Annotated in this window: 53 protein-coding genes (1 of these 53 cut by a window edge); 28 read left to right on the top strand and 25 right to left on the bottom strand. The window is 65.5% G+C overall.

Translation table 11 applies throughout. The features are described from left to right. Positions 1–69 precede the first annotated feature (69 nt). Entirely contained in the window at positions 70–633 is a 564-nt protein-coding gene (moaB, locus tag RAD10_RS25840) for a molybdenum cofactor biosynthesis protein B (RefSeq protein ID WP_461619702.1), read from the bottom strand. Positions 634–859: 226 nt separating this feature from the next. Next, complete coding sequence (gene ypfJ, locus RAD10_RS25835; RefSeq protein WP_091956065.1) at positions 860–1,795, bottom strand: KPN_02809 family neutral zinc metallopeptidase; 936 nt, start codon at positions 1,793–1,795, stop codon at positions 860–862. Between the two features lie 442 nt (positions 1,796–2,237). On the opposite strand from ypfJ, the gene RAD10_RS25830 reads away from it, so the two are divergent. The 3 genes from RAD10_RS25830 to RAD10_RS25820 all read left to right on the top strand — a co-directional run bounded on the left by RAD10_RS25830 (position 2,238) and on the right by RAD10_RS25820 (position 4,682). Next, on the top strand, positions 2,238–3,368 hold the full coding sequence (locus tag RAD10_RS25830) for a DNA methyltransferase (RefSeq protein WP_461619701.1): 1,131 nt from the start codon (positions 2,238–2,240) through the stop codon (positions 3,366–3,368). 175 nt (positions 3,369–3,543) lie between these two features. Beyond that, on the top strand, positions 3,544–3,870 hold the full coding sequence (locus tag RAD10_RS25825; RefSeq protein WP_018323332.1) for a hypothetical protein: 327 nt from the start codon (positions 3,544–3,546) through the stop codon (positions 3,868–3,870). Between the two features lie 125 nt (positions 3,871–3,995). Continuing rightward, positions 3,996–4,682, top strand: coding sequence for a glutathione S-transferase family protein (locus RAD10_RS25820; RefSeq protein WP_091956067.1), 687 nt, complete (start codon positions 3,996–3,998; stop codon positions 4,680–4,682). A 58-nt stretch (positions 4,683–4,740) separates the two neighbouring features. On the opposite strand, the gene RAD10_RS25815 is transcribed toward RAD10_RS25820, so the two are convergent. The 3 genes from RAD10_RS25815 to RAD10_RS25805 all read right to left on the bottom strand — a co-directional run bounded on the left by RAD10_RS25815 (position 4,741) and on the right by RAD10_RS25805 (position 7,740). Further along, complete coding sequence (locus tag RAD10_RS25815; RefSeq protein ID WP_461619700.1) at positions 4,741–6,750, bottom strand: HAMP domain-containing methyl-accepting chemotaxis protein; 2,010 nt, start codon at positions 6,748–6,750, stop codon at positions 4,741–4,743. A gap of 328 nt (positions 6,751–7,078) precedes the next feature. Further along, positions 7,079–7,246 carry a DUF1127 domain-containing protein gene (locus RAD10_RS25810; RefSeq protein WP_461619756.1) on the bottom strand — a complete coding sequence of 56 codons (168 nt, stop codon included), beginning with the start codon at positions 7,244–7,246 and terminating at the stop codon, positions 7,079–7,081. A gap of 50 nt (positions 7,247–7,296) precedes the next feature. Next, positions 7,297–7,740 (bottom strand): nuclear transport factor 2 family protein, encoded by a 444-nt coding sequence (locus RAD10_RS25805; protein WP_461619699.1) that lies wholly within the window; start codon positions 7,738–7,740, stop codon positions 7,297–7,299. A 91-nt stretch (positions 7,741–7,831) separates the two neighbouring features. Between RAD10_RS25805 and RAD10_RS25800 the strand changes: the two genes are divergently transcribed. Then, complete coding sequence (locus tag RAD10_RS25800) at positions 7,832–8,749, top strand: LysR family transcriptional regulator (protein WP_461619755.1); 918 nt, start codon at positions 7,832–7,834, stop codon at positions 8,747–8,749. 131 nt (positions 8,750–8,880) lie between these two features. On the opposite strand, the gene RAD10_RS25795 is transcribed toward RAD10_RS25800, so the two are convergent. Further along, entirely contained in the window at positions 8,881–9,501 is a 621-nt protein-coding gene (locus RAD10_RS25795) for a glutathione S-transferase family protein (RefSeq protein ID WP_461619698.1), read from the bottom strand. A gap of 125 nt (positions 9,502–9,626) precedes the next feature. Here RAD10_RS25795 and RAD10_RS25790 point away from each other — a divergent pair, with 125 nt between their 5' ends. Both RAD10_RS25790 and RAD10_RS25785 read left to right on the top strand, forming a co-directional pair. Further along, entirely contained in the window at positions 9,627–10,907 is a 1,281-nt protein-coding gene (locus RAD10_RS25790) for a flavin-dependent oxidoreductase (protein WP_461619697.1), read from the top strand. Between the two features lie 701 nt (positions 10,908–11,608). Then, positions 11,609–12,067, top strand: a complete 459-nt coding sequence (locus RAD10_RS25785) for a hypothetical protein (RefSeq protein WP_461619696.1) — start codon at positions 11,609–11,611, stop codon at positions 12,065–12,067. A 3-nt stretch (positions 12,068–12,070) separates the two neighbouring features. On the opposite strand, the gene RAD10_RS25780 is transcribed toward RAD10_RS25785, so the two are convergent. Both RAD10_RS25780 and mutY read right to left on the bottom strand, forming a co-directional pair. After that, on the bottom strand, positions 12,071–12,490 hold the full coding sequence (locus RAD10_RS25780; RefSeq protein ID WP_104462830.1) for a PaaI family thioesterase: 420 nt from the start codon (positions 12,488–12,490) through the stop codon (positions 12,071–12,073). A 52-nt stretch (positions 12,491–12,542) separates the two neighbouring features. Continuing rightward, on the bottom strand, positions 12,543–13,661 hold the full coding sequence (gene mutY / locus RAD10_RS25775) for an A/G-specific adenine glycosylase (RefSeq protein ID WP_461619695.1): 1,119 nt from the start codon (positions 13,659–13,661) through the stop codon (positions 12,543–12,545). Between the two features lie 198 nt (positions 13,662–13,859). Between mutY and RAD10_RS25770 the strand changes: the two genes are divergently transcribed. From RAD10_RS25770 to RAD10_RS25730, 9 genes are all read left to right on the top strand, one after another. Then, the gene (locus RAD10_RS25770; protein ID WP_461619694.1) at positions 13,860–14,351 is read left to right on the top strand and encodes a DUF721 domain-containing protein; all 492 of its coding nucleotides are present in this window, start codon (positions 13,860–13,862) and stop codon (positions 14,349–14,351) included. Positions 14,352–14,490: 139 nt separating this feature from the next. Then, entirely contained in the window at positions 14,491–15,147 is a 657-nt protein-coding gene (locus RAD10_RS25765; RefSeq protein ID WP_091956077.1) for a DsbA family protein, read from the top strand. A gap of 217 nt (positions 15,148–15,364) precedes the next feature. After that, on the top strand, positions 15,365–18,829 hold the full coding sequence (smc, locus tag RAD10_RS25760; protein ID WP_461619693.1) for a chromosome segregation protein SMC: 3,465 nt from the start codon (positions 15,365–15,367) through the stop codon (positions 18,827–18,829). Positions 18,830–18,889: 60 nt separating this feature from the next. Then, positions 18,890–19,867: a small ribosomal subunit Rsm22 family protein gene (locus RAD10_RS25755; protein WP_461619692.1), complete on the top strand. Its 978-nt coding sequence runs from the start codon at positions 18,890–18,892 to the stop codon at positions 19,865–19,867. Between the two features lie 138 nt (positions 19,868–20,005). Next, positions 20,006–20,566 carry a LemA family protein gene (locus RAD10_RS25750; RefSeq protein WP_018323315.1) on the top strand — a complete coding sequence of 187 codons (561 nt, stop codon included), beginning with the start codon at positions 20,006–20,008 and terminating at the stop codon, positions 20,564–20,566. A gap of 34 nt (positions 20,567–20,600) precedes the next feature. Next, entirely contained in the window at positions 20,601–21,821 is a 1,221-nt protein-coding gene (locus RAD10_RS25745) for a M48 family metallopeptidase (RefSeq protein WP_461619691.1), read from the top strand. Positions 21,822–22,038: 217 nt separating this feature from the next. Next, positions 22,039–22,791 (top strand): P-loop NTPase family protein, encoded by a 753-nt coding sequence (locus RAD10_RS25740; RefSeq protein ID WP_018323313.1) that lies wholly within the window; start codon positions 22,039–22,041, stop codon positions 22,789–22,791. 60 nt (positions 22,792–22,851) lie between these two features. After that, entirely contained in the window at positions 22,852–23,520 is a 669-nt protein-coding gene (locus RAD10_RS25735; RefSeq protein ID WP_461619690.1) for a P-loop NTPase family protein, read from the top strand. 86 nt (positions 23,521–23,606) lie between these two features. Beyond that, positions 23,607–23,939, top strand: a complete 333-nt coding sequence (locus RAD10_RS25730; RefSeq protein WP_461619689.1) for a GIY-YIG nuclease family protein — start codon at positions 23,607–23,609, stop codon at positions 23,937–23,939. Between the two features lie 16 nt (positions 23,940–23,955). Here RAD10_RS25730 and RAD10_RS25725 read toward each other — a convergent pair whose 3' ends face one another. From RAD10_RS25725 to petA, 5 genes are all read right to left on the bottom strand, one after another. Then, complete coding sequence (locus tag RAD10_RS25725; RefSeq protein WP_018323310.1) at positions 23,956–24,495, bottom strand: adenine phosphoribosyltransferase; 540 nt, start codon at positions 24,493–24,495, stop codon at positions 23,956–23,958. A 9-nt stretch (positions 24,496–24,504) separates the two neighbouring features. Beyond that, a complete protein-coding gene (locus RAD10_RS25720; protein WP_461619688.1) occupies positions 24,505–26,670 on the bottom strand; it encodes an anthranilate synthase component I in 2,166 nt (721 codons plus the stop codon). Between the two features lie 316 nt (positions 26,671–26,986). Next, positions 26,987–27,676, bottom strand: a complete 690-nt coding sequence (locus RAD10_RS25715) for a dienelactone hydrolase family protein (RefSeq protein WP_179735145.1) — start codon at positions 27,674–27,676, stop codon at positions 26,987–26,989. A gap of 261 nt (positions 27,677–27,937) precedes the next feature. Then, a complete protein-coding gene (gene fbcH, locus RAD10_RS25710) occupies positions 27,938–30,010 on the bottom strand; it encodes a cytochrome b/c1 (protein WP_461619687.1) in 2,073 nt (690 codons plus the stop codon). Positions 30,011–30,072: 62 nt separating this feature from the next. Further along, positions 30,073–30,603 (bottom strand): ubiquinol-cytochrome c reductase iron-sulfur subunit, encoded by a 531-nt coding sequence (gene petA, locus RAD10_RS25705; RefSeq protein WP_026232845.1) that lies wholly within the window; start codon positions 30,601–30,603, stop codon positions 30,073–30,075. A gap of 287 nt (positions 30,604–30,890) precedes the next feature. Here petA and RAD10_RS25700 point away from each other — a divergent pair, with 287 nt between their 5' ends. From RAD10_RS25700 to RAD10_RS25680, 5 genes are all read left to right on the top strand, one after another. Continuing rightward, positions 30,891–31,349 carry a tRNA (cytidine(34)-2'-O)-methyltransferase gene (locus tag RAD10_RS25700; protein WP_461619754.1) on the top strand — a complete coding sequence of 153 codons (459 nt, stop codon included), beginning with the start codon at positions 30,891–30,893 and terminating at the stop codon, positions 31,347–31,349. A gap of 18 nt (positions 31,350–31,367) precedes the next feature. Beyond that, complete coding sequence (gene queE, locus RAD10_RS25695) at positions 31,368–32,000, top strand: 7-carboxy-7-deazaguanine synthase (RefSeq protein ID WP_461619686.1); 633 nt, start codon at positions 31,368–31,370, stop codon at positions 31,998–32,000. Positions 32,001–32,019: 19 nt separating this feature from the next. Next, positions 32,020–32,907 (top strand): oxygen-dependent coproporphyrinogen oxidase, encoded by an 888-nt coding sequence (gene hemF, locus RAD10_RS25690; RefSeq protein ID WP_461619685.1) that lies wholly within the window; start codon positions 32,020–32,022, stop codon positions 32,905–32,907. Further along, the gene (locus tag RAD10_RS25685) at positions 32,904–33,644 is read left to right on the top strand and encodes an HAD family hydrolase (protein ID WP_461619684.1); all 741 of its coding nucleotides are present in this window, start codon (positions 32,904–32,906) and stop codon (positions 33,642–33,644) included. The genes hemF and RAD10_RS25685 overlap by 4 nt, the downstream gene beginning before the upstream one ends. Positions 33,645–33,935: 291 nt before the next feature. Beyond that, positions 33,936–34,139: a DUF2158 domain-containing protein gene (locus tag RAD10_RS25680; protein WP_461619683.1), complete on the top strand. Its 204-nt coding sequence runs from the start codon at positions 33,936–33,938 to the stop codon at positions 34,137–34,139. A gap of 157 nt (positions 34,140–34,296) precedes the next feature. Here the strand turns inward: RAD10_RS25680 and RAD10_RS25675 are convergent, their stop codons facing one another. The 6 genes from RAD10_RS25675 to RAD10_RS25650 form a co-directional block, all read right to left on the bottom strand. Then, the gene (locus RAD10_RS25675) at positions 34,297–35,814 is read right to left on the bottom strand and encodes a M15 family metallopeptidase (RefSeq protein ID WP_461619682.1); all 1,518 of its coding nucleotides are present in this window, start codon (positions 35,812–35,814) and stop codon (positions 34,297–34,299) included. 442 nt (positions 35,815–36,256) lie between these two features. Continuing rightward, on the bottom strand, positions 36,257–37,027 hold the full coding sequence (locus RAD10_RS25670; protein ID WP_461619681.1) for a sulfite exporter TauE/SafE family protein: 771 nt from the start codon (positions 37,025–37,027) through the stop codon (positions 36,257–36,259). Then, entirely contained in the window at positions 37,024–38,292 is a 1,269-nt protein-coding gene (locus RAD10_RS25665) for a CCA tRNA nucleotidyltransferase (RefSeq protein WP_461619680.1), read from the bottom strand. The genes RAD10_RS25670 and RAD10_RS25665 overlap by 4 nt, the downstream gene beginning before the upstream one ends. 10 nt (positions 38,293–38,302) lie before the next feature. Further along, complete coding sequence (locus RAD10_RS25660) at positions 38,303–38,566, bottom strand: DUF6111 family protein (protein ID WP_028141715.1); 264 nt, start codon at positions 38,564–38,566, stop codon at positions 38,303–38,305. Continuing rightward, on the bottom strand, positions 38,563–39,234 hold the full coding sequence (locus RAD10_RS25655) for a CoA pyrophosphatase (protein ID WP_091956095.1): 672 nt from the start codon (positions 39,232–39,234) through the stop codon (positions 38,563–38,565). Before RAD10_RS25655 ends, RAD10_RS25660 begins: the two co-directional genes overlap by 4 nt. Continuing rightward, on the bottom strand, positions 39,231–39,842 hold the full coding sequence (locus tag RAD10_RS25650) for a DUF1285 domain-containing protein (RefSeq protein WP_461619679.1): 612 nt from the start codon (positions 39,840–39,842) through the stop codon (positions 39,231–39,233). The genes RAD10_RS25655 and RAD10_RS25650 overlap by 4 nt, the downstream gene beginning before the upstream one ends. Positions 39,843–40,126: 284 nt before the next feature. On the opposite strand from RAD10_RS25650, the gene RAD10_RS25645 reads away from it, so the two are divergent. From RAD10_RS25645 to RAD10_RS25620, 6 genes are all read left to right on the top strand, one after another. Further along, positions 40,127–41,125, top strand: a complete 999-nt coding sequence (locus RAD10_RS25645) for an AAA family ATPase (protein ID WP_018323293.1) — start codon at positions 40,127–40,129, stop codon at positions 41,123–41,125. Beyond that, positions 41,125–42,069, top strand: a complete 945-nt coding sequence (locus RAD10_RS25640) for a DUF58 domain-containing protein (protein ID WP_461619678.1) — start codon at positions 41,125–41,127, stop codon at positions 42,067–42,069. The genes RAD10_RS25645 and RAD10_RS25640 overlap by 1 nt, the downstream gene beginning before the upstream one ends. Then, complete coding sequence (locus tag RAD10_RS25635; protein ID WP_461619677.1) at positions 42,066–44,879, top strand: DUF4159 domain-containing protein; 2,814 nt, start codon at positions 42,066–42,068, stop codon at positions 44,877–44,879. Before RAD10_RS25640 ends, RAD10_RS25635 begins: the two co-directional genes overlap by 4 nt. A 7-nt stretch (positions 44,880–44,886) precedes the next feature. Next, positions 44,887–46,950, top strand: coding sequence for a hypothetical protein (locus RAD10_RS25630; RefSeq protein ID WP_183238458.1), 2,064 nt, complete (start codon positions 44,887–44,889; stop codon positions 46,948–46,950). A gap of 356 nt (positions 46,951–47,306) precedes the next feature. Next, on the top strand, positions 47,307–47,711 hold the full coding sequence (locus RAD10_RS25625) for a DUF2946 family protein (protein WP_461619676.1): 405 nt from the start codon (positions 47,307–47,309) through the stop codon (positions 47,709–47,711). Positions 47,712–47,857: 146 nt separating this feature from the next. Then, on the top strand, positions 47,858–50,236 hold the full coding sequence (locus RAD10_RS25620; protein WP_461619675.1) for a TonB-dependent receptor: 2,379 nt from the start codon (positions 47,858–47,860) through the stop codon (positions 50,234–50,236). 107 nt (positions 50,237–50,343) lie between these two features. Here the strand turns inward: RAD10_RS25620 and RAD10_RS25615 are convergent, their stop codons facing one another. The 3 genes from RAD10_RS25615 to RAD10_RS25605 form a co-directional block, all read right to left on the bottom strand. Next, positions 50,344–50,826 carry a GNAT family N-acetyltransferase gene (locus RAD10_RS25615; RefSeq protein WP_461619674.1) on the bottom strand — a complete coding sequence of 161 codons (483 nt, stop codon included), beginning with the start codon at positions 50,824–50,826 and terminating at the stop codon, positions 50,344–50,346. A 128-nt stretch (positions 50,827–50,954) separates the two neighbouring features. Then, complete coding sequence (locus RAD10_RS25610; protein WP_461619673.1) at positions 50,955–51,473, bottom strand: GNAT family N-acetyltransferase; 519 nt, start codon at positions 51,471–51,473, stop codon at positions 50,955–50,957. A gap of 151 nt (positions 51,474–51,624) precedes the next feature. Beyond that, positions 51,625–52,116, bottom strand: a complete 492-nt coding sequence (locus RAD10_RS25605) for an NUDIX domain-containing protein (protein WP_461619672.1) — start codon at positions 52,114–52,116, stop codon at positions 51,625–51,627. A gap of 107 nt (positions 52,117–52,223) precedes the next feature. Between RAD10_RS25605 and RAD10_RS25600 the strand changes: the two genes are divergently transcribed. After that, entirely contained in the window at positions 52,224–53,105 is an 882-nt protein-coding gene (locus tag RAD10_RS25600; RefSeq protein WP_461619753.1) for a metallophosphoesterase family protein, read from the top strand. Between the two features lie 113 nt (positions 53,106–53,218). On the opposite strand, the gene RAD10_RS25595 is transcribed toward RAD10_RS25600, so the two are convergent. From RAD10_RS25595 to RAD10_RS25585, 3 genes are all read right to left on the bottom strand, one after another. Beyond that, a complete protein-coding gene (locus tag RAD10_RS25595) occupies positions 53,219–53,773 on the bottom strand; it encodes a hypothetical protein (RefSeq protein ID WP_461619671.1) in 555 nt (184 codons plus the stop codon). Positions 53,774–53,969: 196 nt separating this feature from the next. After that, positions 53,970–54,179, bottom strand: coding sequence for a DUF4170 domain-containing protein (locus tag RAD10_RS25590; protein WP_018323282.1), 210 nt, complete (start codon positions 54,177–54,179; stop codon positions 53,970–53,972). A 30-nt stretch (positions 54,180–54,209) separates the two neighbouring features. Continuing rightward, the gene (locus RAD10_RS25585; RefSeq protein WP_461619752.1) at positions 54,210–55,844 is read right to left on the bottom strand and encodes an isocitrate lyase; all 1,635 of its coding nucleotides are present in this window, start codon (positions 55,842–55,844) and stop codon (positions 54,210–54,212) included. A 230-nt stretch (positions 55,845–56,074) separates the two neighbouring features. Between RAD10_RS25585 and RAD10_RS25580 the strand changes: the two genes are divergently transcribed. Next, positions 56,075–56,666, top strand: partial view of a helix-turn-helix domain-containing protein gene (locus RAD10_RS25580; RefSeq protein WP_461619670.1) — the 5' portion only. Its footprint extends 854 nt past the window's final position; only the first 592 of its 1,446 coding nucleotides appear in the window; its start codon is at positions 56,075–56,077; its stop codon lies off the right edge, out of view.

Below are 56,666 nucleotides of genomic sequence, written 5' to 3'. Positions count from 1 at the left end.
TGGGCACGCTTCGCTTTGCCCACCCTACAATACTGATGATGCGGAGAGACCCCCGAGAACGATCCGCCCTTACACCGTCGCGCCTTTCGCCTTCGGCCTTCGCAGATGCTCGTCCAGCCGCGGCATGATCTCGACGAAATTGCAGGGGCGCGTGCGGTAGTCGAGCTGAGCGGCCAGGATGCCGTCCCAGCCGTCGCGGCAGGCACCGGGCGAGCCTGGCAGGCAGAAGATGTAGGTCGCACCCGCGACGCCGGCGGTGGCGCGGCTCTGGATCGTCGACGTGCCGATCTTGGCGTGGCTCATCATGTGGAACGCGATCGAGAAACCGTCCATGCGCTTTTCGAACAGCGGCTCGATCGCCTCCGGCGTGACGTCGCGCCCGGTGAAGCCGGTGCCGCCGGTGGTGATGACGACGTCGATGCCGGCATCCGCGATCCAGCGGCGAACGACGGCGCGGATCGCTTCGACATCATCGGTGACGATCTCGCGGGCGGCGAGGCGATGGCCGGCCGCGGCAAGGCGGTCGGCGAGCGTCTGGCCGGACTTGTCATCCGCGAGCGCACGGGTGTCGGACACGGTGAGCACTGCGATGTCGAGCGGGATGAACTGTTTTGCTTCGTCGATGGAGGCCATTGCTTCGCTCCTATTTCCCCAATCACCGCCGTCATCCTGAGGTGCGCGCCGTGCGGTGCAAGCGCACCGGTCGGCGAGCCTCGAAGGATGGGCCGGGGCCTCGTCCTCCTCCAGGGCTCGGCGAAGAGACGAGCACCTCAGGATGACGCCACTACTTCTGAATCCCATGATGCGCAATGGCGCATCATAATTCACGCTGCGCCCGGGGCGCGGACGCTTGCGGCAACTACTGCCCGCCGCCGAACGTGTTGCAGGCCTGGACCGTGCCCTGCTGATAGCCGGTCATGAACCACTGCTTGCGTTGCGCGGCCGAGCCGTGGGTGAAGGAGTCAGGCACGACGCGTCCCGTGGCCTGGCGCTGCAGCGTGTCGTCGCCGATCGCGCTCGCCGTGGTCAGCGCGGCGTCGATGTCGCCGGGCTCGAGGAAGTTCGGACGCTTCTTCGACTCGCGATTGACCCAGACGCCGGACAGGCAATCGGCCTGCAATTCGACCTTCACCTGGAGCGCGTTGGCCTCCGCCTTCGAGCCCGCCTGCTGCTGCAGCCGCGTCACGCGCGGAATGATGCCGAGCAGGTTCTGGATGTGATGGCCGGCTTCGTGCGCGATGATGTAGGCGGTGGTGAAATTGCAGGCGGACTTGCCGGAGCAACCGCGGAAGCGCGTCTCGACCTCGCGGAAGAACGAGGTGTCCAGGAAGATGGTGCGATCCGGCGGACAATAGAACGGCCCCATCGCCGACTCTGCCCGGCCGCAGCGGCCGCCATTGGTGACGTTGCGGAACAGCACGACCTTCGGACCGGTGTAGGACTGGCCGGAGGCCTGGAAGATCTCGCTCCAGCGATCGTCGATCTCGCCGAGAATGCCGGAGATCATGCTGCCCATCTCGTCCGTCGGCGCGCCACGCTTGGCGGTCGAGGACGACTGGCGGTCGGTCTGGTAGCTCGGCGCCTGGCCGCCGCCGGTGAGAATCTCGGCGCCCCCGATCAGGATGCGCGGATCGATGCCGAAGGCATAGCCGACGAGGCCGAGCACGATGATGGTGCCGATGCCGAGCCCGCCGCCGCCCATGGGCAGGCCGAACCCGCCGCCTCCTCCGCCGCCACCACCTTCGTCGCGACGATCCTCGATGTCGTCGCTGCGGCGGAAGTCATCGTAACGCATGGCGGCCTTCCCTTTGGAGCCCCCGATTCCCGGGGCCTCTGATTCAGTGTCGTCGGCTTCGTCGGCGCGCAAGAGCGCGAAAGCTCAACGCGCCACACACGTAAAATTTCCGTTGCCTTTATCAATATCGTGGCCGGCAAAAATTGCCTAGTGCGGCAACATGCCGATGCCAGCAATTTTTTCCGAGGGTCGAGCAATTTTTTCCGAGAGAAATTTGGACCTTTTTTGGCGCCCGGGCTGCTCCCGCAACGCGAAGAATTGCGAAATACACTGTAAAACACGACGAATGCGCACGACGACCAGCGCGCCGGACGCGGTGCGGGGACTGCTCACGAAAGCGGCGGGTTAAGTCGATTTTTACTTTGCCGCTTCAATGTAACGGTCAGTCGGTTGTTTGGTCCCGCGTCGCCGACAGCGTCGCCTGAGTCAGAGTTCTTGAGTCATGGTAGAGTCGCGTCGCGGGGCGTCTGCAAGGGCGCCCCGCACAAATTTTGAGTCTCCGTCGCATCGCATCATTCTCGGCGATTGCGTCGCCGAGATGTCGAAGCTTCAGGCTGGTTCGGTCGATCTCGTGTTCGCCGATCCGCCCTACAATCTCCAGCTCAAGGGCGATCTCAAGCGCCCCGACGAATCCCATGTCGACGCCGTCGACGACGACTGGGACAAGTTCGATTCGTTCTCCGCCTATGACGATTTCACCCGCGCCTGGCTGCTTGCCGCGCGCCGCGCGATGAAACCGTCGGCGACGATCTGGGTGATCGGCTCCTATCACAACATCTTCCGCGTCGGCGCGATCATGCAGGACCTCGGCTTCTGGCTCCTGAACGACATCGTCTGGCGCAAGTCGAACCCGATGCCGAATTTCCGCGGCCGCCGCTTCACCAACGCGCACGAGACCATGATCTGGGCCGCGCGCGACGAAAAGGCCAAGGGCTACACGTTCAATTACGAGGTGCTGAAGGCCGCGAACGAGGACGTGCAGGCACGCTCCGACTGGCTGATCCCTCTCTGCACTGGCGAGGAGCGCCTCAAGGGCGCCGACGGCAAGAAAGTGCACCCGACGCAGAAGCCGGAAGGCCTGCTCGCGCGCGTGCTGCTGTCGTCATCCAGGCCCGGCGATCTCGTGATCGATCCCTTCAACGGCACCGGCACCACCGGCGCGGTCGCAAAACGCCTCGGCCGCTCCTATATCGGCTTCGAGCGCGACAAGACTTATGCGAAGGCCGCGGAAGCCCGAATCGCCAAAGTCGAGCCGCTGCCGGAGGAGAGCCTCGCCCCGTTCATGACTGCGCGCGAAGCGCCGCGGGTCGCGTTCTCCGAGCTGATCGAGCGCGGCATGATCATGCCCGGCACGAAGCTGTTCGACGCCAAGAAGAAGCTCGGCGCGCTGGTGCGAGCCGACGGCGCCATCATGTTCGGCGACAAGGTCGGTTCGATCCACCGCATCGGCGCGGTGGCGCAAGGCGCGCAAGCCTGCAACGGCTGGACCTTCTGGCACGTCGAGACCAAGAAGGGTCTCAAGCTGATCGACGAGCTGCGCGCCGAAATCCGCGCCGGCATGGCGGCGGAGTAGCCGCTTCCCACGATCTTGTAGGGTGGGCAAAGCGAAGCGTGCCCACGTCCTGCCCAATTGACGCGAAGACGTGGGCACGGCGCAAACGCGCCTTTGCCCACCCTACGGCGCCTTGAATGCCGCGCCAGGCGGGACTAAGTTCCCTCGATCAGCCCCGTCCTGACCGGTGGGCCCCATGCGACGACAGTCCGAGACATTGCTGTTGGTGCCGCTGCTGCCGATCTTCCTGCTCGGCATGTTTCCGATGTTCCTGATCGCCCTGCTCGGCTTTTTCGGCCTCGCGCTGTTCGGCGTGCTCGTGATCTGCGTCGGGCTCGCCAGCAGCAACGAGGCTCACGACAATTTCAATCACGACGTCATCGTTCACGGCTATGCGCGCGGATCGGAGCGCGCGGCGCGGGCCTCCGACATGCATCTGGCCACGCGGCTCGGGCTGCGGCTGGAAGCGGTCGGCGCCGCGATGGTCATTACGGCGGCAATCGGCCTTTGTTACGCCGGCTGATCTGCGTACTGCGCAGATACCGCCCGGCAAACTCGCCGGTTGCCCTCCCGCAACGGGTTCAGGCAAGACAGGCGGCGCGGCAATGATGCTGCGTTCGCGCCTTGCAACAAACATTGGGGAGATCGATGCTCAAATTCTATTTCAACGGATCGCCGAACCCGACCAAGGTCGCGCTTTATCTGGAGGAGTCCGGCCTGCCCTTCGAGCCGGTGAAGATCGACACCCGCAAAGGCGAGCAGTTCACGGCGGAGTTCCTCAAGATCAATCCGAATGCCAAGGTGCCGGCGATCGACGATGGCGGCACCATCGTGTTCGACAGCAACGCCATCCTGCTCTATCTCGCCGAGAAGACCGGCAAGTTCCTGCCCGCCGCGAGCGTGCGCGGCGAAACGCTGTCATGGCTGATGTTCATCGCCACCGGCGTCGGGCCATATTCGGGTCAGGCCGTGCACTTCAAGCATTTTGCGCCGAAGGACCAGAACCACGACTACGCCCATAACCGCTATCAGTACGAGACCGATCGCCACTACAAGATTCTCGACGCTCACCTCAAAGGGCGCAGCTACATGGTCGGCGACAGCTATTCGATCGTCGACATGGCGCTGTGGGGCTGGGCGCGGATGCTGCCGTTCAAGCTCGGCGACGATGCCTTTGCGCGCTACCCGAACGTGAAGCGGCTGGTCGACGAGATCTCGGCGCGCCCCGCAGCCGGGCGTGCGATCGCCCTGAAGGACAAGTTCACCTTCAAGGCCGAGATGGACGACGAGGCGCGCGCCAACATGTTCAAGCACATGGCGACCAAGGTCGCCTGATCGCACCGCGCCGCTCTTCGAGGCCACGCGCATGCGCGTGGCCTTTTGCGTTTGGGATTCAGGCGGCGTGGACCGAGTTCAGGAACTTGGCCACTTCGAGCTTGAGGCGGTTGCTGTCAGCCGACAGCGAGCGCGCTGCCGACAGCACCTGCGATGAGGCCGATCCGGTTTCGGAGGCGCCGCGCTGCACGTCGCCGATGTTGGACGACACCCTCTGCGTGCCATGAGCCGCCTGCTGGACGTTGCGGGAAATCTCCTGCGTCGCCGCGCCCTGCTGCTCCACGGCGGCCGCAACCGTCGACGAAATCTCCGACAGCCGCTCGATGGTGCCGCTGATCTCCCTGATCGAGCCGACCGATTCCTCCGTCGCGGCCTGGATGCCCGACACCTGCTGGGCGATCTCGCCGGTGGCCTTCGCAGTCTGCTCGGCGAGCGCCTTGACCTCGGAGGCGACGACGGCAAAGCCGCGGCCGGCTTCACCCGCGCGCGCCGCCTCGATGGTGGCGTTCAGCGCCAGGAGATTGGTCTGGCCGGCGATGGTGCTGATCAGTTCGACCACGTCGCCAATCCGCGCGGCGGCCTTGGAGAGCGCGCCGACCCGGTCATTGGTCCTGCTCGCCTGACCGACGGCCTCGACCGCGATACGGGCGGATTCCTGCACCTGGCGGGCGATCTCGGACACCGAGGAGGACAGCTCCTCGGTCGCCGAGGCAACCGCCTGCACATTGGCCGAGGCCTCCTGCGAGGCGCTGGCGACCTCCGTCGACAAATCCTGGGCCCGCGAGGCGGTCGTGGTCAAGGTGCCGGCGGAGGCTTCGAGCTCGTTCGATGCCGACGACACGGTGTTCACGATCTCGCCGACCGCCTGCTCGAACTGATCGGCGAGCCTGACCATGTCAGCCTTGCGGCTTTCCTCCTGCCGCGCCTCGACCTCGGTCTGCTCGGCGCGCAGGCGCTCGGTCTCGACCATGTTGTCCCTAAACACCTGGATCGCCTTGGCCATGTCGCCGATCTCGTCGGCCTTGCCGCGTCCGGGGATCTCGACCTCGAGATTGCCGCCCGCGATCAGTCCCATCGCGCGCGTCATCGAGGTCAGGGGACCGACGATGCTGCGGGCGATCAGGAAGGCGACGATGCCGCCGAAGAGGATGGCGAGGCCGCCGGCGATCTCCTGAATGGTCGTCGTGCCGGCGATCACGGCTTCGGCGGTCGTACGCGATTCCAGATAGTCCTTCTTCAGGGTCGTTTCCGCGGCCTTGAGCCTGCCGACGCTGTCGACGATGAGGGGCGCGAGGGTCTTGTGGTAGATCTCGTCGGCCTGAAGCATCGCGGCGGATGTCGTCTCGAACGCCGATTTGTAGATTCCGAGCGAGGTCTTCACCGGCGCGAGCGTGGATCGCAATTCCGCTGCCTGCGGGCTCTTTTCGAGAGCAGCGAGCCGTTGCGCCGCCCTGTCTACGCTCGCCCTGAAATTCGCCGGTCCCTGCGCGTCACGCAGCGCCAGGAAACGCCAGTTTGCGACCCGAACAAGGAGGATCCTGGATTCGAGGTCGGCGACGAGGGCCGCGGTGTCTTCGTCGACGGCTGCGCGCGCTGCATCGACCAGCTTGCCCATCTTGACGGCCAGCTCTTCGCCGCTCGGCAGCAACGTGGCCTTGCCCGTTCTCGCCTCGTTGACGGCGTCCCCGAGATTGTCACGCAGGCGTCGCATCTTGGCAATGTCGTCGATGAGGCCGTTGTAGAGCGCTCGCCGATCCTCCGAGAGCGTCCCCTTGGCGCCGACCCGCAACAGCTCGGTCGCCGCGGCCTCCCGCTCTTGCGCCTCCTTCATCGCGGGCTCGTTGGCGTCGTAGACGTAACGCAGATTGGCCCGCTGGATCGCCTGAAGATGGGTCGATATCTCCAAAACCCGCGCCGTGCTGTCCGAAAGTGCGGATTGTCTCGCGACCTGATCCTGCACCGCCCGCAAATTCCAGACGGCAACCACCGCCATCGCGAGACCGACCGCCACCAAGGCCATGAAGCCTGCGTACAGGCGTCCCCTGATCCGCAAACGAAACTTCGGCATTCCCACTGTCCACCCAGATGCATTTCACTTCGAGCGGCCGAACAAGTCCGGCAAATCGTCACGACCACCCTGGCAGCCGCGCGTCTTTGCGACCCACGCTGCACCGCGACACAATGGGGGACACTCGTTAATTGAACCTTCAAATTTTTCGCGCGCACCAAAGTGGCGCGCACAATATCTGCTGATTTTATAGCCAGTTGCGCTGCGCCCTTGGCGCAGGGCGTGCGACCCATGCAGATAGATACCCGCATGGGGCGCCCGGATGCATGCCTGTTACGCGGTCCTGCTGCAATTGCCGCCCCGAACCCCTCCCATTCTCTCTCTATTTTCAATTCCGCCGGAAGGGCTTGTTCAGCTCGTACTCAATCTCCGAACGAGACATCCCGCAGTCCAGAAGCTCCCGCTCGCTCATCATAACGAGCTGACGGCGCGCCGAGGACCGCTCGCGCCTGATACGAACGATCTCCGCCAGTCTTTGCCAGACCGACGCGACCATCGCAGACCAGGACGGACGGCACCGGGCCGGCTCGGTAGTGCTCAAGTCGGTCAGCCCACGGCCCTCACGGCCGTCTGCGGGTACGGGCCGAGCGCCCGCTCGGTCAGGATCGAGTCGCAGTACTCGCGGATCTCCTTGATCTTGCCGTCCTCGAGACGAAACACCAGGCAATAGTCATTGTCGTAGCGCACGCCTTCGGGCGTGACGTTGTCGCCCTTGGCCTCCACGACGACCACATCGCCGTCGGCGATGAAGCGGTGCGCGACCGTGCGCGTGCGGTCGCGCAGGCGGGTGCGCACATAGCCGTGCAAATCGTTGAGGATCGACTCCTTGCCTGAGAAGGTGCGCGACCAGGAATACTGGCCGGTCACGACCCATTTGGCATCTTCGGCAAGGCTTGCAGCGAACAGGGCGCGATCGCGCGCGGCCGGATCTGGATTGGCGGCGGCGGCGAAAATATCCTGCATCAGTTTCTTGTTGGCGCTCGCGTTCATGGCGGCATCTCCGTTTGGTGGAAACGCGGAGATCATCGCCGCAGCATCAGAATTCTTCAAATCGATAGAGAATATGATATCTATTCGCCTGATGAATTTGAATTCGCTTGACCTCAACCTGCTGACCGCGCTCGACGCCCTGCTGCGCGAGGCCAGTGTCAGCCGCGCCGCGCTTCGGATGGGCCTGTCGCAGCCGGCGGCCAGCCACGCGCTGCAGCGCCTGCGCGACATCCTCGGCGATCCGCTGCTGGTGCGCACCGGCGCGCGAATGGAGCTGACGCCGCGGGCGCAGGCCCTGCGCGCGCCGCTGGCGCAGGCGCTCGATCAGGTGCGCGGGCTGTTCGTGCCCGATGACTTCGATGCCGCACGCAGCGAGCGCCAATTCCGCCTGATGATGCCGGATCTCGCAGTCGAGCTGCTGATGCCGCCGCTGATGGAGAAGGTGACGCGGGCCGCGCCCAACGTCCGCATCGACATCGTGCCATGGCGGGGATCGGCGATCTTCCACGCCGAGTTCGCCCGCACCATCGACCTCGTGATTTCGATCGGCAACGCCTTCAAGGGCTTTCACCGCCAGCTGCTCTACGTCGACAGCGACGCGCTGGCGGTGCGGCGCGGCCACCCCTTGGCCGCGAAGCTGAAGCGGCGCGAGACGTTCCTGGCCGCGCGTCATGTCGGCGTGATCATCCGAGGCAGCAACGAGGATCTGATCGACACCTGGCTCAGGGCCAAGGGCATCGAGCGGCACATCTCGCTGGTCGTGTCAGGCTATCTCGAAGCGCTGCACGTCGCCGCCCGCACCGATCTCGTCGCCTTCGTGCCACGCCGGCTGATCGCGGCACTGTCGAAACAGCTCGGCCTCGTCACAGTGACGCCGCCGCTCGACCCCGGGATCGACGAGCAGTTCATGTTCTACCCGACCCGCGCGCAGATGGACCCCGGCTCGATCTGGCTGCGCCGACTGATGCTGGAGACGGGGCGGGAATTGGAGCAGCGGAAGCTCTCGTAGGGTGGGCAAAGCGGCTTGTCCGCCGTAGCTCGAAGAGCGAAGGCGGAAGCGTGCCCACGACCTGTCGCCACCGGAGAAAGATCGTGGGCACGGCGCTTTGCGCCTTTGCCCACCCTACAAGAGTCGCCCCTTTACGCCTTCTGCGCGTCCATCACCTTGCGCACCGCGGGACGATCCGACATGCGCTTGAAATGGTCGGCGATCTTCGGCGTTGCGTTGATGTCGACGCTGTCGCCTTCGAGCCAGGTCGAGAGGGTGTAGAGATACGGATCGCAGATCGTGAACTGATCGCCCATCACCCAGGGCCCCCGAAACATCTTCTGCTCGATCAGGGCGAAGCAGGCGGCCATGGTCTTCGGGACCATCACCTTCATGTCGGCGAACGAGCTCTCCTGCGTCGCCCAGCGCGGACCACGCATCTTGTGGGCATGATTGATGTGCACGGTCGAGCAGAGGTAGGAGTTGAACGACTGTACCTGGGCGAAGTCGAAGGGATCATCGAGCGGCGCGAGCTTCGCCTTGGGGAAGGTCTGCGCGAGATAGGCCAGCATCGCCGGCGTCTCGGTGAGGACGCCGCGATCGGTCACCAGCGCCGGCACGCGGCCCTTCGGGTTGATCTTGAGATAGTCCGGGCTGTTCTGCTGGTTGTCCTTGAAGCTCAGCCGTTCAGCCGCGTAGTCGGCGCCGGCCTCCTCCAGGGTGATGTAGGTGGCGAGCGCGCAGGTGCCGGTGGCGTAGTAGAGCTTGAGCATGTCGGACCTCATGGGAAAGCCCGAGGTTAACGGCCCTCCGCCGCCCCGTCCATAGGGGACCTCTTCGCAGTTGCCCACGGCCGCCCGGCCGTGCGAAGACGCCGTCAATCGGAGGGGATTTTGTCATGACCGTACTCATCGCCGGTGGCGGCATCGGCGGGCTGACGCTTGCGCTCAGCCTGCACCAGATCGGCGTTCCCGTAAAAGTGTTCGAGAGCGTCGCGGAACTGAAGCCGCTCGGCGTCGGCATCAACGTGCTGCCGCATGCAGTGCGCGAGCTGATCGAGCTCGGGCTGATGGACAGACTGGACGCCAGCGGGGTGCGGACGCGCGAGCTCGCCTATTTCTCCAAGCATGGCAAGCCGATCTGGAGCGAGCCGCGCGGGCTGGAGGCCGGCTACAAATGGCCGCAATTCTCGATCCATCGCGGCACGCTGCAACAGCTCCTGCTCGACACCGCGATCGAGCGGCTCGGCCGCGACAACATCCTCACCAGCCACCATCTGACCGGCTGGACCGAGACGGCAGACGGCGTGCGCGCCGACTTCATCGACCGGGCAACCGGCAAGGCCGCCGGGACTTACGACGGCGCGATCCTGATCGCCGCCGACGGCATCCATTCCGCGGCGCGCGAAAAGCTCTATCCCAATGAAGGTCCGCCGATCTGGAACGGCCGCATCCTCTGGCGCGGCGTCACGCCGTCCAAGGCCTTCCTGACCGGCCGCACCATGATCATGGCCGGCCATGAGATCCTGAAATTCGTCTGCTATCCGATCAGCAAGGCGCCGGACGCGGCGGGCAACCATCTGATCAACTGGGTCGCCGAGCGCCACATGCCGCCGACCTATCAGTGGCGGCGCGAGGACTATAATCGCACCGCGCGGCTGGAGGAGTTTCTGCCCTGGTTCGAGAGTTGGCAGTTCGACTGGCTCGATGTGCCCGGCCTGATCAAGAACTGCCCGCACGCCTATGAATATCCGCTGGTCGACCGCGATCCGGTCTCGCAATGGACCTTCGGCAAGGTCACGCTGATGGGCGATGCCGCGCATCCGATGTACCCGATCGGCTCGAACGGCGCCTCGCAGGCCATCCTCGATGCCCGCACCATCACCCGCGAGATTCTCGCGCATGGACCGACGACCGCGGCGCTGCTCGCCTATGAGGCCGAGCGCCGGCCCGCGACCACCGACCTCGTCCTGCTCAACCGCAAGAACGGACCCGAGCAGGTCATGCAACTGGTCGAGGAGCGCGCGCCCGACGGCTTTGAGGTCGTCACCGACGTGCTGTCGCAGAAGGAACTGGAAGACATCGCCGCCAACTACAAGCGCGTTGCGGGCTTCCAGGTCGAGGCGCTGAACGCGAAGCCGCCGATCGTCAGCGGAGATGCGAAGCGCGCGAGCGCCTGAAGGCGGGGCGGTAAGAGTTGTCCAACCGCCCCGCGTCCGTCACGGCCCATCAATATCCATACTGTCCGGAACACACCCAATTGCCGTAGGCATCGTAGCAACGGTTGTTGTAGTAGCCGTATGCACCTGCCGCCGCCGCCCCGACTCCTACTGCCGCGGCTCCGTATGCGGCTCCCCGGTAGACGCCTCTACGCGCCGCAGTACGTGCTACGGGGTACCCTGCTATCGGCCGGGAGACGTGAGCGCGGCCGTAGCGACCAGCGTGAACGGCACCGCCTCTGTAGTGCGCGCCTCCTCCGTGAAATCCCCCTCCCCGATAGCCGCCACCTCCTCCGCGGCCGCCGCGGGCGAGTGCGTCATCGGGAACAAGGCTTGCGCCGACAAGAGCGGCTGCGGCCAAGCCAACCAGAGCATATCGAAACATGGGCGTCCTCCCGTCATTGGAGTGCCGGTTCTATCCGCAGGGTGATGCCGTCAACGGGACAGGCACTTGCCCCATCATTCGGCGCGCCCTGCATGTCCAATTGACCTAGATCAACGCCTGTCTGTTTCAAAGACGCGGGATGGTCCAGCGCTTTCAGGCCGAGGCTGAAGACCATGAGCGGCCGCAACCGCCCGCTGGTGCGCTTCGATCTAAGCCAATCCTTGGATGCGAGAGAAATTTGTCCATTCGATAGACGCGAATAACCGAGGCTGCCATCATGAAGTTCCGGGCGGGGTTGCTTGCGGCGGCTATCTTGCTGGCCGAAATGCACGCAAGTCATGCGGCGATACGGATCGCCGGCGATCGTGGCGGGCTAATCGACACCTATGTTGACAGATATGAACGCCTGCGCACTTCCGGAGAGACCGTCATCATCGATGGACTTTGCGCCTCATCGTGCACCATCGTTCTCGGTGCAGTTGCCGCTGACAAAATCTGTGTGACCTCGAAGGCCGCTCTCGGCTTCCACGCTGCTTGGGATTTCGGTCGGAAGGGAAGGACGATTACCGACCCTGACGCCACCAATTACCTATACTCCATGTATCCCGCGCCGGTGCAGCGTTGGATCGCGGCGCGCGGCGGGTTGAGGCCGCAACTCATCTTGCTGCGCGGCAAAGCACTTCAGGCGCTGTATAAGCCTTGCGCGCAGCACTCCGCGAGACGGCCCCGACGGTAACGACTACCGCACCACCCTTGCCGCTTCCAGCAACCGCTCGGTCGCGCTTGCCGTTGCTAGCACCGTGCCGTTCTCCGCCATCAGCTTGGCCTCGACGAACGCAATCGTCTTGCCGAGCTGCGTCACCTTCGCCTCCCCGATGATCGGGCCCGGCTTGGCGGGGCTGAGGAAATTCACGGTCATGCTGATGGTGGTGGTATAGAGCCGGCCCTCGCTCATCACCAGCACCGCCGGGCCCATGGTGTCGTCGAGCATGGCCGAGAGCATGCCGCCCTGGATGAAGCCCGCCGGATTGCAGAATTCCGGCTTGCCCTCGAAGCCGAGCTTGATCCAGCCCTCCTCAGGGCGGGCATCGAGCAGGCGCCATCCCAGGAGCTCCGCACAGGGTGGCCTTGGAAAATTGTCGAGCGCGGTCTTGACCATTGGCAGCCTCCGTTTCGCACCCCGATAGCGTAGCGCTGCTGCCAGCGTGCTGTCAGGAGGACGAGCCCGCTGAAAGGTTGAGCGCGTGCGCAATGACCTTGCGCATGACATTGGGCAGCGCCTCGTCCGCAAGGGTGGCGACCGGCACCCAGCGCATGCCCTCGGGCGCACGGGTGCGGGCTTCGGCCTTCGCCGTGTAGACCACCAGCTCCAGCGGAAAATGCGTGAAGACGTGGGTGACGACGCCCATTTTGCGCTGCCAGCGCGACAGCCCCTTCAGCGCCGGCGCCTGCAGCTTCGCCGCCGCGTCGTCCTGGCCGGCGAGCCAGTCCGAGCCGGGCACTTCGGTCATGCCGCCGAGCAGGCCCTTTTCGGGCCGGCTGCGGACCAGCAGCTCCTCGCCGCGTGTGACGACGAAGGCCGCTCCGCGCCGCAACGTTCCGCTCTTCTTCGGCGCCTTGCGCGGAAAGGTCTCCTGCGTGCCTTGGAGGCGCGCCGTGCAATCGTCGTTCAGCGGACACAGCGAGCAGGCCGGCTTTTTCGGCGTGCAGATCGAGGCGCCGAGATCCATCAGCGCCTGCGCGCTGTCGCCGGCGCGGGAGTTTGCAAGCAGCGTCGCCGCCAATTGCTGGATCAGAAGTTTCGCCTGCGGGAGCTCATCTTCAACTGCAAAGAGCCGCGACACCACGCGCTCGATATTGCCGTCGACCGGCATGGTGTGGCGATCGAAGGCGATCGCCGCGATCGCCGCCGCCGTGTACGGCCCGATGCCCGGCAGCGCACGCAGCCGCTCCTCGGTATCGGGAAAGATGCCGCCATGCTCGCGCGTCACCGCGACCGCGCAGGCGTACAGGTTACGCGCGCGCGAGTAATAGCCGAGCCCGGCCCACATCCGGAGCACATCATCCTGCGAAGCCCGTCCGAGCGCAGTGACATCCGGCCAGCGCGCGACGAATTTTTCGAAATAGGGCCCGACCGCCTTCACCGTGGTCTGCTGCAGCATGATCTCCGACAGCCAGACGCAGTATGGGTCCGACGTCTCGCCGGGCGCGGCTCGCCACGGCAACCGGCGCCGGTGGCGGTCGTACCAAGCGAGTAACGCCACCGGGCGCGACGAGGTCTCCGCCTGACTGGGTTCCGATTTCGCCTTCAGCGCGGATTTAGGGCTCATGCTCCCACTGTAACGGTGCGGCCTCAATCTCTCCACGTCATGCCCGCGCTTGTCGCGGGCATCCACGTCTTTCTTCGCAGGAGAAGGTGGATGGCGGGGACATAGGCGGACGGAAGCGACGCCGTCCTTCGGACGGCTATGCCCGGCCATGACGCGCCGCGGGTCTGTGGCGCCCCCGCCGAAGTGCTATAAGGGTCCATGTCCAAATTCCCTCCCAAACCCGGTCCCCTCAGCGCCAAGCCGCTGGGCGTCCTGCTCAACGACGTCTTTGCCGAGGCCTATGCCAAGCAGGGCTTTGCCGCACGCGAGCTGGTGACGCGGTGGGCGCAGATTGCAGGTCCCGAGATCGCGGCCCATGCCGAGCCGCTGAAGATGCAATGGCCGCGCCCGGTGGAGGGCCAGCCGCAGGAGCCGGCGACCCTGGTACTGCGAGTCGAGGGGCCCATGGCGCTGGAGATCCAGCATTCCGCCGACGTCATCCTGGAGCGCGTCAACCGCTTCTTCGGCTGGAGCGCGGTCGGCAAGCTCGCCTTCCGCCAGGCTCCGCTGTCGCGCGCGCGCCGGCCGGTGCGGCCCGGCCCGCCCGATCCCAAATCGGTGGCCAAGGTGGCGGAGAGCCTTGGTGACATCGAAGATGAACAACTGAAGACGGCGCTGGCGCGGCTGGGGGCCGCCATCAAGCGAAATTGAGCCTTATTTAGCGGTCAATCTGGACCCGTCTCTACCGCTCGCCATTGCCTCAAGCTACGTTTCAAGCTAGCGACAGGCCGCCCGGGCGGGAACTTCATAGACCCCTGGGGCGACATTTTTGCCAATTCGGGAGCCGACCTTGATCATCACCCGCCGCGCCTTCACCACGATGCTGTCGCTGACCGGGCTTGCCGCGGTCGCCGGGTTCTCGCCGCTGCGGCTCATCTCCGACGCCATGGCGCAGTCGGCTGCCGACGTCGCCAAGCCCGTGTCGCTGCCCGACATGGCGCTCGGGCCCAACGATGCCGCCGTCACCATCACCGAATACGCCTCGATGACCTGCCCGCACTGTGCCGCCTTCAACGAGCAGGTGTTCCCGAAGATCAAGAAGGAATACATCGACACCGGCAAGGTGAAGTACATCTTCCGCGAGTTCCCGCTCGACATCAAAGCCGCCGCGGGCTCGATGCTGTCGCGCTGCATCGCCAATGGTGATGGGCCGAAATACTTCGCCGTCACCGACATGCTGTTCCGCCAGCAGAACGACTGGGTGGTGAAGAACACCACCGAGACCCTGACGCGGATCGGCAAGCAGGCCGGCCTCACCCAGCAGCAGGTCGAGGCCTGCCTGAAGGACCAGGCGCTGCTCGACAAGATCGCCGCCGACCAGAAATATGCCAGCGACGTTCTGAAGGTGGATTCGACGCCGACCTTCTTCATCAACGGCGAGAAGATCAAGGGCGAGGCCTCGTTCGAGGAATTCGCCAAGAAGATCAATCCGCTGCTGAAGAGCTGATTCGCACGCCCCAATTCTGATTCGCATCTCGAAAGCCGTATCTTTCCCGGCATAAATCCCTTGGGAAAAGCGGCTTTCGCCGGTTGCCCTCGCGGCGCACCGCAGCCATTGTCCAGCCGCATGAGGCGCCTCGCGCGACTCGCCCGGATAGCGACACTGCCTTCCATGGTATTGTCCCGGCAGGGGGATTCGCGCCTGCCAACAGAGATGCGTGCTTATGAAAATCACCCGCCTGCGACTTCACGGCTTCAAGTCCTTCGTTGAGCCCACGGACTTCGTCATCGAGCCCGGCCTGACCGGCGTGGTCGGACCCAACGGCTGCGGCAAGTCGAATCTCGTCGAAGCGCTGCGCTGGGCGATGGGTGAGACCTCGTATAAGTCGCTGCGCGCCGCCGACATGGACGCGGTGATCTTCGCGGGCTCCGGCAACCGTCCCGCGCGCAACCACGCCGAAGTGACGATGACGATCGACAATGCCGATCGCACCGCGCCGGCGGCGATGAACGACAGCCAGTTGCTCGAAATCTCCCGCCGCATCGAGCGCGAGGCGGGGTCGGTCTATCGCATCAACGGCCGCGACGTACGCGCCCGCGACGTGCAGATCCTGTTTGCGGATGCCGCCACCGGCGCGCGTTCGCCGGCTCTCGTCCACCAAGGCAAGATCGGCGAGATCATCCAGGCCAAGCCCGAGCAGCGCCGTCGCGTGCTGGAAGACGCTGCCGGCGTCGCCGGTCTGCACGCCCGCCGCCACGAGGCCGAGCTGCGGCTGAAAGCGGCCGAAACCAACCTCACCCGCGTCGAGGACGTGATCGGCCAGCTCGCAGGACAAATGGAAGGCCTGAAGAAGCAGGCCCGCCAAGCCGTGCGCTACCGCGAGGTCGCGGCCAAGGTCCGCAAGGCCGAAGCTACTCTGTTTCATCTGCGCTGGATCGGCGCCCATGCCGACGTCAACGAATCCGGCCAGACTCATGATCTCGCGGTGCGCGAGATGGCCGAGCGCACCCAGCACCAGGCCGAAGCCGCCCGCATCCAGGCGATCCGCGCCGCCGAAATGCCGGCGCTACGCGATGCCGAGGCGCGCGCCGCTGCAGGCTTGCAGCGCCTGACCAATGCTCGCGAGCTGCTCGACCGCGAGGAGGAGCGCGCCAAGGAGCGCGTCGCCGAGCTCGAGCGCCGCCTCGCCCAGTTCGAAGGCGACATTTCCCGTGCTCAGCAACAAACCATGGACGCCGACGTCGCGCTGCAGCGGCTCGACACCGAAGATTCCGAACTGAAGGAAGAGATCAAGTCGCGCGTCGAGAAGCGCTCGGGCGTCGACGAGCGCGTCGGCGAAGCCGAGGCGGTGCTGACCGAAACCGAGCAGCAGTTCGCCGAGCTCACCACCGCGCTGGCCGACCTCACCGCCAAGCGCAACCAGCTCGAGGCCAACGTCCGCACCCACCGCGACAAGCTCGCCCGTCTCGACCAGGAGATCGCGAACGTCGCTGCGGAAGAGCAGAAGCTTGCCGCCGAGACCGGCGGCTTCGGCGATCTCGACGAGCTGACCGCGACGGTCGAGACCGCGGAGCAGACGCTGGCCGCCTCGGAAGCCGCAGCGCAAGCGAGCGAAGCCGCCCACGTCGCGGCACGCCAGACGCTGGAATCCTCGCGCTCGCCGCTGGTCGAAGCCGACAAGCGCGCACAGCGGCTCGAAACCGAGGCGCGCACGATCTCCAAGATCCTCAACGGCGAGACCAAAAATCTGTGGCCGCCGATCATCGACGGCATCACCGTCGACAAGGGCTTTGAAAAGGCCATCGGCGCCGCACTCGGCGACGATCTCGATGCCCCGATCGACCCGTCGGCGCCGATGCGCTGGACCAACGTCGGCCAGACCGACGGCGATCCGGAGCTGCCCGAAGGCGCCGTGCCGCTCGCCAATCATGTGCAGGCGCCGGCCGAGCTGACACGCCGTCTGGCCCAGATCGGTGTGGTGCCGCGCGAGCGCGGCGCCGAGCTGGTCTCGCAGCTCAAGACCGGCCAGCGGCTGGTCTCGCCCGAAGGCGACGTCTGGCGCTGGGACGGTTTTGTTGCCGCGGCGCATGCGCCGACCGGTGCCGCGCGGCGCCTTGCCGAGCGCGCCCGTCTCGTCGACATCGAGAACGAGCTGGAGCAGGCCCGCATCGACGCGCAGATCAAGCGCCAGGCGCTGGAGAATGCCGAGTCCGAGCTGCAGATGGCGGCCAGCACGGAAGGCGCCAGCCGCGAAGCCTGGCGCGCCGCGCAGCGCGAGCTCAACGTCGCGCGCGAGCGCCATGCCACCGCCGAGCGCGAGATCAGCCGTCACGCCGCGCGTAAGGCGACGCTGTCGGAAGCCCACAGCCGTCTCGCCGCCGACCGCGCCGAGGCCGAAGCTGCGTATGAATATGCCGAAGCCGGAATCTCCGAGCTGCCGTCGAGCGAGGACACCGAAACCCGTCTCGCCGCGGTCCGCAGCGACATCGAAGGCCATCGCCGCATGGCCGCCCAGGTCCGCGCCGAGGCGCAGGCGCTGGCGCGCGAGGCCGAGCTCGCCGACCGCCGCGTGCAGGCGATCCTGGCCGAACGCACCGAGTGGCAGAACCGCAAGGAGAGCGCGGCCTCCCACATCGACACCATCCAGGCCCGTATTGCCGAGCTCACGATCGAGCGCAGCGAACTCGAAAACGCGCCGCAAGTGTTCGCGGAAAAGCGCAGCGCACTGATCACCGAGATCGAATACGCCGAGAACGATCGCCGCATGGCCGCCGACGCGCTTGCGACCGCCGAGACCGCGATGGCCGAGACCGATCGCGTCGCCAAGCTGACCTTGGAGGCGCTCTCCAGCTCCCGCGAGGCCACCGCCCGCGCCGAGGAGCGCATGGAAGGCGCGCGGCGCCGGCTCGAGGATATCGAGCGCGAGATCCGCGACATGCTTGAAGTCGAGCCGCAGGCTGTTGCCGGCCTCGCCGAGATCGAGCCCGGCGCGGAGCTGCCGCCGCTGCACGACATCGAGGAAGACCTCGAAAAGATGCGCCGCGACCGCGAGCGCCTCGGCGCCGTCAATTTGCGCGCCGAGGAAGAGCTGCGCGAGGTCGAGACCCAGCACAACGGCCTCGTCACCGAACGCGACGACCTGGTTGAGGCCATCAAGCGTCTGCGCCAGGGCATCCAGAGCCTCAACAAGGAGGCGCGCGAGCGGCTTCTGACCTCGTTCGAGGTGGTCAACAACCACTTCAAGCGCCTGTTCGTCGAGCTGTTCGGCGGCGGCGAGGCGGCGCTGCACCTGATCGAGAGCGACGACCCGCTGGAAGCCGGCCTCGAAATCATCGCAAAGCCGCCGGGCAAGAAGCCGCAGACGCTGTCACTGCTCTCGGGCGGCGAGCAGGCACTGACCGCGATGGCGCTGATCTTCGCGGTGTTCTTGACCAACCCGTCGCCGATCTGCGTGCTGGACGAAGTCGACGCGCCGCTCGACGACCACAACGTCGAACGGTACTGCAACCTGTTGCACGAGATGACCGGTTCGACCGACACGCGCTTCATCATCATCACGCACAATCCGATCACGATGGCACGGATGAACCGCCTGTTCGGCGTCACCATGGCCGAGCGCGGCGTCTCGCAGCTGGTGTCGGTCAGCCTGTCAGAGGCGGTGGACATTCTCGACCAGAACGTGGCGTGATATCCTTGGCGTCATTCCGGGGCTCGCGAAGCGAGAACCCGGAATGACGTGAGGTTGACGATGATCTCGCCCACGCTCCCTCCTGAACTCAAGGCCGCCCTCGACGGCAAGCTGCAGGGCTTCTCCCGCACCGACGCTGCACAGCGGTCGCAGAAAATCTCGACCGCCTATCGCGCCGGCGGCGGCTCCGGCACGATCAAGTCGGACGCCGATGCGCTCGCCTATGCGCTCGCGCGCATGCCGGCGACCTACGCGGCCGTCGCCGCAAGCCTGAATGCGCTGACCGAGATTGCGCCCGATCTCGCCCCGGAAACGTTGCTCGATGTCGGCGCGGGCCCGGGCACCGCGAGCTGGGCTGCCGCGGAGGCCTTTTCCTCGCTGCAAGAATTCACCCTGCTCGACGCCAACGCCACGCTCAGCCGGCTCGCGCTCGAGCTGGCGCGCGACAGCTCGCGATTGGCGGAGTGCCGCTATTTGCCGGGCGATGCAGGCGGCAACCTCACGGAAGCTTCGCAAGCCGATCTCGTCATTGCCAGCTACGTCATCGGCGAACTCACCGAGGCCGACCAGCGCAAGCTTACCGAAGCGATGTGGGCCAAAGCCCGCCAGGCGCTGGTCGTGATCGAGCCCGGCACGCCGGCCGGCTACGCCCGCATCCTCGCGCTGCGCCAGCAATTGATCACGGCTGGCGCTTACGTCGCAGCCCCCTGCCCGCACGAAAAGCCCTGCCCGCTCACCGCGCCCGACTGGTGCCATTTCAACCAGCGCCTGCCGCGCTCGCAGGCGCACCGCCAGATCAAGGGCGCCGAGGTGCCGTTCGAGGACGAGCGCTTCATCTACGTCGCCCTGACCCGCGCGCCGCCCGCAACGCGCGCCGCGCGCGTGCTGGCGCCGCCGGATGTCGGCAAGGCCGAGATCACGGCGAAGCTCTGCACCGAGGATGGCGTCGCCATCACAAGGGTGCCTCGTCGGGACAAGGCCGCCTATGCTGGGGCACGCCGCTGGCGCTGGGGCGACGCTATTCTGTCCGAAAGTTAACCTCGTTCCGGACTTTTGCCTTGAACGCGGGCGGCTCCACATTCGACCAAGTCTTACCTCCCCTCTGCGCCGGGCTCTCGTCCTGCGCCAATTTGGTCTAGGCTAGCGCCCGCCTTCTTCCCCCTTCAGGAGTTCTCCATGTCGACCGGCTGGATCGTTCTCGGCGTCATCGTCGTCCTCGCGCTGTTCGCGTTCAGCGCCTACAACCGCCTGGTGGCGCTGAGCCAGCGCGTCGGCCAGGCCTTTGCCGATATCGACGTGCAGCTCAAGCAGCGCCACGACCTGATCCCGAACCTGGTCGAGACGGTGAAGGGCTACGCCTCGCATGAGCGCGGCACGCTCGACGATGTCATCAAGGCGCGCAACTCGGCAATGTCGGCGCAGGGTCCCGCGCAGGTGTCCGCGGCCGAGAACCAGCTGTCCGGCGCGCTCGGCCGGCTGATCGCGCTGTCGGAGGCCTATCCCGACCTCAAGGCCAACGCCAATTTCCAGCAACTCGCATCCGAGCTTTCCGACCTCGAGAACAAGATCGCGGCGAGCCGCCGCTTCTTCAACAACGCGGTCCAGGAATACAACACCGGCATCCAGCAGCTGCCCGCCGCTTTGTTCGCCGGCATGTTCGGCTTCACCAGGAAGGACTTCTTCGATCTCGGCGCCAGCCGCACCGAGGTCGAGGCCGCGCCGCAGGTGAAGTTCTGATCTTGAGCCGATAGGCCGGCAGGGCACCCGCGTCATGGCCGCGTATGGTCTCTACACGCACATCGCCTCGAACAAGTTTCGTTCGATGCTGCTGCTCGCCGGCCTGTTCATGCTGGTCTACGTGCTGGTCTATGCCGGCGCGTTGGTCGCCGAAGTCGTCATCAACGGCAATGAGACCGTCGTCTATTATCTGAGGCGCGCCCTCCACGATCTGATCGTGGCCGCACCGGTTGCGACCATCGTGGCGGCGGCCTGGGTCGTGATCGCCTATTTCTTCCACCAGTCGATGATCGACGCGGTGACCGGCGGCCACGACGTCACGAGGCAGGAGGAGCCCCGGCTCTACAATCTGCTGGAAAATCTCTGCATCTCGCGCGGCATCACCATGCCGAGGCTGAAGATCATGGAGAGCCCGGCGCTGAACGCGTTCGCGACCGGCCTCAATCCCAGGCAATATTCCATCACCGTCACCACGGGTCTCCTCAACGCGTTGAACGACAAGGAGATCGAGGCGGTGCTGGGCCACGAGCTGACCCACATCAAGAACGGCGACGTGCAGCTGATGGTGGTCGCCGTCATCATCGCCGGCGTGGTCGGCTTCTTCGGCGAATTGTTCTTCCGCCTGTTCACCAATTTCAATTGGAGCTCCGGCTCCGGCGGCTCATGGTCCTCGGGCTCCTCCTCGTCGTCGCGCTCGTCCTCGTCATCGAGCGACAACAAAAGTTCCGGCGGCGGCGCGGTAATCGTGATCATCATCGCGATCGTGCTGATCGTGGTGGCCTGGCTGCTGTCCCAGGTGGTCAAGCTCGCACTGTCACGTTCGCGCGAATATCTCGCCGACGCAGGCTCCGTCGAGCTGACGAAAGATCCCGATGCGATGATCTCGGCGCTGCGCAAGATCGAGAATCGCGGCGAGCTGCCCGGCGCAACCTCGGCCGTGATGGAGCTCTGCGTCGACAATCCCCGCGAGGGCTTTGCCGATCTGTTCGCGACCCATCCCTCAGTGCAGTCACGGGTCGACGCGCTGGTCAAGTTCGCCGGCGGCCACGATCCGGGCCCGCTGCCGCCGACCGAGGCAACGGACGAGCCCGAGGCGCAAGCTGACCCGCAGGACGCCCCATCGCCGCGGCGTCATGGCCCGTGGGACGATGCGAGCGGGCCGGCCGCTCCGCCGCCCCTGCCCGCACCCGGCTCCTCGGAGACCGCGAGCAGCAAGCCTACAGGCGATCTCATGGGTCCCTGGGGCCGTCATTAAGCACGCGATGTCCCGCCATGCGCGGTGGGTTTCGCCGCGATTGGGAAAAACTTCGGGAATTGCCGTATCGACATGCCGAGGAATTGAATTCTCCCTTGTTTCTGCCATGTTCGCGCCCAACAGCAGACTTGGGACATCCTTGGGGCATCCTTGGGACATCGATTTGGGGCCCGGCCGATTGCGACCCGCGATCGGGGGCGCGCGTTAGGGGACAGCAATGGCAAAGCCGGCAGTGGTTGTGGTGGGCGCGGACAAGGGCGGGGTCGGCAAGACCACGGTATCGCGGACCTTGCTCGATTATTTTTCCGCCAACAACGTGCCGACGCGCGCCTTCGACACGGAATCGCCGCGCGGAACCCTGAAGCGCTTCCACCCCGACATCACCGAGATCGTCGACATGACGACGACATCGGACCAGATGAAGATCTTCGACACGCTCAACGCGGTGAGCCCGTCGGTGACCGTGATCGACGTTCGCGCCGGCCTGCTCTCGCCTGCGCTGGCTTCGCTGCGCGACATCGGTTTCCTCGACGCCGCCAAGGCCGGCCAGATCACGTTCGCGGTGTTCCACATCCTCGGGCCCTCGATCGCCTCGCTGGAGGAGATCGCCGAGACCGCCGGCTTCATGACCGGCGCAAAATATTTCCTGGTGAAGAACTTCATCAACGACACCCAGTTCTTCCAATGGGACCAGGCGACCTATAATTCCTACTTCCACCGCATCAAGGACGCGACCGAGCTGACCATCCCCAAGCTCAACGAAATGGCCTATGAGCAGGTCGAGGTTTCGTCCGTCCCGTTCCTGAAATTCGTCGCCAACAAGGGCATCAGCGACGAAGCCGCGAACTATTCCTTCGTGCTGCGCGGCTATGTCCGGCACTGGCTGGCGAATGTCTGGAGCGAGTTCGACCGGATCCGGCTGACTGACATCGTGGGGTCGAAGCCCGTCACCCGCAACAGCGAAAAATAGTTGCGCAAGCAGGGCTGATACGGCTGGATTGGTCGCCAGGTTCGACTGATATAGCTGCCGATGCCCGCAACGCCCGTCTACATCATCTGCTCGCCCCGCCCGCAGGTCGGCAAGACACTGCTGGCGCGGCTGCTTGCCGAATTTCTGCTGCTCAAGAACGGCAATGTCGCGGCCTTCGACGTTAATCTGAAGGAACCGTCGCTGCTCGACTACCTGCCAAAGATCACGGAGACCGCCGACGTGATCGACACCTACGGCAAGATGCAGCTGATGGACCGCGTCATCGTCGATGACGGCATGGCCAAGGTGATCGACCTCGGCTTCCACGCCTTCGACGAGTTCTTCAAGATGACCGACGAGATCGGCCTCTTGAAGGAGGCTGCGCGCCGCAACGTCGCACCACAGATCCTGTTCGTCGCCGACACCGACCGAGCCTCGGCCCGCGCCCACGAGATGCTGCGCGGGCAGATCCCGCGGATGAACCTGATCACCGTGGACAATGAATATGTCGTGCGCGGCGAGCTGCCGGTCGCGATGGCCGGCGGCCGCCTGTTCCGCCTGCCCGCGTTGCCCGGCTTCCTCAAGACTTATGTCGACCGGCTGAACTTCTCCTTCACCGGCTATCTGCGCCAGGAGAAGGACGCCTCGACCGAGCTGCACCAATGGACCCGGCGGAATTACTTTGCCTTCCGCGAGCTCGAGCTCAACCTGATCCTCCAGCGATCCTAGATAATTTCACCCGGATAATATTGACTACGGGCTCGAGCGGGCTTATTGAGGCGGGCATCGGTATCCCCTCAGCAAGGCCCATCACCGTGAGCATCGACCGGAAAGCAGCGATCGCCGCCTACAAGGAGCGAAAGACCATTGCGGGCATCTTCGTCGTGCGCTGCGCGGTCTCGGGCGAGGCCTGGGTCGGCCAGGCGCCGAACCTCGAGACGATCCAAAACCGCATCTGGTTCTCGCTACGCCAGGGCAGCCACACCTGCCGCAGCCTTCAGGCTGCCTGGAATGCGCATGGCGAGGCCGGCCTGACCTTTGGCGAATGCGAGCGCCTGGAGGATGAGGAAACCGCCTATGTCAGGAACGCGCTCCTGAAGGAGCGCCTGCTGCATTGGCGGGATGAACTGAAGGCCGAGGCGATCTGAAGATCGCGTCGACCTCTCAGTGTCCCTCGAACGTCATCAGCGTGCGCACAGGCACGTCCATGGCGCGCAGCTTGGCGGCGCCGCCGAGCTCGGGCAGATCGATGATGAAGCAGGCGGCGACGACGTTGGCGCCGATCTGGCGCAGCAGCTTCACCGCGCCTTCCGCGGTGCCGCCGGTGGCGATGAGGTCGTCGACCAGGATGACGCGCTCGCCGGGCTGGATGGCGTCGACATGCATCTCCATCTCGTCGATGCCGTATTCGAGCGAATAGGCGATGCGCACGGTGGTGTGCGGCAGCTTGCCCTTCTTGCGGATCGGCACGAAGCCGGCCGAGAGCTGGTGCGCCACCGCACCGCCGATGATGAAGCCCCTCGCCTCCATGCCGGCGACCTTGTCGATCTTGTTGCCGGCCCAGGGGTTGACGAGCTCGTCGACCGCGCGGCGGAACGCGCGCGCGTCCGCGAGCAGGGTCGTGATATCGCGGAACATGATCCCGGGCTTGGGATAGTCGGGAATGGTGCGGACGCTCGCCTTGATGTCGTGGTCAAAGGTCATTGGTGCCTCTCAATCGACACGCGCATCCAACCGGAACGCGTTTTCAACAATACGCAAGCCCACCTCATTGCTGAGCGACATCAGCGATTCCGGGTGGAATTGCACGCCGGCGACCGGCAGCGTCTTGTGCTCCAGCGCCATGGCGACGCCGTCCTCGGTGCTGGCGGTGACGGACAACACCTCCGGCATGCTGTCGCGCTCGACATAGAGCGAGTGATAGCGGCCGATGACGATCTCGTTCGGCAGATTGCGCATCAGCCGACCGCCGCGCACCTGCACCCGCGAGGGCCGGCCATGGGCGGGATGGGTGAGCTGGCCGAGCTCGCCGCCGAAATATTCGCCGATCGCCTGCACGCCGAGGCAAACGCCGAACACCGGCAGCTTCTTCTCCAGCGCCGCATCGATGGTCTTCTTGATCCCGAAATCCTCCGGTCTGCCGGGGCCCGGCGACAGCACCAGCAAATCCCATGTCTTCCGCTTGAGCATGTCGAGCGCGTGCACATGGCGGACCACGGTGACGTCAGCGCCGACCTGGCGGAAATAATCGGCGAGCATGTGCACGAAGCTGTCGTCGTGATCGATCAGCAGCACCCGCTTGCCCGAACCGGTCGCATCCGGCGCAAAGGTCGACAACGGCTTCGGCGGATCGCCGCGCAGCGCCTGGAACAGCGCGGCGGCCTTGACCTGGCATTCGCGGTCTTCTGCGGCCGGATCGGAATCGAACAGGCAGGTGGCGCCGACGCGCACTTCGGCGAGACCATCCTTCATACGGATGGTGCGGATGGTGAGGCCGGTGTTGATGCTGCCGTCGAAGTTCACCGCGCCGATCGCGCCGGCATACCAGCGGCGCGGCGAGCGCTCGTGATCCTCGACGAACTGCATCGCCCACAGCTTGGGCGCGCCGGTGACGGTCACGGCCCAGGCGTGGGTGAGGAAGGCGTCGAGCGCGTCGAAGCCGGGACGCAGCATGCCCTCGACATGATCGACGGTGTGAAACAGCTTTGAATAGGTCTCGATCTGGCGCCGCGCCAGCACCTTGATCGTGCCGGGCACGCAGACGCGCGCCTTGTCGTTGCGGTCGACGTCGGTGCACATGTTGAGCTCGAACTCGTCTTTCTCCGAGTTCAGGAGCTGGCGGATCTGCTCGGCGTCGCCGATCGCATCGCTGCCGCGCGCGATCGTGCCCGAGATCGGGCACGTCTCGACCCGGCGCCCGTCCGAGCGCACGAACATTTCCGGCGAGGCGGAGACGAGAAATTCGCCCTCACCCAGATTCATCAGCGCGCCGTAGGGCGACGGGTTGATGACGCAGAGGCGCTGGAAGACTTCAGCCGGCGAACGATCGCAAGGCTCGGCGAACAGCTGCCCAGGCACCGCTTCAAAGAGATCACCGCGGGCGAAGGCCGCACGCGCGGTCTCGACCGTTGCCTGATATTCGCCGGGCGCGTGATCGGCAAAACCCTGCCGCGGCGTCTTCAGATAAGGACTCTCGGCGGTCTCGCGCGGCAGGCCCTCGGTGGATTTGCCCTTCCAGGCAAAGTCGTACGAGAGCACCACGCCGCGGCCGGTGGCGCGGTCATAGGCCAGCAGGCGATCGGGCACGTAGAGCACGATGTCGCGCTGGTCCTGCTCGCGCGCGCGCTTCTGCACGAGGTCCTCGATCTGGAACACCAGGTCGTAGGCGAAGGCACCGAACAGGCCGAGCAGCCCGTCGTCATTGGCCGAGAAGGCGGCGACGAGATCTCGGACCAGCGACATCACGCTGGCACGCCGCGTGCGCTGGTCTTCCTCGACCGGCGCATCGCCGCGGATGATGTGGCCGGCAAGGCGCGTCGTGGTCTTCTCGGAGATGACGACGCAGGGCTCGCGCAGCACATCGGCCAGGAAGGCGATCAGCACCTGCCCGCGCTCGTTCAGCGCTTCCAGCTTGAAATTGACGCCTGATGTCTCGAGCTTGAGCGGCGGATCGGAGAAGCCGAGGTCAAAGCTCTCGTAGCGGCCGGGTACAGTCGTGCCCGAGGACAGCACCACGCCGCGACGGCGGTCGAGCAAATTGATGAGATCGTCGAGCCGGCTCGCGCCGCCGGTGAATTGCTCGGCCACGCGCGTGATCGCGAGACCCGCGCGGGTCACGTAATCGCTTCTGGCCGGGAGGGCAAAGACTGTCCTGTTCATATGATCCTCTTGGGGTCCTCTTACGAGACTTGCCGAGGAAACGCCACACAGGACAAACGATCAGGCCGCCGCACTGCGTTGGCGACCTCAGACGATTTGGGAAAGGAAAATCGCACCGGCCACCTCGTTAGGAGGTGCGCCACCAAAGACGGGCTGGGCGGACGGCGGTGCTCATGGGGCGGATACTCACCATGGCACGGGGACGGCGTCAAGGGCGGCCGCGGCAGTAGCCCGGATGGAGCGCAGCGCAATCCGGGGGCGTGCCACAATGGAAGTCCCCGGATTACGCTGCGCTCCATCCGGGCTACAGGCTGGGTCAGGCAGCGCTGTTACCGCCGAGATGATTGGCGAAGAACTTGATCGCCCGGCCCCAGGCGAGCTCGGCGGCCTCGCGGTCGTGCACGGCCTGGCGCTGCTCGTTGACGAAGGCGTGCTCGGCGTCATAGCGGAACAGCTCCAGCGACTTCCCGGCGGCCTTCATGGCCTTCTCGAAGCCGCCCACCAGCTCCGGCGTGCACCAATCGTCCTTGTTGGCGAAATGGGCCTGGAGCGGGATCTTGACGTCGGCGGGCTTGGCCGCTTGCTCCGGCGGGATGCCGTAGAACACGACGCCGGCCGCGAGCTCCGGCACATGCACCGAACCGATGATGGTGACGGCGCCGCCGAGACAGAAGCCGGTCAGCCCGACCTTGGCACCGTTACGCGACAGATATTGCGCGGCGCCGCGCACGGTCTGCGTGGTGGCGTCCATGAAGTCGAGCGAGTTCATCTCCTTGTTGGCGCTGTCCGTGTCGTGATACGGCACCACCTTGCCCTTGTAGAGATCGGGCGCCAGCGCGTCGAAACCGGCCAGCGCGAAGCGGTCGCACAGACCCTTGATCTGGTCCGAAAGGCCCCACCATTCCTGGATCACGACCACGCCCGGCGCGTTGCCGCGCGCGGCATTGGCGAGATAGCCCGAGGCGTCCTTGCCGTCCGGGCGCTTGAAGGTGATGGCGGTTCCCATGGTATCCTCCGATGAGTTCTTGGGGGAGCGGTTGGTGGCATTTTGGCGGGTGCATGCGAATGACGCAATCACCGCGCAAACAAACTCTCGTGCCCAGGATGCTGCGCAGCGCGCCGCCCCTTGCGGCGTGATGCGCTGCTGATCCGGGGCCCAGCTACGGGCATTCCGGGTCCCGACTCGCGCTTCGCGCGTTCGGGACACGGACCCAACAAAAAAGCCCCCTAGCGGGGGCTTCTTCATTTTCTCGTCGCATCAGAGCGCTCAGTGCGAGCTGGCCCAGACCTTCTTCTTGGTGAAGTACATCAGCCCCGCGAACAGGATCAGGAACACGAAGACCTGGAATCCGAGGCGCTTGCGCGCTTCCATGTGCGGCTCTGCGGTCCACATCAGGAAAGTGGTGACGTCCTTGGAATATTGCGCGACCGTGGTCGGCGAGCCGTCGTCATAGGTCACCTGGCCGTCGCTGAGCGGCTTCGGCATCTTGATGGCGTGGCCCGGGAAGTACTTGTTGTAGTACGAGCCCTCCGGAATGGTGACGCCTTCCGGCACCTTGTCCTCGAAGCCCTGCAGCAATGCCGAGACGTAGTCCGGGCCCTGCTCCTGGAACTGGGTGAAGAAGTCGAAGATGAACCAGGGGAAGCCGCGCTTATAGGAGCGCGCCTTGGTGATCAGGGACAAATCGGGCGGCGCCGCGCCGCCGTTCGCCGCGCGAGCGGCCTGCTCGTTCGGGAACGGCGAGGGGAAATAATCCGCCGGACGCCCCGCACGCTCGAACATGTCGCCAGCATCGTTCGGACCGTCCTTGACCTTGTATTCCGACGCGAAGGCCGCCGCCTGCGCCACCGAATAGCTGGGCCCACCGGGCTCGGCGAGGTTGCGGAAGGCCACATAGGACAGGCCGTGGCAGCTGGCGCAGACCTCCTTGTAGACCTTCAGGCCGCGCTGCAGCGCGCCGCGGTCGAACTTACCGAAAGGGCCGGAGAACGACCATTTGTTGCCCGGGGGCGTATCGCTGCCTTCAGACGCCTTCGCGCTGTCGACCGAGCCTGCGAACAACGAACCGGCGAGCGCCAGCATGATCGCGGTCGAGACCATCGGCGTCGACCTGCTTCCGGTCTTGGCCAGGACTGCATCCGAGATCGAGTTCGGCACCGGTCGCGGCCTCTCGATGCGTGCGAGCAGCGGCAGCACGATCAGGAAGTAGGCGAAGTAGCAGACCGTCAGAACCCGGCCGGCGATCACGTAGATGCCTTCCGGCGGCTGCGCCCCGAGATAGCCGAGCAGGATGCAAACCACGACGAAGATCCAGAAGAACTGCTTGGCCAGCGGGCGATACTTCGACGACCTCGTCTTCGCGGCGTCCAGCCAGGGCAGGAAGCACAGGATGATGATCGCACCGAACATCCCGATGACGCCGGCGAGCTTGTTCGGGATCGAGCGCAGGATCGCGTAGAACGGCAGGTAATACCATTCCGGCACGATGTGTGGCGGGGTCACGCCCGGGTTCGCCGGAATGTAGTTGTCGGCGTCGCCGAGATAGTTCGGCATGTAGAAGATGAACCAGGCGTAGAGCAGCATGAAGCAGGCGACGCCGAACATGTCCTTGATGGTCGCATGCGGCGTAAACGGCACCGTATCCTTTTCCGTCTTCGGCTCGACACCGTCGGGGTTGTTCTGACCGGCGACGTGCAGCGCCCAGACGTGGAGCACGACGACGCCCGCGATCAGGAACGGCAGCAGGTAATGCAGCGAGAAAAAGCGGTTCAGCGTCGGATTGCCGACCGAATAGCCGCCCCACAGCAGCGTCACGATGCTCTCGCCGACATAGGGAATGGCGGAGAACAGGTTGGTGATGACCGTGGCGCCCCAGAAACTCATCTGGCCCCAGGGCAGCACGTAGCCCATGAAGCCGGTCGCCATCATCAAGAGGTAGATGATGACGCCGAGGATCCACAGCACCTCGCGCGGCTCCTTGTAGGACCCGTAATAGAGGCCGCGGAACATGTGAACGTAGACGGCCACAAAGAACATCGATGCGCCGACCGCATGCATGTTGCGCAGCAGCCAGCCGTAGTTCACGTCACGGACGATCAGCTCGACCGACTTGAAGGCAAGATCGGCATGCGGCGTATAGTGCATCGCCAGGATCACGCCGGTCAGAATCTGCATCCCCAGCATGAAGGAGAGGATGGCGCCGAAGGTCCACCAATAGTTCAGGTTACGCGGGGTGGGATAGGCAACGAAGGAGGAGTGCATGAGGCCGAGGATCGGCAGGCGCCGCTCGATCCATTGCAGGGCCGGATTGCTCGGCTGGTAGTCGGATGGTCCGCTCATGATGCGATCCTGAGGAAATAGTACGACGAGACGGCGCGAAGCTTCGGACGAGGGTCCGAGGCTCAGCCGATCTGGATTTTGGTGTCGGAAACGAACTGGTACGGCGGCACCGGCAGGTTCGCGGGCGCGGGCCCCTGGCGGATGCGGCCGGACGAATCGTACTGCGAACCATGGCAGGGACAGAAGAACCCGTCGTAATTGCCCTCATGAGCGATCGGGATGCAGCCGAGATGGGTGCAAATGCCGATCACGACCAGCCACTGCTCATGGCCGGACTTGACCCGGGCCTCGTCGGACTGCGGATCAGGCAGGCTCGCCACGTTGACGGCGCGCGCCTCGTCGATCTGCTTCTTGGTACGGTGGCTGATGTAGATCGGCTTGCCGCGCCAGAACACCTTGATGTCCTGACCTTCGGCGACCGGACTGAGATCGACCTCGATCGGCGCACCGGCGGCGATGGTCGAAGCGTCAGGATTCATTTGGGAGATGAAGGGCCAGAGCGCGGCTGCGCCCCCTACTGCTGCAGCTGCCCCCGTTGCAACGAATAAGAAATCACGGCGTGTCGGATGGTCCGCCGAAGACGCTGTCGTCACGATTCCAACCCTTTCTTCTTATGCCACCGGTGGAACCGCTCCAGGAGCCCCCAAGGTCCCCGGAACAGTCTGCCAGCGCCCGCGGCCCCCCGCGGCGGCAGAACTTCGCCCATTCACCTCTAAACGGGTGAAACAGCAGTCCAGAATCGTTCTATTGGCACCCTTGCCGGGCGAGCGCAAGCCCGCTATCGGCGCGGGAGCGTGCAATGCACGAATTCCGCGGCCAGCGATGTTTTATTGAGACATTTCCGGTCCGCATCGCCCTCGATACAGCCCTCGCACAGCCCATGCAGATAGCGCTTTTCCAACCCGACATCGCCCAGAACACCGGCACGATTCTCAGGCTTTGCGCCTGTCTGGGCGTCGCCGCCCACATCATCGAACCGGCGGGCTTCCCCGTCTCCGACCGCCTGTTCCGCCGGGCGGGAATGGACTACCTCGACCATGTCAGCCTGACCCGCCATGACTCCTGGTCGAAATTCGAGGACTGGCGTGCGGCACATGGCTACCGCCTGCTGCTGTTCACCACGAAAGCTGCCACCGACTACCGCGATTTCCGTTACCAGACGTCGGACATCCTGCTATTCGGGCGCGAGAGCGCCGGTGTCACCGACGCGGTGGTCGAGGTCGCGGATGCGCGGCTGGTGATCCCGATCAAAGCGGGGCTGCGGTCGCTCAATGTCGCCATGACTGCGGCCATGGCCGCCGGCGAGGCGCTGCGGCAGATCCGGAACCCGCAAGCCTGATAGATTGAGGAGAGACGATTGAGTTACGCGGTCAAGGAAATCTTCCTGACCCTGCAAGGCGAAGGCGCCCATGCCGGGCGCGCGTCCGTGTTCTGCCGTTTTGCCGGATGCAACCTCTGGAGCGGCCGCGAGGCGGACCGCCTTGAGGCCACCTGCAAGTTCTGCGACACGGATTTCGTCGGAACCGACGGCACCCTCGGCGGCCGCTACGGCTCGGCCGCGGAACTCGCCGACACCATCGCCGCGCAATGGACTGCGGCCGCCCCCAACCGCTACGTGGTGCTGACCGGAGGCGAGCCGCTGCTCCAGGTCGACGCCGCGCTGATCGAGGCGCTCCACGCCCGCGGCTTCGAGATCGGCGTCGAGACCAACGGCACCATCGCAGCGCCGGACGGGCTCGACTGGATCTGCGTCAGCCCCAAGGGCGGCAGCGAATTGGTGCTGCGCCAGGGCCACGAGCTGAAGCTGGTCTATCCGCAGGCCCTCGCCGCGCCCGAGACGTTCGAGGACCTCGCCTTCGAGCGCTTCTCGCTGCAGCCGATGGACGGACCCGAGGTCATCGAGAACACCGCGCGCGCGATCGACTACTGCCTGCATCATCCGCAATGGCGGCTCAGCGTGCAGACGCATAAATCGCTCGGCATCAGATAGAACGCGACCGGGAATGCAGATGGATATGTCAACGATTGAAGACCGCAAGGGCCGCGCCCGCGCCTGGTTCGAAGCCTTGCGCGACGACATCTGCGCGAGCTTCGAGCGGCTCGAGGACGACGCCCCGCAAAGCCTTTATCCAGGCGAAGCCGGCCGCTTCAAGCGCACGCCCTGGCAGCGCACCGACCATACCGGCGCGGCTGGCGGTGGCGGCGTGATGTCGATGATGCATGGCCGCCTGTTCGAGAAAGTCGGCGTGCACTGCTCGACCGTGCACGGCGAGTTCGCGCCCGAATTTCGCGCCCAGATCCCCGGCGCCGCGGACGATCCAAAATTCTGGGCATCCGGCATTTCGCTGATCGCGCATATGCGCAATCCGAACGTGCCCGCCGTGCACATGAACACCCGCTTCGTGGTCACCACCAAGGCCTGGTTCGGCGGCGGCGCCGATCTCACACCGGTGCTCGACCGACGGCGCACCCAGGACGATGCCGACAGCATCGCCTTCCACGCCGCGATGAAGCAAGCCTGCAACCAGCAGAACGGCGTTGCCGACTACGACAAGTACAAGAAATGGTGCGACGAATATTTCTACCTGCCGCATCGCAAAGAGGCGCGCGGCATCGGCGGCATCTTCTACGACTGGCACGACAGCGGTGACTGGGACGCCGACCTCGCCTTCACCAAGGACGTCGGCCGCGCCTTCCTGAAGATCTACCCCGACATCGTCAGGCGCAATTTCGCGGCAGGCTGGACCGCCGCGGACCGCGAGGAGCAATTGGTCCGGCGCGGCCGCTATGTCGAATTCAACCTGCTCTACGATCGCGGCACCATCTTCGGGCTGAAGACCGGCGGCAATGTGGATTCGATCCTGTCGTCGATGCCGCCGGAGGTGAAGTGGCCATGACTGTTTCGAGGCCGCTGCCGCGCGCCATGCTGATCGACATGGACGACACCATCCTGTCGGCCTATGGCCGGCCCGAGATCGCCTGGAACACGATCGCGAACGAGTTTGCCGAAGAGCTGGCGCCGCTGCCGCCGCCGCAAGTCGCAACCGCGGTGCTCGCCTTTGCGCGGCAGTTCTGGTCGACTGCGGAGCCGATCTGGCGGATGAAGCTCGGCGAGGCGCGGCGGCTCACGGTGCGCGGCGGCTTCGCCGCGCTCGCCGCAAACGGCCATCGCGCCCTGCCCGACGATCTCGCCGATCGCATCGCCGACCGCTTCACCACCTATCGCGAGGAAGCAATCTTCGTCTTCCCCGGCGCGCATGATGCGATCGACGCGTTCAGGGCACGCGGCATCAAGCTCGCGCTGGTCACCAACGGCGCCGCCGACATGCAGCGCGCCAAGGTCGAGCGGTTCGAGTTGACCCATCGCTTCGACCATATCCAGATCGAGGGTGAGCACGGTTTCGGCAAGCCGGAGGCGCGCGCCTATCTGCACGCGATGGAGGCGCTGGGCGTTTCCGCAAGGGACACCTGGATGATCGGCGACAATCTGGAATGGGAAGTGGTGACGCCGCAGCGCCTCGGCATCTATTCGATCTGGATCGACGTGCACGGCGACGGCCTGCCCGAAGGCTCGACGGTCAGGCCCGACCGCATCATCCGCTCGCTGACCGAGCTGGTGCCGGAGCGGCCGTAACCGGGCCCGAAAACAAAATATCGAAAACAACCCCATGCACAGTAGGGCGCTGCTGCAAAATCAATAGCTTGCGGATTTTTCGAATCGGCTTTTGCTCCGTCGGGCAAAACAGGGGTATGATGCCATCGTCGACGCTTGCGATGAGCGTCCTGAACTGGCCTTCCGGCACTGAGGCTTGATGCATCGGACCGCGCGACCCGTCTCAGGCTGCTCTCCCGGCCGCCTCCGTTTTCCGCGTGTCATGACAAGTTGCTAGCCTCCTTCGGGTCGATCAACTCGAAAGGACAATCCATGGACTTGAAAGCCGGCGATGTCGTGATGCTGAAATCCGGCGGCCAGCCGCTGACCGTTGCTGAGGTGAAGGAGGACGGGGTGCTCTGCCTCTGGATGGGCATGGAAGGCCACCTGTTCCGCGAGACGCTGCCGCTGGCCACGCTCGTGCAGGTGGAAGAGGAGGAAGAGGATGATGAGGACGACGACGAGGACGAAGAGTAGGCCCGCCTACACCGCATCCTATCTGGATCGGTGTGCCTCAGCTCCAGCACGTCGGATCTCCCTCTCAGACAGAAATGAAGGATCGGGCCGAGGACTCGGCCCCGATCTATCAGGTCGCGTTCGATGGCGACTTGCGCACGATGCGATTTCGTTCGCCCTATTGGATAAAGGCGATTTCGAAATGCATGCCATCGGGCCGGCTTCCAAAGTGCCCGCCCCAATAAAATCCATGTTTGTTGGCGATCGGGACCAACTCCCGGACCGCTCCGCGCGTGCCCACGAGCGCGGGCCGAGCCCCCAACGGATTCTCGTCGGCGTTGACGTCGAACGCGCTTCCGAAAGCGTGGTTGCTCAATTGCGTCGTCGATCCCCTGATGAAGCGAGGCACGAAAGCTCCGTCAAATGACAGGATCCTATCCAGCAGACTCGCGCTCTCCCACTCCTCCCAAAGCGCCTTGAGCTGTGCCGCCGCGAGCTTATGGAATTGCATGGAGGCAGGAGCATGCGGTCCCAAAGCCTTCCGCAGTTGGGGAATGGGAACGCTCACGATGTTGTCCCTGGTCCAAGTCCCGAGGATCCGGATGTTCTCGCGGTTATCCGGACGAGGCTCCGAGACGAAGTTGAACGCGCCAAAAACCGCCCGTCTCGCGGCCGTATTTTCGAGCGGCGGAAAATCCGGCCGTGGCGGGAAGTTTGAACCCGTCATGTCAGCGGCCGGCTCTTCAATGAGCTCAAATCCGAGCTGCATGGCTTTCATCATCGTTTCGCGACCTGCCACGCCGTCGCTCGTCAGTCCGTTTGCCGCCTGAAACGCACTCGTCGCCGCCTGGGTCTTGTCGCCGAACTCTCCGTCATGGCCACCCGGATCGAAATGCTGTCCCTGCAGGAAGCTTTGCCAAGCTTTCACGAGTGGTCCCTGCGAACCGAGCCGAAGCGCACGCAAAGCAACGGGCCTCGTCGACTCACTCGTCAATGGAGCGGATATCTCTGCGATTGGCGCGATCTCCGCAGAAGCGTCCGCAACGCCACTCGACAGCATTGCATTGGTCGCGGCCCGTGATGCGCTGAAGCCGCGAGATTGAGACTGAATCCTGGGGCTTTCGATCTGTGTATCGGTCAATGCAACCTCCTCTGAGCTGGTGATAAAACTCTTTGCGACGTTCAATGCGTTATTCCACCGGTTGACCAGGCCCTTCCAAAACTTGCTCGTCTCACTGCGTTTCGCGACATCCCGCTCGTACTGTTCGCGCGCAGCGCGCAGGTCTTGCAGGAGCTCCATCGTGTCGTCCTCGCGGGCGGCTACGAGCGCTCGTCCGGCGTCATCGATCACGCCACTGTCAGGAATATGCAATGCTCTTTGGAGTATTCGCGCAGCACCGCGAGGACCGCGGTTGAAGCAGCAATCTCGCAAGTAACATTCGATCGCCGGCTTTCTCGACCAACTCGACACACCATCAGTGTAAGTGGCTATGATTTCGCAGGCCGCCCGTTCCGCCTCTTGAAAGTGGCCCCCCTCGATCAAATCGGCCAGCATCCGTGCTTCTTCGGGATGGAAACGTTCGTTGATGCCCGCGACTTCATATGCTCCTCCACCGTCGTCAGCCGGCAGCCTGTAGATCGTCAGGCGTCCCTGTTTATCGCGCCGGGCTTCGAAGCTGAGAATGGAGGCTGCCATCCGGTGACGATCCGCCGACGTGCTCATGCAAGGCCTCTGCAATATGTAATGTTAGGCGGCGCAGCTTCTGGCGGCTTTCATAGCTCGGGCATGGTCGTGAACCGGCCAGCGCCGACCACGCCGAGGAGCCCGCCGCATCCGCAACACGCCTCAATGACGCTGAGCTTACGCCGCGCGCTGAAGCTGTGTTGTGAAGTGCTTCACAGGCCCGGTTGCGATTCGATGACGCAGTTGCCGCGCGAACTGCGGGGATCGGAATCCTTCCCGCCTTCGTTTGCCGGTATGGATTAAACGTCAGGGTCGCGGCCGTCTGCGCTTCAGCTCGGAAGCGGGCGCGCGATCAATTCGGCCTTCGCGATTGCCAGCCGATCTATGCAATCCCGATCTGTGCGCTGCCCCTCTGGGTGCTGCTGTTTGCGTTGCTGATGCTGGTCACGCCGATCTACGCGACGAGCTGCCTCGCCGCCGCCGAGATCATCACCAGCCCGCCGGTGATCACCGCGACATCAAGGATCGCGGTGTGGATGTGCAGCGGCATACGCTCGACGAAGGCCTTTGCGAGGAACGCGCCGGGGATCGCGATCGCTCCGATCAGCAGCGCGAAGGCGAGCACCTGCGCAGTCACGGCACCGGCGAGGCCGAACACCGAGATCTTGATGAGGCCGGTGCCAAGCGAGATCATCGCGTCTGTTGCGATCACGGCGGCGCCTTCGAGGCCGGCGGCCATCAGCAGCGATAGCAGGATCACGCCGGAGCCCGAGGTGCCGCCGACCAGCACGCCGTAGCCGACCGAGCCGGCGGCAAGGCCGCTGTCGCCGATCCGCACCTTTCGGCGGCGAAGCACGCGGCGCAGCGGCACGCTCAGGATCAGCATGGAGCCGATCACAAGCGCCGCGCCGACATTGGTGAGACGCGTATAGCCGTAGGCGCCGAGTGCGGTCGTCAGCGCGGCGCAGGCGAGCACGATCAGCGCGCGGCGGCGGTCGGCGTAGCGCAGATAGGCAACGGCTCGGCTGGAATTGGTGAAGAGTGCGGAGATCGCGATGATCGGCACCACGGGCTCGGCGCCGACCAGCGGCACCAGCACCAGCGGCATCAGGGCGCCGGTGCCGTAGCCGGCGAGACCACCGATGATCGAAGCAAACAACGCCATCAACGCGACCAGCAGGAGCTGAAAGATCGAGATGTCGGCGAAGCCTGAGACGATGGTCACGTTCTCTCGTCGCGGCTGATTCGTGCCGCAGCTTGATCGGCGATGGAAGCAAGTGCGGCTTCCTCTAGGGGAAAATCCGCCGCAAGCCAAGCGTCCTCGGCGAGCGTCAACACATGTCCGAGCGCGGGTCCTTCGGCCAGACCGCGCGCGATGAAATCGGCGGCCTTCAGCGGAAATTTCGGCGCAGTCCAGCGCTGCGGCAGCTCGGCGAGAGCGCGCCAGCGCATCGAGGTGACGTCGCCACCGGCGCGCGCCCAGCCGAGCAACACACGATCGTGATAGCGCTCGGGGCCGAGCCGATAGAGCAGCCGCCGTGCATTGGCCTCATCCTTGGTGGCGAAGCGCCACCAGCGGTGGCCCATCGAATCCAGTGCCTTGGTCTCGGCATTGGAGAGCCGCAGACGCGCGGCGACGCGCTTGGCATCCTCGGTCACGGCGACGGTCAGCGCAGCGAGGCGCCGCGTGCTGCTGGCGATGAGGCCGAGTTCGCGCTCGATCGCGATCATCGCCGACAGCGGCCCGGTATAGGCAACGCCGCCGATCAGCGCTTGCAGCAACCCGCCCTCGGCCATGGCCAGCACGGCCGCGGATGCGCCGCCGGCCACCAGCAGCTTCAGCATCTCCATGCGCACCCGCTCCGCCGAGAGGCTGGCAAGACCAGCACGCCCCCGGATGCAGGCGAGATAGCCGTCGCGGTCGGGATCGCCGGCACCAAAGGCGGCGTGGATGCGGAAGAAGCGCAGGATGCGCAAATAATCTTCAGTGATGCGCTGGTCGGGATCGCCGATGAAGCGCACGCGACGCGCCTTGGCATCCGCGATGCCGCCGACATGGTCGTAGACGACGCCGCGCGCATCGACCGACAGGCCGTTCATGGTGAAGTCGCGCCGCTCGGCGTCCTTGACCCAGTCGCGGCCGAACGCGACCTTGGCCTTGCGGCCGAAGGTTTCGGTGTCCTCGCGCAGGGTCGTGACTTCATAGGGGTGGCTGTCGATCACCAGCGTGACGGTGCCGTGGTCGATGCCGGTCGGCACGCTCTTGATGCCGGCGGCCTTGGCGCGCCGGATCACCTCCTCCGGCCGCGCGGTGGTCGCGATGTCGATGTCGCCGGGCACAAGACCGAGCAGCGCGTTGCGTACGGCGCCGCCGACCACGCGCGCTTCCTCGCCGTCGATGTTGAGCAATTGCAGGACGCGCGCGGTCCCGCCTGCGGTCAGCCAGGGCGCATCGGCGAGAATCGGCGCAAGTATCGGCTCCGCGCTCATCGTGCGGCCCCTATTTTTCCACGCCCGGCACCAGCCGGCCGTTCTCGATATGGGCGGGAACGTAGGTCGAATCCGGGGCGGCGCCGGAGAAGTGCGCAAGTCCGATCAGGCCCGCGATCACCAGCACGATCGCCGCCAGCGCAAGGCGCGCGACGACCGCGACCGGCCAGGAGGAACGCGCGAACAGGCCGGAACGCGTCGCGGCCAGGAACAACGCGTAGACGGCAAAGGGAATGAGGAAGATTCCGATCTCGGTCAGAACCGGCCGGATCATGATGAATAGATCCGCTCATACAGCACACGCAGCATGCCCGCCGTCGCACCCCAGATGTAGCGTTCCGCGAACGGCATCGCGTAGTAGAACCGCTCCATGCCGCGGAATTCCTTGCTGTGCACCTGATGGTTCACCGGGTTCATCAGGAAGGATAGCGGCACCTCGAATGCATCATCAACCTCGGAATGGTTGATGGTGAGCTCGAAGCCGGGCCTGACCCTGGCGACCGTCGGCAGGATGCGGAAGCCGAAGGCGGTGCCGTAGAGATCGAGATAACCGATCGGCTCGACGAAGTCTCTGGACAGCCCGACCTCCTCCTCGGCCTCGCGCAGCGCCGCATCCAGCGGCGAGGCGTCGGTGGCGTCGATCTTGCCGCCGGGAAAAGCGATCTGGCCGGCATGGTCGTTGAGATGCGCCGAGCGCTGCGTCAGCAAGATGGTCGGCTCGGGATGATCGACCACCGCGATCAGGACCGCCGCGGGGCGCACCGGCTGCTCGCGCGCGACGATCTCGAGCATCTTGTCGGTGCCGGGATCGCCCGAAGCGGGAATGATGTTCGGATCGTAGAGGCCGAGCGGAACGTCGAAGCCGAGCTTCGCCCTGGAGCGGGCGAAGAAATCCGCCGCGCCGGGGGCGACAGGATCGCTCTTCAAGATAGGCTTGTTCAAAGCGCGGCCCTCACCTGCTCCGCATCGGCCATGGCGAAGAATTCGCCAGCCGATTCGACGCCGAACATCGGCTGGCCATCGACCATCCGCTCCTCGCCCATGTCAACCAGATCGTAATAGAGCGCCCTTGTGACCTTGGCCCAGAGCTCGGCACGAACGTGCAGATACGGCGTCAGCCCGCCGTCCCTGGCCTGCTCGAAACGCAGCCGGTGCGCGGCATCGCAAATGACCCAGTCGTCGACATTGGTGCGGAAGCGCAGCACGCGATGGTTGCCCTCGCCGTCCTTCTGCATCTCGACCGCCATGAAGGGCGCGTCGTCGACGCGGATGCCGACCTTCTCCACCGGCGTGACCAGGAAATGCTTGTCGCCCTCGCGCTTCAGGATGGTCGAGAACAGCCGCACCAGAGCGGGGCGCCCGATTGGCGTCCCCAAGTAGAACCAAGTACCATCGGAGGCAATTCGGATGTCGAGATCGCCGCAAAACGGCGGATTCCACAGATGCACCGGAGGCAAGCCCTTCTTGGCGCCTTCGGCATCGGCAGCACTTTTGGCGGCGGCAGTCAGCCCCTCAAGACCGCGATCGGCGCTCTGCCCTTGGTTCGCCATGGTTTGCCCTGACTTTGTCCTTTGGCACGATTGGTGCAGGTCTACGTTGTGATCGGGTGCACGGTTCCACCCCGGATTAGTCCGGTGGGGGAGGTCGCCACTTCGTGATGCCGTACATAACCCGAAGCCGATAAGGTGGGGATAGGTTAATTCAACGAATACATGGCCTTCCTGCAAGTCTAGCATAGGCCCATGAGTTGACGCGATGATCTGACATGATGATCCGTGATGTGGTGACGTGACGACGTAAGCAAGCCGCGCGGCAGGCTGAAGGAGCTAAACGGATGGCGGAGAGTGTCGAGAAACTCGAGGACGGGATCGTTCGTTCGGCCGAGCAGGTGTCGAGCCAGATTCGCGCGGCGAAGGATGCGATCGCGTCCGTCATCTTCGGCCAGGATCGCGTGATCGAGAACACGCTTGTCACCATCCTCTCCGGCGGCCATGCGCTGCTGATCGGTGTGCCCGGCCTTGCCAAGACCAAGCTGGTCGAGACGCTCGGCGTGACGCTCGGCCTCGATGCCAAGCGCATCCAGTTCACGCCCGATCTGATGCCGTCGGACATTCTCGGCGCCGAGGTGCTGGATGAGAGCACCGCGGGGAGGCGCGCCTTCCGCTTCATCGCAGGTCCGGTGTTCGCGCAGCTCCTGATGGCGGACGAGATCAACCGCGCCAGCCCGCGCACGCAATCGGCGCTGCTGCAGGCGATGCAGGAGCAGCACATCACCGTGGCCGGCGCGCGCCACGATCTGCCGAAGCCATTCCACGTGCTCGCGACGCAGAACCCGCTGGAGCAGGAAGGCACCTATCCGCTGCCCGAAGCGCAGCTCGACCGTTTCCTGATGGAGATCGACGTCGACTATCCCGATCGCGACGCCGAGCGCCGCATCCTGTTCGAGACCACCGGCGCCGAGGAAACGCTGGCGAGGGGTTCGATGACCGCGGACGCGCTGATCACGGCGCAGCGGCTGATCCGGCGCCTGCCGGTCGGCGATTCCGTGGTGGAGGCAATCCTGTCCCTGGTGCGCTCGGCCCGTCCTGGTCCGGACGCCGGCGAAGCCGGCAAGTTCATCGCCTGGGGCCCCGGCCCGCGCGCCAGCCAATCGCTGATGCTGGCGGTGCGTGCGCGCGCGCTGATCGACGGACGGCTGGCGCCCTCGGTCGACGATGTGCTCGACCTCGCCGAACCCGTGCTGAAGCACCGCATGGCGCTGACATTCCAGGCGCGCGCCGAGGGCCGCACGATTCCGGACGTGATCCGGCAATTGAAGACACGGATCGGTTGATGGCAGCGGAGAACGGGCACACAGCGAAGGAGATCATCGCGATCCGACGTGCCGATGGCGAAAGCCGCACGCTCGCAGCTTCCTTGCCGCGCCTGGTGCTCGAAGCCCGCCGTATCGCCGCCAACGTCATCCACGGCCTGCACGGAAGGCGCCGCGCCGGCTCCGGCGAGAATTTCTGGCAATACCGCCGCTTCGTCTCCGGCGAGCCGGCGCAGAACGTCGACTGGCGCCGCTCGGCGCGCGACGACCATCTCTATGTCCGCGAACTCGAATGGGAAGCCTCGCACACGGTGTGGATCTGGCCGGATCGCTCGCCGTCGATGGCGTTCGCCTCGAAGACAGCGCGCGAGTCCAAGCTCGAGCGTACGCTGATCGTCGCCTTTGCGCTGGCCGAGCTGCTGGTGGCCGGCGGCGAGCGCGTCGGCATTCCCGGCCTGATGGCGCCGACCGCGAGCCGCAGCGTGATCGACAAGATGGCGCAGGCGATGCTGCATGACGATGCCGACCGCCTCAGCCTGCCGCCGTCCTTCGTGCCGGCGGCGCTGGCCGAGATCATCGTGCTGTCGGATTTCTGGTCGCCGATCGCGGAGATCAAGACGACGCTCACAGGTCTTTCCGGCTCGGGTGCGCATGGCACCATGGTGCAAATCGTCGATCCCGCCGAGGAATCGTTTCCCTATTCCGGCCGCGTCGAGTTCGTCGAGCCGGAAGGCTTCGGCGTGATCACCGCCGGCCGCGCCGAGAGCTGGGCGCAGGATTACACCGCGCGGCTCGCGCTGCACCGCGACCAGATCCGCGCAGAGACCAACAAGCTGGACTGGCTGTTCACCACGCACGCCACCGACCGCTCCGCCGCCGAGCTGCTGCTGTTCCTGCATGCCGGCATGCAGGTGAGCAAGTCGGGCGCCCGCACCACGACGATCAAGGTGGGGCCGGCCGCATGATGGGACTGCCGCTCGCCTTCACCGAACCGCTGCTCCTGATCGGCCTCGTCAGCCTGCCCGTGCTGTGGTGGCTGCTGCGCGTGATGCCGCCGCGGCCGCGCCGCATCGAGTTTCCGCCAACGCGCCTGCTGTTCGACATCGCCCCGCGGGAGGAGACGCCCTCGCGGACGCCGTGGTGGCTGACCGCGTTGCGTCTCCTGGCTGCGGCTCTCGTCATTTTCGCGGCCGCCGGCCCGATCTGGAATCCGCAAACAGGCGCAGCCGACAGCAAGGCGCCGCTGATGATCATGCTCGACGACGGCTGGAGCGCGGCGTCGCACTGGGACATCAGGATCAGGGCCGCCGACGAGCTGATCGCCAATGCCGACAACGACCGCCGCGCCATCGCGCTGGTGCCGTTGTCCGAGCCGAACCGCGACATCACCCTGATGCCGGCGGGTGCCGCGCGCGTCGCCCTGCGCCAGCTCGCGCCAAAACCCTATTCGATCGACCGCGTCGAGACGCTGACTGCCGTCGACCGCTTCCTGAAAGCCACCGGCGATTGCGAGATCGCCTGGCTGTCCGACGGCGTCGACACCGGCCGCGGCGAGGACTTCGTGGCTGGCCTCGGCAAGACCATCGGCGATCGCAGCCTGACCGTGTTCGAAGGCGGTACCTCCGCGCCGCTGGCGCTGGTCGCGGCCGAGAACGCCGCGGCGAAGATGACGGTGAAGGTGCTGCGCACCGACAGCGGCATCGCCATGGGCACGGTGCGCGCGCTGGACCAGAAGGCCTCGCCGATCGGAGAAGCCCGTTACACGTTCGGTCCGCAGGACAAGGAAACCGACGCCGCGTTCGACCTGCCGGTCGAGCTGCGCAATGACATCACGCGGCTCGAGATATCCGGCGAGCGCTCCGCCGGCGCCGTGCAGCTGCTCGACAAGCGCTGGCGCCGCCGCGCCATCGGCATCGTCTCTGGTGCGACCAGCGAGACCGCGCAGCCGCTGCTGGCACCGACCTTCTACCTCACCCGCGCGCTGGCGCCGTTCGCCGACGTCAGGCTCGCCGACAAGGGCTCGCCGCAGCAGGGCATCACACAATTTTTGGACCAGAAGCTGCCGATGATCATCCTCGCCGATGTCGGCACCATCGCGCCGGAGCTGCGCGAGCGCCTCAATGCCTGGGTCGACCAAGGCGGCGTGCTGGTGCGGTTCGCCGGTCCCCGGCTGGCGCAGGCCGAGGACGATCTCGTGCCGGTCAAGCTGCGCAAGGGCGGCCGCACGCTGGGCGGCAGCCTGACCTGGGAGAAGCCGCAGCATCTTGCGACCTTCGCGGCCGACGGCCCGTTTGCCGGCGTCGCCGTCCCCAAGGACGTCACCGTGAGCCGCCAGGTGCTGGCCGAGCCCGATGCGGTGCTCGCCACCAAGAGCTGGGCCTCACTGGAAGACGGCACGCCGCTGGTCACCGGCGAGCATCGCGGCAAGGGCCTCGTCAGCCTGTTCCACGTCAGCGCCGACATGCGCTGGTCGGATCTGCCGATGTCGGGCACCTTCGTCGAAATGCTGCGGCGGGTCGTCGACATGTCCGGCTACACCTCAAAGCCAGGCGCAGGCGTTGCCAGCGAAGCGACCACCGAGACGGTGGCGCCGCTGCACATCCTCGACGGTTTTGGCGCCTTCGGGCCGCCGCCGGCCACCGCAAAGCCGCTGCCCGCGGATTACCGCGACCGCGCCACATCCGATCATCCGCCGGGCTTCTATGGTCCGGCCGAAGGACCGCTCGCCGTGAACACGCTTGCCAGCGCCGACCGCATCGCCGCGCTGAACACCGCGACCCTGCGCGCCCGGCATGCCACCTACACCAATGCCGAGCCGCGGGACCTGCGCGGCTGGCTGCTGTCGACGGCGCTCGCGCTGTTCCTGGTCGACGCCATCATCGTCGCGGTGCTCGGCGGCGGCATCGCCGCGCTGCTGCGCCGACGCGCAGCGCCCGCAATGATCATCCTCGCTTTGGTGCTCGCAGGCCTTACCGCGCTCTCGCCGACGCCCTCGCGCGCCGACAGCGCCGCCGACGAGTTCGCGATGAAGGCGACGTCGCAGACCCGCCTCGCCTATGTCGTGACGGGCAATGCCGATGTCGATTCCATCGTCAGGGCCGGCATGTCCGGACTGACGCTGTTCCTGGCGCAGCGCACCGCGCTCGAGGCCGGCGATCCCGTCGGGATCGATCCCGCGCGCGACGAGCTCGCCTTCTTCCCGTTGATCTATTGGCCGATCGTGCCGGGTGCGCCCAAGCCGCCGCAGGACGCCATCAACAAGATCGACGCGTACATGAAGCAGGGCGGCACCGTGCTGTTCGACACCCGCGACGCGATCGAGGCGCCGCCCGGCGCCAACGGCGCCGCGCAGACCCCGGGTATGCAGACGCTGCGCGAGATCCTGTCCTCGCTCGACGTGCCCGAGCTCGAGCCGGTGCCGCGCGAGCACGTGCTGACCAAGACCTTCTACCTGCTGCGCGACTTCCCCGGCCGCTTCGTCACCGGCCAGACCTGGGTCGAGACCCTGCCGCGCGACGAGGACGAGGACAGCGCGCAGCGGCCGGCGCGGGGCGGCGACGGCGTCTCGCCGATCATCATCACCTCGAACGATCTTGCCGGCGCCTGGGCGGTGCGGCCCGACGGCCAGGCCATGCTGCCGGTGACCGGCGGCGACACCCGCCAGCGCGAATTCGCCTACCGCGCCGGCGCCAACATCGTGATGTACACGCTGACCGGCAATTACAAGGCCGACCAGGTGCACGCACCGGCCCTGATCGAACGGCTGGGGCAATAGGACCGATATGAATTACGGCATCGCATTCACGCCGCTTGTCCCCGCGATCGTGCTGTGGCTCGCGCTCGCCGCGATCGTCGTCATCGCGCTTCTGCTGCTGGTTGCGCGCGCGCGCGGCGCTGCCGTGCGCGTGGCCGCGCTGGCGCTGTTCCTGCTCGCGCTCGCCAATCCCTCCTTCACCCGCGAGGACCGCGATCCCCTCACCTCGGTCGCGGCCGTCGTCGTCGACAAGAGCCCGAGCCAGAATTTCGGCAACCGCAATCGCGAGGCTGCGCAAGCGCAGGAGGCGCTGGTCGACGGCCTGAAGAAGGTCAAGGGGCTCGAAGTCCGTGTCGTCGAGGCCGGACAGGCCGACGGCGAGACCGACGGCACCAAGCTGTTCGGCGCCCTCGCCTCGGCCTTGTCGGACGTGCCGGTCGATCGCGTCGCCGGCGCATTCCTGATCACCGACGGCCGCGTCCACGACATTCCGGCGAGCGCCACGGCGCTCGGCTTCCAGGCGCCGGTGCATGCGCTGATCACCGGCCAGAAGGACGAGCGCGACCGCCGCATCGCGATCACGGCGGCGCCGCGCTTCGGCATCGTCGGCCAGACCCAGACCATCAGCTATCGCCTCGACGACCAGGGCGTCTCCGGCGAGCGCGCCAAGGTCACGATCCGCAGGGACGGCGAGGTCATCAACGAGCGCACGCTCTCGAGCGGCCAGGCCGCGAGCGTCGACGTCGACATCAAGCATGCCGGCCCGAACATCGTCGAGATCGAGGCCTCGCCGCTGGAGAGAGAGCTGACGCCGGTGAACAACCGCGCCGTCGTCGCCATCGACGGGGTGCGCGACAAGCTGCGCGTGCTGCTGGTCTCGGGCGAGCCGCATTCGGGCGAGCGCACCTGGCGCAATCTGCTCAAGTCCGACGCCAGCGTCGACCTCGTGCATTTCACCATTCTGCGTCCGCCGGAGAAGCAGGACGGCACGCCGATCAACGAATTGTCGCTGATCGCGTTTCCGACCCGCGAGCTGTTCCAGCAGAAGATCAACGAATTCCAGCTGATCATCTTCGATCGCTACGCCCGCCAGGGCGTGCTGCCGATCGCCTATTTCGACAACATCGCGCGCTATGTGCGCGGCGGCGGCGCGGTGCTGGTCTCGGCCGGCCCCGACTACGCCTCCAACACCAGCATCTGGCGCACGCCGCTGGATTCGGTGCTGCCGGCCGAGCCGGTCGGCGTGACGGAAAAGCCGTTCTATGCGCACCTGTCCGACATCGGCAAACGCCACCCCGTCACGCGCGCCCTGGAGGGCTCCGCCAGCGAGCCGCCGCGCTGGAGCCGTTTCTTCAGGACCGTCGACACCCGCAATTCCGTCAACCCGCCCGTGATGACGGGAGCCGACGGCAAGCCGCTTCTGTTCCTGTCGCGCTTCGGCGAGGGCCGCGTCGCGCTTCTGCTCTCCGACCACATCTGGCTGTGGGCGCGCGGCTATGAGGGCGGCGGCCCGCATCTGGACCTGCTCAGGCGGATGTCGCACTGGCTGATGAAACAGCCTGACCTCGACGAGGAGGCACTGCGTCTGCAGGTGCAGGGCAAGAACCTCGTCGTGGTGCGTCAGACCATGGCCGACAGCGTCCAGCCGGTGAGCGTGACCTCGCCGTCCGGCGCGTCGCAGGATCTGACGCTGAGCCCCGGCGATCCCGGCGAATGGCGCGCCAGCCTTCCCGCGAGCGAGCTCGGCCTGTGGCAGGCCACCGACGGCACGCTGAAGGCGCTGATCAATGTCGGCCCGACCAATCCGAAGGAGTTTTCGGAAGTCACCTCGACCGTCGATACGTTGAAGCCGCTGACGCAGGCGACAGGCGGCAACGCCGTGCGCGTGGCCAGCGGCGCCGACGTCGAGCTGCCGCGCATCCTGCCGGTGCGCTCGGCCAGCGTCTTTGCCGGCGACGGCTGGATGGGCGTGCGAATGCGCGACGCCAGCGTCGTCAAGGGCGTCGGCGTGCTGCCGATCTTCGCCGGCCTGATCGGCCTGTTGCTGCTGCTTGGCGCGTTTGCCGCGACCTGGGTCCGCGAGGGGCGGTGAACTCCTGGAGCGTGATGGCTTTGAGTCTGGCCGCGGGCTCGTTTCAATCTCTCCCGCTTGCGGGAGAGGTCGGCGCAAAGCGCCGGGTGAGGGTTCTCTCCACACAGGGTTCTCGCTTGCGGAGATACCCCCACCCCAGCCCTCCCCCGCAAGCGGGAGAGGGAGCGCACCTCCGTCGTCGCAACAGCAACCCTAACGTCATCACGCGTTAGTTGCCCGAACGACACATCGGGCCGGCTGCCTGCACAGGCAGGCCTGCCCCGCCGTTGACATCCGCCGACCTGTCGCGCGATGTTACATTATAACGTCGCGGCATCAGGGATTGATGCCTCGCGACGTGGGGGTGGCTTTTCCAGATGAAGTGGTTCCGGTCGAATATCAGGCACGGCGCCCGGCTCGCGTTGTTCGCGATGCTGGTGCAGTTCGCGCTGACGTTCGGGCATAGCCACTGGTTCGCGCAGGCTGCGCCGCTTGCCCAGGCCTCGCTCCAGCAGACCGATAGCGCCAACGGCATTGCTGCGATCGACCGCGCCGCGGTCCAGAAGCAATCGCCCGCCGCTCCCGACCGCGAGCATCCGGGCGAGGACAATTGCGCGATCTGCGCCGTCGTCGCGATGGCGGGCACCGTCATATCAGCAACGCCGCCCGTGCTGCTGCTGCCGCAGGCGATCGAGCTGCTCCACGGCACCACTGATGCCGAATTTCTCCATCTGAAATCGGCCGGCACGGCGTTCCAGCCGCGCGCCCCTCCCGCGTCCTGACTCTCAACATCGCTTGATCACGCCCGGGCTCGCCGCGCATCGGCAATGCCCGGGAGAAGTTGAAGTCGAATTCCGTCGCGCCGCGACGGCAGGCCGCCTCCGATCAGCACATCCATATGCGGACGGCGCCTGATGGAATCAGGACCATGTCATTTGAATTGCGACGCGCGCAGCGTCTGGGCGGAGCGAGCCTGCTCCTGCTCGGCGTAGCCGCCTCATCCGCCCTCGCCCAAGAGCTCGCACAAGCACCTGCGCAAGACAAGTCGTCGACGGAGATCCCGGCCGTCACCGTGACGGCGCCGAGCCCGATCGTGCGCCGGGCGGTGCCGACCCGCAGCCCGGTCCGCGTCGCGCGCACCGGACGCTCGCGCAGCCAGCAGCGCACGGCCGAAGCAACGCCGGCAGCGCCGGCGACGGCCGCGCCTCAGCAGGGCGTGCTGCCGATCGTGACCAACCAGTTCGCCACCGTCACCGTCGTGCCGAACGAGGAGATCCGCCGCGAGGGCGGCGGCCAACTCGGCGATCTCCTGTTCTCCAAGCCGGGCATCACCGGCTCGAGCTTCGCGCCCGGCGCATCCAGCCGGCCGATCATCAGGGGTCTCGACGTCAACCGCGTCGGCATCGTCGAGAACGGCACCAATTCGAGCGGCGCGTCCGATCTCGGCGAGGATCATTTCGTCCCGATCGATCCGCTCGCGACCAACCAGATCGAAGTGGTGCGCGGACCCGCCGCGCTGCGCTACGGCTCGACCTCGATCGGCGGCGTCGTCAGCGCCACGAACAACCGGATTCCGGATGCGCTGCCGTCCTGCGCGCCGTCATTCCAGGCTTACGGCCTGCCGACCAAGGCGCCGCTCGCGACCGCCGCGACGTCGCCCTGCGTCACCGCTGAGACCCGTACCGCGTTCTCTTCGGTCGATCGCGGCGTCGAAAGCGGCGTACTGCTCGACACCGGCGGCGGCAATTTTGCGTTCCACGCCGACGCCTATGGCCGCACGACCTCGGACTATTCCATCCCGAGCTATCCCTATCTGAACGATCAGTCGCGTCCCGTGAACGGCCGCCAGCCGAACTCGGCGACGCGCTCGGACGGCGCCTCGATCGGCGGCTCCTACTTCTTCCAGGGCGGCTATATCGGCGCGTCGATCACGCAGAACGACTCGCTCTACCATATCCCCGGCATCGACGGCGCCGACCACCGCACGCGGATCGACGGCCACCAGACCAAGATCAACGTCAAGGGCGAGTATCATCCCGACGCCGCCGCGATCGACGCCGTCCGCTTCTGGGCCGGCGCGACCGACTACCGGCACAACGAGATCGGACTTGCCGATCCCGCCGACCTCAACAGCGACGGCATCAGGCAGACCTTCACCAACAAGGAGCAGGAAATCCGCACCGAGGTGCAGCTGATGCCGTTCAACGCGCGCTTCGCCGAAGTGACGACGGCGCTGGGCTTCCAGGTCGGGCATCAGGAATTGAGCGCGCCGAGCCCGGACAATCCCGGCACGCTGTTCAACGGCCTGTGGGACCCCAACAACAGCACGCGCGTCGCCGGCTACGCCTTCAACGAGTTCAAGTTCACGGAGGCGACGCGGGCGCAGATCGCCGGCCGCATCGAGCATGTCGAGCTGCACGGCACGACGCCGGACTTCCCGGCCGATTATTTGCCCGACGGCACGCCGCAGGCGGCGATCGCGCGCAATCCGTCCTTCACGCCCAAGAGCGGCAGCATCGGCCTGTTGCAGGATCTGCCGGGCGGCATGGTCGGCAGCATCACCGCGCAATATGTCGAGCGCGCGCCGAAGGCGGCCGAGCTGTTTTCACGCGGCGGCCATGACGCGACTGCGACCTTCGACATCGGCAATCCCAACCTCACCATCGAGACCGCCAAATCGGTCGAGCTCGGCGTGCGCAAGGCGACGGGGCCGTTCCGCTTCGAAGCGACGGTCTACTACACGCATTTCGACAATTTCATCTATCGCCGCCTCACCGGCGTGTCCTGCGATGACGACTTTGCCTCCTGCGGCACGCCGGGCGCCGAGCTGAACCAGGCGGTGTATTCGCAGCGCAACGCAAGTTTCCGCGGCGGCGAATTCCAGTCGCAGCTCGACGTCGGCGCGTTCCAGGGCGGCATCTGGGGCATCGAGAACCAGCTCGACGTGGTCCGCGCCACCTTCAGCGACGGCACCAACGTGCCGCGCATTCCGCCGGTGCGGATGGGCGGCGGCGTGTTCTGGCGCGACGACAACTGGCTGATGCGCGTCAACCTCTTGCACGCCTTCGCGCAGAACAATGTCGCCGTGATCGCGGAGACGCCGACGGCGGGCTACAATCTGTTGAAGGCCGAGGTCAGCTACAAGACCAAGCTCGACCGCAACTGGTTCGGCGCGCGCGAGATGATGGCCGGCATCGTCGGCAACAATCTCCTCAACGAGAACATCCGCAACTCGGTGTCCTACACCAAGGACGAGGTGTTGATGCCCGGCATCGGCGTGCGTGCGTTCGCGAACTTCAAGTTCTGACGGTGATTAAGCCGGGCCCCGCGGGCCCCGGCTTAACGGTCATTAAGGCGCGGCCGCGCGCGTCATTGACAGCATCGTAGCCCGGATGAAGCGCAGCGAAATCCGGGCTACGGAATCTGCGCGAGCCGCTTCTCGAAGCGCCACTGATCCACGGGGAAAGGCCCCTTCGAGGTTTCCGACATCATCACGAAGGTGCCGGCGTTGCGCCAGCCGCTCTTCTCGTAGAATCGGGCGGCGCGCATGTTGCCGACCGCGCAGGCGAGCCACGCCAGCTCCACACCACGCGCGGCGAGCCGTGCTTCCGCATCGGCGATCAGCGCCGCAGCCACGCCCGTCCCGTGGGCGGTTGGCGACACGAAGAGCTGGTACAGTTCGTCGCCCCTGAGGGCGCACAAGCCGAGCGGCGCACCGGAGGGGCCGACGACGCAGATGTCGGCAAGCCTGACCGCGAGGCGATCGCGAAAGCTCGCCAGCGTGCGGAGGCGAACCAGTTCGGGCGGCGCAAGATGCGCATGAGACCCGTGCCAGGCATCGTGCCACAGCTGCGCGAGGTGGTCGATCTCCGTGGGATCGGCTGGACGCACCTGCATTGGCGATACTCCGTATGAACGTCGTAGCCTGGATGAGCGAAGCGACATCCGGGGGCGTTGCATCAGCATCGACAGGTTTCCCGGATAACGCTTGGCTCATCCGGGCTACAAGCTACGAACCTGACGCCCTACCCCGCCCGCGCCTTGCTCCAGTCGGGGCCGACCGGGCCCGACACGCCTTCGAAGGCGCCGTCGACGAGCTCGAACACCAGGATGCGGGCGGCGTCGACCGGGCCGGGCATGGTGACGCGGCCCTTCGGGACCGGCTTGAAGCCGACTCGGCTGTAATATGGCTCGTCGCCGACGAGCAGCACGAGGCGGTGACCTTTCGCCTTCGCGTCCTTTAGCGCGCGCTCCATCAGCAGACGGCCGACACCGCGGCCCCGGAACGGCGGCTCGACCGTCAGCGGCCCGAGCAGCAGCGCCGGCGTCTCGCCGACCAGCACCGGCAATTGCCTGACCGAGCCGACCAGCAGCGTGCCGATGCGCGCGGTGAAGGACAATTCGAGCAGATGGTCGACGTGCTCGCGGATCCGGTAGGCGCTGAGGACGAAGCGGCCGGGACCGAAGGTACGTTCGTGCAGCCGCACGATCGACTGGGCATCGCCAGCGGCCTCGGGGAGAATGGTCAGTGAAAGATCGGTCATGTCAATTCGCGGGATAGCACCTGAACGCAGCGCGGTCCATCGGGCAACAAGGCGCTCAGCTCCTTTTCAAGGTCGATGGGAGACGTGTTCTGAAACCCTCGGCTTGCATTCGTTCAACTCCCAACTCCTGACGCACCAGCACAGGCCGCCCTCAGCGCCACGTCGCAATCGGGGGCTTGCCGTCCAGCACTTCGGCGATCCGCAGCCGCGTCCCTCGCGTGGTGCCGTCGGGCAGCGCCGTGAGCGCGAAGAACCCGCACTCGACGATCTCGCGGTTGGGCTCGGGCTGGCGGTCCTGCCTGAACTGCCTGACGACGTAGACCGCGACGTGGTCGCGGCGGGAAACGTGGCTGTTGAGGAAGATGCCGTGCAGTACGGCCTCGCCGGTGAGGTCGATGTCGCCCTCCTCCTTGAGCTCGCGCCGCATCGCCTGCTCCATGCTCTCGCCGTGGTCGACGCCGCCGCCGGGCAAGTACCAGCCGCTGACGTAGCTGTGCCTGACCAGAAATACCCGATTCTCGGCATCCAGCACCACGGCGCGGACGCCGAGCGTCATACCGCGGACGATGAGGAAATAAGCGTGGAAGACTCGCCGCAGCAGCGGCTCGAATTTTCGTCGAATGCGGCCCAGACGATCTCCCATCAGGCTTCCTTGAGGCCGCTGTCCCGGCCCCGCTTGCACAGTCCTCGCGACCTTGCCATTACAACGTAGCAATAGCGAGGCAATCGCACGCCATGACTCACAACACGCTGGCCCCCTTCACGCTCGCCCATCTGTCCGATCCGCATCTAGCGCCCTTGCCGAAACCGCGGCTGATCGAGCTCGCCGGCAAGCGCGTGCTCGGCTACGTCAACTGGACGCGCAACCGCCACAAGTACCAGCGCCGCGAGGTGCTCGATGCGCTGGTCGCCGACATGAAGGCACAGGCGCCCGACCACATCGCGGTGACGGGCGATCTCGTCAACCTCGCGCTGGAAGCCGAGTTCGCCCCTGCCCGCGCCTGGCTCGAGGGCGTCGGCCCGCCCGACCGCGTCACCACGATTCCCGGCAATCACGACGCCTATGTCCGCGCCACCTCGCATCGCTTCGGCGAGACGTTTGCGCCCTATCTTGCCGGCGACGACGGCGGCATCGGCTTTCCATCCGTGCGCCGGCGCGGGCCGCTCGCGCTGATCAGCCTGTCCACGGCGGTGCCGACCCTGCCGCTGATGGCCCTGGGCACGCTCGGGCGCGATCAACTCGACTCTCTTGCAGCAATGCTCGAACGGCTCGCGGCCGAGGACGTCTTCCGCGTGCTGCTGGTGCACCATCCCCTGAAGTCCGATGCGCGGCAGAAGCGGATGACAGATTCGGCGGCGCTGCTGGCGCTGCTCAAGCGCCACGGCGTCGAACTGATCCTGCACGGGCACGACCACATTCATTCGACGATGTGGTTCGAGGGTCCCAACGGCAACATTCCCGCGCTCGGCGTGCCCTCGGCCTCCGCGCTCGCGCACGGGCGCTACCCGGCCGCGGCCTACAACCTTTTCACGATCGAGAAGGACAATGCCGGCTGGCGCTGCGAGCAGACGGTGCGGAGCCTTGGGGCTGGGTTTCAGATTGGACAGATCAAGCATGTAAGGTTGATTTAGACCCGATGTCATTCCGGGGCATGCGAAGCATGAACCCGGAATCGATCGGTCCGCAGCACGTGACGATGAATGGATTCCCGGTTCGCGCGCCCCGAATGACGACTGAGAAAAATTCACCAGCTCTGCAGAGCCGCCAGTACGGCGAGGCCGAACAAGGCGGCGGCGCCGAGCACGAAGCCGAACACGAACGGCCACAGGCGCGAGCGGCGCGGCGGCGGCGCGACCGCGGGCTTCGGTTCGGGCGGGACCACCATCGCATGCTCGCGCTCGACCATGCGGCGCGCGACATAGTCGGTGACGGCCTCGACGATCACAGTGGTGTCGTGCGATTCGGCGAGCACGATGCGGCCAAAGCGGGTGTCCTGGACGAAGCGGTACATCCGCTTGTCGCGCCCCATCACGATGTGGGCGACGACGTCGATCCAGAGTCTGGGCGTATCGCCCTGGCTGATGCCGCGGTCGAACAGGTCGATCCTGTCAGGCACCTGCGCGAACAGGGGATCGAGCGCGTCGTTGAGGATCTCGAGCCGCGCCACCTCGGCGTCCCTGAGATCGACGACGACGCCGGTCCGGTCGGCGGCCTCGATCCGCGCGCGCAGCAGCGCATCGCGCAGCCGCACCGGCCGTGGCTGGCCGGGATGGGTCCCGCTGGTCTCGGGCTCTGACATTGTCGGCCTCGTCCTCGACTTTCCTCCATTAACCTATCAGCAACCACGAGGCCCGCAAAGGGTCCATAATTCCAGAGACTTACGGCACCCACAGGCGATTGACCTGTGCCAAAAACAGACGATCCCACCCAGGCAGAGCCTGGATGGGACCATCCGTCCTTGGACGTCTTCTTAATTCAGGTCAGCAGCTAGCCCTTTAGGCCGAGACGCGCGACGGTTCTTCCACGATGGAGAAGCGGACGCCGGCCTTGTGGCGGTTCTCTTCCGAGACCGTGCGCCAGGCGTCCTCGGCCTCCTTGCGGGTCTTGAACGGACCCTGCACCTGGGCAGAGCCTTCCACGAGCTTGTGGAAGTTCATCGAACCGAACTCGCCGCCGATCACCCAGAAATTGCTGCCTTTGGTCATTGTCAGTCTCCTGTCCAATAGCGTGCTGCGTTAGCCGAACTGGTTCATCGTGTTGTGGGCGCCGCCCGCCTTCAGGGCTGCCTCGCCGGCGAAGTATTCCTTGTGGTCGTCGCCGATGTCGGAGCCGGCCATGTTCTGGTGCTTGGCGCAGGCGATGCCCTGACGGATCTCGGCGCGCTGGACGTTCTTGACGTAGCCGAGCATGCCCTGGTCGCCGAAATATTCCTTCGCCAGATTGTCGGTCGAGAGCGCCGCCGTGTGATAGGTCGGCAACGTGATCAGGTGATGGAAGATGCCGGCACGCTTGGCCGAATCCGCCTGGAAGGTGCGAATGCGCTCGTCGGCTTCCTGCGCCAGCGGCGTATCGTCGTATTCCGGCTTCATCAGCTCGGCACGGTTGTACTTGCTGACGTCCTTGCCGGCTTCCTTCATCGCGTCGTAGACCTGCCAACGGAAGTTCAGCGTCCAGTTGAAGGACGGCGAGTTGTTGTAGGCCAGCTTCGCGTTCGGAATGACCTTGCGGATGCGATCGACCATCTTGGCAATCTGCTCGATATGCGGCTTCTCGGTCTCGATCCAGAGCAGGTCGGCGCCGTTCTGCAGCGAGGTGATGCTGTCGAGCACGCAGCGGTCTTCGCCGGTGCCCGGGCGGAACTGATAAAGATTGGAGGGCAGCCGCTTCGGACGCATCATCTTCCCGTTGCGGTTGATGATGACGTCGCCATTGCGGGCGTTCTCCGCGGTGATTTCCTCGCAATCGAGGAAGCTGTTGTACTGGTCGCCGATGTCACCGGGCTTGTGGCTGACGGCGATCTGCTGCGTCAGGCCGGCGCCGAGCGAGTCGGTGCGGGTCACGATGACACCGTCTTCGACGCCGAGCTCGAGGAAGGCGTGGCGGCAGGCGCGGATCTTCGCGATGAACACTTCGTGCGGAACGGTGACCTTGCCGTCCTGGTGACCGCACTGCTTCTCGTCGGAGACCTGGTTCTCGATCTGCAGCGCGCAGGCGCCCGCTTCGATCATCTTCTTGGCGAGCAGGTAGGTCGCCTCGGCGTTGCCGAAACCGGCGTCGATGTCGGCGATGACGGGGACGACATGGGTCTGGAAGTTGTCGATCTTCTCGATCAACTCTTTCTCGCGGGTCGTGTCGCCTTCCTTGCGCGCCTTGTCGAGCAGGCGGAAGATGTCATTGAGCTCGCGCGAGTCGGCCTGACGCAGGAAGGTGTAGAGCTCCTCGATCAGCGCCGGCACCGAAGTCTTCTCGTGCATCGACTGGTCGGGCAGCGGGCCGAACTCGGAGCGCAGCGCCGCGATCATCCAGCCCGAGAGATACAGATAGGTGCGATCGGTCTTGCCGCCGAAGTGCTTCTTGACCGAGATCAGCTTCTGCTGGGCGATGAAACCGTGCCAGCAGCCCAGCGACTGGGTGTACTTGGTGGGGTCCTTGTCATAGGCGGCCATGTCCGCCCGCATCAAGGCCGCGGTGTAGCGGGCGACGTCGAGACCGGTCCTGAAGCGGTTCTGCAGGCGCATGCGTGCGACGGCCTCGGCCGTCACCCCGTTCCAGGTCGGCTGGGTCTTGAGGAGCGCCTGGGCCGCCTCGACCTCGTTCTGATACGAACCCGGGCCCTGAAGGGTGCTGATGCCGCGCGGCTGGTAGTTCATGTGCCTGATCCTTTCGCTGACGATGGCGATTGTTGCCATCGACATTCTTGACAGTGCATTGCGAGATGCGTGTCAGGAGCTAAACGCGAAAACAGAAACTTCGTATAGATGGCTTGTTTTTTATTGGTGATGTCATGTAACATCAGAACATGTAACAGATGTTATTTTGTAAAGTTTGTAAAAATTATAGGTCAGCTAAACTGTCCTTAATGCGCACGGAGTCCTGAGACATGTCCGCCAATTCCGGCAAGAAACTCTTCGTCGGCCCGCGGTTCCGCAGAATCCGGCAGCAATTGGGGCTGTCGCAGACCCAAATCGCCGAGGGGCTCGGAATCTCGCCGAGCTATGTCAACCTGATCGAGCGCAACCAGCGCCCGGTGACGGCGCAGATCCTGCTCCGGCTGGCCGAGACCTATGACCTCGATTTGCGCGACCTCGCCACCGCCGATGAGGACCGCTTCTTCGCCGAGCTCAACGAGATCTTCTCCGATCCGCTGTTCCGCCAGATCGACGTGCCCAAGCAGGAGCTGCGCGACCTCGCCGAGCTCTGCCCCGGCGTTACCCATGCGCTGCAGCGGCTCTACGCCGCCTATACCGAGGCACGCCAGGGCGAGACGCTGGCGGCGGCGCAGATGGCCGACCGTGACGTCGGCACGCGCTATGAGGCCAATCCGGTCGAGCGCGTGCGCGAGCTGATCGAGGCCAATCGCAATTACTTTCCGGAGCTGGAGCAGGCCGCGGAAAATCTGCGCGACGAGCTGAACGTGCCGGCTGAAGGGCTCTATGCCGCGCTCGTGGAGCGCCTGCGCGAAAAGCATTCAA

The organism is Bradyrhizobium sp. 23AC (genome assembly GCF_054863025.1).
Note: the sequence above shows the minus strand (reverse complement) of the source record. Positions and strands in the feature narration are given on the sequence as shown.

Excerpts from the sequence above, each read along its gene's own strand:
- moaB (WP_461619702.1), bottom strand. The coding sequence starts at position 633 with ATGGCCTCCATCGACGAAGCAAAACAGTTCATCCCGCTCGACATCGCA.
- ypfJ (WP_091956065.1), bottom strand. The coding sequence starts at position 1,795 with ATGCGTTACGATGACTTCCGCCGCAGCGACGACATCGAGGATCGTCGC.
- RAD10_RS25830 (WP_461619701.1), top strand. The coding sequence starts at position 2,238 with ATGGTAGAGTCGCGTCGCGGGGCGTCTGCAAGGGCGCCCCGCACAAAT.
- RAD10_RS25825 (WP_018323332.1), top strand. The coding sequence starts at position 3,544 with ATGCGACGACAGTCCGAGACATTGCTGTTGGTGCCGCTGCTGCCGATC.
- RAD10_RS25820 (WP_091956067.1), top strand. The coding sequence starts at position 3,996 with ATGCTCAAATTCTATTTCAACGGATCGCCGAACCCGACCAAGGTCGCG.
- RAD10_RS25815 (WP_461619700.1), bottom strand. The coding sequence starts at position 6,750 with ATGCCGAAGTTTCGTTTGCGGATCAGGGGACGCCTGTACGCAGGCTTC.
- RAD10_RS25810 (WP_461619756.1), bottom strand. The coding sequence starts at position 7,246 with ATGGTCGCGTCGGTCTGGCAAAGACTGGCGGAGATCGTTCGTATCAGG.
- RAD10_RS25805 (WP_461619699.1), bottom strand. The coding sequence starts at position 7,740 with ATGAACGCGAGCGCCAACAAGAAACTGATGCAGGATATTTTCGCCGCC.
- RAD10_RS25800 (WP_461619755.1), top strand. The coding sequence starts at position 7,832 with ATGAATTTGAATTCGCTTGACCTCAACCTGCTGACCGCGCTCGACGCC.
- RAD10_RS25795 (WP_461619698.1), bottom strand. The coding sequence starts at position 9,501 with ATGCTCAAGCTCTACTACGCCACCGGCACCTGCGCGCTCGCCACCTAC.
- RAD10_RS25790 (WP_461619697.1), top strand. The coding sequence starts at position 9,627 with ATGACCGTACTCATCGCCGGTGGCGGCATCGGCGGGCTGACGCTTGCG.
- RAD10_RS25785 (WP_461619696.1), top strand. The coding sequence starts at position 11,609 with ATGAAGTTCCGGGCGGGGTTGCTTGCGGCGGCTATCTTGCTGGCCGAA.
- RAD10_RS25780 (WP_104462830.1), bottom strand. The coding sequence starts at position 12,490 with ATGGTCAAGACCGCGCTCGACAATTTTCCAAGGCCACCCTGTGCGGAG.
- mutY (WP_461619695.1), bottom strand. The coding sequence starts at position 13,661 with ATGAGCCCTAAATCCGCGCTGAAGGCGAAATCGGAACCCAGTCAGGCG.
- RAD10_RS25770 (WP_461619694.1), top strand. The coding sequence starts at position 13,860 with ATGTCCAAATTCCCTCCCAAACCCGGTCCCCTCAGCGCCAAGCCGCTG.
- smc (WP_461619693.1), top strand. The coding sequence starts at position 15,365 with ATGAAAATCACCCGCCTGCGACTTCACGGCTTCAAGTCCTTCGTTGAG.
- RAD10_RS25755 (WP_461619692.1), top strand. The coding sequence starts at position 18,890 with ATGATCTCGCCCACGCTCCCTCCTGAACTCAAGGCCGCCCTCGACGGC.
- RAD10_RS25750 (WP_018323315.1), top strand. The coding sequence starts at position 20,006 with ATGTCGACCGGCTGGATCGTTCTCGGCGTCATCGTCGTCCTCGCGCTG.
- RAD10_RS25745 (WP_461619691.1), top strand. The coding sequence starts at position 20,601 with ATGGCCGCGTATGGTCTCTACACGCACATCGCCTCGAACAAGTTTCGT.
- RAD10_RS25740 (WP_018323313.1), top strand. The coding sequence starts at position 22,039 with ATGGCAAAGCCGGCAGTGGTTGTGGTGGGCGCGGACAAGGGCGGGGTC.
- RAD10_RS25735 (WP_461619690.1), top strand. The coding sequence starts at position 22,852 with ATGCCCGCAACGCCCGTCTACATCATCTGCTCGCCCCGCCCGCAGGTC.
- RAD10_RS25725 (WP_018323310.1), bottom strand. The coding sequence starts at position 24,495 with ATGACCTTTGACCACGACATCAAGGCGAGCGTCCGCACCATTCCCGAC.
- RAD10_RS25720 (WP_461619688.1), bottom strand. The coding sequence starts at position 26,670 with ATGAACAGGACAGTCTTTGCCCTCCCGGCCAGAAGCGATTACGTGACC.
- RAD10_RS25715 (WP_179735145.1), bottom strand. The coding sequence starts at position 27,676 with ATGGGAACCGCCATCACCTTCAAGCGCCCGGACGGCAAGGACGCCTCG.
- fbcH (WP_461619687.1), bottom strand. The coding sequence starts at position 30,010 with ATGAGCGGACCATCCGACTACCAGCCGAGCAATCCGGCCCTGCAATGG.
- RAD10_RS25700 (WP_461619754.1), top strand. The coding sequence starts at position 30,891 with ATGCAGATAGCGCTTTTCCAACCCGACATCGCCCAGAACACCGGCACG.
- hemF (WP_461619685.1), top strand. The coding sequence starts at position 32,020 with ATGGATATGTCAACGATTGAAGACCGCAAGGGCCGCGCCCGCGCCTGG.
- RAD10_RS25685 (WP_461619684.1), top strand. The coding sequence starts at position 32,904 with ATGACTGTTTCGAGGCCGCTGCCGCGCGCCATGCTGATCGACATGGAC.
- RAD10_RS25680 (WP_461619683.1), top strand. The coding sequence starts at position 33,936 with ATGGACTTGAAAGCCGGCGATGTCGTGATGCTGAAATCCGGCGGCCAG.
- RAD10_RS25675 (WP_461619682.1), bottom strand. The coding sequence starts at position 35,814 with ATGGCAGCCTCCATTCTCAGCTTCGAAGCCCGGCGCGATAAACAGGGA.
- RAD10_RS25665 (WP_461619680.1), bottom strand. The coding sequence starts at position 38,292 with ATGAGCGCGGAGCCGATACTTGCGCCGATTCTCGCCGATGCGCCCTGG.
- RAD10_RS25660 (WP_028141715.1), bottom strand. The coding sequence starts at position 38,566 with ATGATCCGGCCGGTTCTGACCGAGATCGGAATCTTCCTCATTCCCTTT.
- RAD10_RS25650 (WP_461619679.1), bottom strand. The coding sequence starts at position 39,842 with ATGGCGAACCAAGGGCAGAGCGCCGATCGCGGTCTTGAGGGGCTGACT.
- RAD10_RS25645 (WP_018323293.1), top strand. The coding sequence starts at position 40,127 with ATGGCGGAGAGTGTCGAGAAACTCGAGGACGGGATCGTTCGTTCGGCC.
- RAD10_RS25640 (WP_461619678.1), top strand. The coding sequence starts at position 41,125 with ATGGCAGCGGAGAACGGGCACACAGCGAAGGAGATCATCGCGATCCGA.
- RAD10_RS25635 (WP_461619677.1), top strand. The coding sequence starts at position 42,066 with ATGATGGGACTGCCGCTCGCCTTCACCGAACCGCTGCTCCTGATCGGC.
- RAD10_RS25630 (WP_183238458.1), top strand. The coding sequence starts at position 44,887 with ATGAATTACGGCATCGCATTCACGCCGCTTGTCCCCGCGATCGTGCTG.
- RAD10_RS25625 (WP_461619676.1), top strand. The coding sequence starts at position 47,307 with ATGAAGTGGTTCCGGTCGAATATCAGGCACGGCGCCCGGCTCGCGTTG.
- RAD10_RS25620 (WP_461619675.1), top strand. The coding sequence starts at position 47,858 with ATGTCATTTGAATTGCGACGCGCGCAGCGTCTGGGCGGAGCGAGCCTG.
- RAD10_RS25615 (WP_461619674.1), bottom strand. The coding sequence starts at position 50,826 with ATGCAGGTGCGTCCAGCCGATCCCACGGAGATCGACCACCTCGCGCAG.
- RAD10_RS25610 (WP_461619673.1), bottom strand. The coding sequence starts at position 51,473 with ATGACCGATCTTTCACTGACCATTCTCCCCGAGGCCGCTGGCGATGCC.
- RAD10_RS25605 (WP_461619672.1), bottom strand. The coding sequence starts at position 52,116 with ATGGGAGATCGTCTGGGCCGCATTCGACGAAAATTCGAGCCGCTGCTG.
- RAD10_RS25595 (WP_461619671.1), bottom strand. The coding sequence starts at position 53,773 with ATGTCAGAGCCCGAGACCAGCGGGACCCATCCCGGCCAGCCACGGCCG.
- RAD10_RS25590 (WP_018323282.1), bottom strand. The coding sequence starts at position 54,179 with ATGACCAAAGGCAGCAATTTCTGGGTGATCGGCGGCGAGTTCGGTTCG.
- RAD10_RS25585 (WP_461619752.1), bottom strand. The coding sequence starts at position 55,844 with ATGAACTACCAGCCGCGCGGCATCAGCACCCTTCAGGGCCCGGGTTCG.